The sequence below is a fragment of the Chitinophagales bacterium genome (assembly GCA_017303835.1).
Taxonomy (GTDB): Bacteria; Bacteroidota; Bacteroidia; order Chitinophagales; family Chitinophagaceae; genus JAFLBI01.
The window spans coordinates 1,498,219-1,555,889 of the sequence record JAFLBI010000001.1; the positions used below are offsets into that span (position 1 = coordinate 1,498,219).

The following is a 57,671-nucleotide window of genomic DNA, read 5'->3' on the forward strand; positions in this document are numbered from 1 at the left end:
GTGAACCCGTAACATTGGGTGTTGACATGGATGTTCCACTTAAAATACCATAAGCACTGGTATTACTAAGGTTGCCACCAAAGACAGGACTGGTAAGGCTTACACCCATACCCACCAAATCTGGCTTGATTCTGCCATCATCAGTTGGCCCCCAACTGCTGAAATTTGATATCAATACATCAGTAGGACGTTTATACCCACCAGATATTGACAATACTGCACCAATGGTCAGTATGTTTTTTGAATTACCGTATGTAGGGATAATATCATAACCATCGTTACTATAAATACCCGCTTCTCTCGCCGGAATAGAATCCCAAACACCTGATGCATTTCTTCTCCAGTAAGGCGAGCCTACTGAAGGGCCATTCTGGCTTCTGTTATTCCCCGATGATTTTACCGGCAGATAAAAAGGTGCTGCATATGTAATGGAATCCCATAAGCGAGAACGTGTATCATAAAAACCAAAATTGAAATCTTCTGTAGCCCCGGGCTCTCCCCAAAACTCCCATCTATTATTGGAGGAAGTATTGACACGCCAACCAGCCACTGTACCATAAGAGTGATTCGACAATAACAAATCACCAGCCTGTATGGCCATTTCTGAAGCATCGTTATTGAAATCATAAGCAACTAGTCCTCTGTTGCCATAGGCCATCCCACGGGCTACCGTATTTACACCTTTCGCAATCATGGTACCGGCAACATGTGTGGCATGATCATCTGCAGAAGCAGGATTGTCCATTTGCAAACCCCCTTTGCCCTGAAACTCAACGTGCTCAAAAAAAACACGACCACCGTCCCAAATACCCAATTTACCTGATAAAGCCTGAATACCCCCTGTTAAGCCTAAACCCGTACTGCCTCCCTGCCACAAAGTTTGTGTGCTTGTGGTAGCAGCAGCAGTAGTATTATTATCAACTACTGTATACTCTGGCAATCGATTGGGTGCAATACCTGTTAGTTGCGCCAGAGACCCATTTTCTACCCTGAAACTGCGCAATGCTTTTTTTTGCTGTACAAGCTTGACTAATTCAGCACTATCTTTTTGGTATTGAATGTTCAGGTTCTTTGATAAGGATTGTAATACCTGCTTATTCGTTCTTTCCTGCGCAGTTGACACTACAGCGGATAACATTAGTACACAAAAAATCAGTTGTCTCATTTGCAATTGAATAGAAAGTGAATTTACTACTATAGACATCGTTCTTATAAACTTGCCACAACTTTTAGCTATTGAATACACCAAACAATTCAACAAAAGCCGAAATTCATCCTATGATGAAATATGTATTTCTACTGCTCTTTTGCTTTGGCTGTGCCAGTCAGCATCCCAACAACCAGCATAAGCAAGGTGTTTACGGAACAGTTACGGAAATTATCGGCAATCGGATGCCCTCGCCTGAACTGACTAAACAAGATGCGCAGGGGTTAGCAGTTGCTGCTACAATTCATTTCTATGCACCTATTTCTACCAATAGTTTGCGCTTGAATGAATTTGGCCTATACCAACCATTGACGACGCAAGAGCCCATTGCTACATGTGTGGCAGATGCAGCTGGTAATTTTCGCCAATCTTTACCAGTAGGCAATTACAGCGTAATCATTGTATTGAAGGATGGATGGTTTGCCCATCAATCTGATGGAAATACTGTTCAGCCAGTAGAAATTAAAACGGGTACTTGGATAGAAAAAAATATACAAATCAATTACCGTGCGGTATACTAACAAAAAGCCCCCGCAATCATGCGAGGGCTCTTATTGATTATTTGGACTAATTAAGCTTCTACAGCGCCTTCTACCAGTACAGTTACTTTGTTGTTCAATACTTCCACAAAGCCACCTTGTATGGTATAGTTCTCTGATTGCTTCTGATCTTTCAGAATTTTCAGATTACCCTGCTTCAAAGCACTCACCATTGGTGCGTGTTTGTCCAGCACTTCAAACAAACCGGTGATACCGGGCAGCTGAACGCCGTACACTTCTCCGCTGTACAACTTTTTCTCTGGTGTTAAAATATCTAAATGCATAGGTTGCTGATTCGTTACCGGTTACCCGGACACATTCAATTAAGCCTGAGCCTGAGCCAGGAGTTTTTTACCCTTCTCAATCGCGTCTTCCAAAGTACCAACCAGGTTGAAAGCTGCTTCAGGATACTCATCTACTTCACCATCCATAATTGCATTGAATGCACGGATTGTGTCGTCGATGTTTACGAATACACCCTTCAGACCAGTGAACTGTTCAGCTACGTGGAAAGGCTGACTAAGGAAACGCTGCACTTTACGTGCACGTGCTACAGTCATCTTATCATCGTCACTCAATTCATCCATACCGAGGATGGCGATGATATCCTGCAGTTCCTTGTAACGCTGTAAGATCAGCTTCACACGGTTAGCGCAATTATAGTGTGCTTCACCTACGATAGCAGGTGTCAGAATTCTTGAAGTAGAATCCAATGGGTCAACCGCAGGGTAGATACCCAAATCCGCAATCTTACGGCTCAATACCGTTGTCGCATCCAAGTGAGCGAAAGTAGTTGCAGGCGCAGGGTCAGTCAAGTCATCCGCAGGTACGTAAACCGCCTGTACAGATGTGATTGAACCGTTCTTGGTTGAAGTGATACGCTCTTGCATCAATCCCATTTCAGTAGCCAGTGTAGGCTGATAACCTACCGCTGATGGCATACGACCCAAGAGGGCTGATACCTCTGAACCTGCCTGAGTGAAACGGAAGATATTATCTACGAAGAACAGGATATCCTTACCCTTACCTGTACCATCTCCATCACGGAAATATTCAGCGATTGTCAGACCAGAGAGGGCCACACGTGCACGTGCACCGGGGGGCTCATTCATCTGACCGAATACGAATGTTGCTTTAGAATCTTTCAGACCTTCCATATCTACCTTGCTCAGATCCCAACCACCTTCTTCCATGCTATGCTTGAACGCATCGCCGTACTTCATGATGCCTGCTTCAATCATTTCGCGCAGCAGATCGTTACCCTCACGAGTACGCTCTCCCACACCGGCGAATACTGACAGACCACCATAACCCTTGGCGATATTGTTGATCAATTCCTGAATCAATACGGTTTTACCTACACCCGCACCACCGAACAAACCAATCTTACCACCTTTTGCATATGGCTCGATCAGGTCGATAACCTTGATACCTGTAAACAGTACTTCTGTAGCAGTACTCAGGTTCTCGAATAAGGGCGGCATGGCGTGAATGGGGCGACCGTTCTCCTTGCTAACCTGAGGCAGACCATCAATGGCATCACCTGTTACATTGAACAGACGACCGTTGATGCCTTCACCAGTAGGCATGGCAATAGCTTTACCGGTGTCGATCACTTCGGTTCCACGAACCAGACCTTCTGTACCGTCCATCGCAATGGTACGTACGCTGTCCTCACCCAGGTGCTGCTGTACTTCCAGAACCAGGGTTTCGCCATTGGGACGCTTCAGTTCCAATGCGTTATAAATTTCAGGCAGTTTGCCTTCGAATTGCACGTCTACTACGGCACCGATGATCTGTTTGATCTTACCCTTTGTAGCCATATTGTCGAATAGGTTTTATTTCAGGCCGCAAAGGTAAGGGTATCCCCCTTTCACCGGATGGGAATTTTCAACAAAAAACCGAGTTTTTTTGAGCCTCCATTATGCCGATGGGAAAGCAGCACTGAAAAGGCCTGAAAAGCATCGAAAAATCAAGACAAAAAGGTCTGGAAAACCCAAGCTGCAAGCAATGCTCCCATAACCGGACCCAGCACAGGCACCCAGCTATAGGCCCAATCGCTATCGCGTTTGCCCTTAATGGGCAGGATAAAGTGCATAATTCTTGGACCCAGGTCTCTGGCAGGGTTAATGGCATAGCCGGTAGGGCCACCCAGACTCAAGCCCATACCCAGCACTAATAAAGCCACAGGCAAGGCGTCCAAAGCACCCAAGCCAAAAGATTGGCCTGTAGCATCTGTAGGTTTAGCAATGAATAAAATGGCCACCACAAAAATGAAAGTAGCCAAACACTCCGTGAGAAAGTTCTGCGGGTAATTACGGATAGCAGGACCAGTGCAGAAAGTAGCCAACTGCAGATCAGCATCCGTTGTTGCATCATAATGCTGGCGATAGACGGCCCAAACCAATAATGCACCCAACATACCTCCCAGCAGCTGAGCAAGCAAATAACCGGGCACCAGCGACCAATCGAATTTGCCCAGATAAGCCAATGCCAGTGTTACAGCCGGATTTAAATGCGCACCACTTGCCGCAGCCGAAACATAGACACCAATGAAAACAGCCATGGCCCAGCCAAATGCAATCACAATCCAACCACCGTTATTGCCTTTAGAATTTTTTAGTAGCACATTGGCTACTACTCCATCCCCAAAAATGATGATCAAAGCTGTACCTATTAATTCAGCGACAAAGGGAGTCATATGCAAGCGTTTAGTAATTTAAGATAGCAAATATTGTTGCGCTAAAGTGCGAAAACTATTGAGTTGCGTTTGCTGCCAATGCTGGTCTTTTTGCAACAGCTCAGCCATCAATGTAGCAACGATTGGTGCCGCTTCTTTAGCTGCTCTTGCATCCAGAAACAACAGGCGTATTCTTCGCGCCAGCACATCCTCTAATGTCATGGCCATTTCTGCCTCCACATGCCAGCGTATCTCAGCTTTGGTATAAGGATAGTTCGGGTGAATCAATTCAGACCATTTTTGTTCTTGCATCCAAGTGCGGATGATACTTGCATCTTTCCCGTACACAAATAAACGGTCTGTTTTATCCAAGGGCTTTTGCCAATTGCCAATGGGTAATTCTTTTGTTCTGGAGGATAATTTCTTGCCGCCTGCAACAAACACTGCATTATCCACTGCATCCTGTGCCATTTTCCGATAGGTGGTCCACTTCCCTCCTACAATACTCACCAAACCACTTTTGTGAATGATGATGCTATGATCTCGTGACAAAAGCGAAGTATGTGTTTGACCTTTTGATTTTACCAGCGGCCGCAAACCAGCGAACACAGACAATATATCAGCGCGCGTGATGGATTTACTGCAATAGCGATTGAAATGACTAATTACAAATTCTATCTCAGCTTCCATTGGCTGAGGTTCTGCTGTAATGGTATTAACGGGCGTATCTGTTGTACCCAATATCACTTTGCCTTGCCATGGCACGGCGAATAACACGCGTCCATCATCTGTTTTCGGTATGATGAGCGCCTGATTGCCGGGAAAGAAATCACTATCTACTACCAAGTGTATACCCTGAGAGGGAGATACGGCAATGCCGGGATTGGGCTCATCCAACTGCATGACGGTTTCTGCAAACACGCCACTTGCATTGATACAAGAAGTCGTATTAACCAAGTATTGCTGCCCGCTGAGATGATCTGTTAACCAAGCACCAACAATCTGCTCACCACTTTTTTCAAAAGCATGTACGCTGCAATAATTGATGATGGTGGCACCATGAGTTGTTGCAGTCTTGGCTAATGCTACAGCTAAACGTGTATCATCAAACTGACCATCGTAAAAACGCACACCACCAACAAGGCCTTGAGGTGATAAACCAGGCAAGGCTTTCAGCGCGCCTTTTTTAGACAACACTCTAGTGGCGCCCAGACTCCAATTGGCAGAAAGTAAATCGTACAACAATAATCCAATGCCGTAATAGAAATAATCCCAGATACTATAGACTGGTAAAATAAAAGATAAACGATCTGTGAGATGTGGCGCATTGCGTAACAAACGCCCTCTTTCTTTGAGGGCTTCCATCACCAGTTTGATATTACCTTGCGCCATATAACGTACACCGCCATGCACCAGCTTAGTGGCTTTACTGGAAGTGCCTTTACCGAAATCATGTTTCTCTACAAGTAGTGTTTTGTATCCGCGCGATGCTGCATCCAGTGCTGTTCCCAAACCGGTAGCACCACCGCCAATGATCAAGATATCCCATTGCTTAGTCGACTGAATTATATTGAGCGATTCCTGTCTATTCATTATTGCCTATACATCAAAATTTGCACCTGCGATGGTGGTATGAATGGCCTGCTGCCAGCCCTTGGTTCTTGCAGCAACTTGTTCGGCCGACATATTATATTCAAATGCACTTTCCACCTGCCATTGGCTTTGTATCGATTCCAGACTTGGCCAATAACCTACAGCCAAACCTGCAAGATATGCTGCACCCAATGCAGTGGTTTCGGTGATGCGCGGACGAACAACCCTGGTCTGCAATACATCACTCTGAAATTGCATTAATAGATCATTAGCTGTAGCACCACCATCCACACGCAATTCTTTAATCGCAATGCCAGCATCTGCTTCCATGGCTTTCAACACATCCATGGTTTGATAAGCAATACTTTCCAATGCCGCTCTAGCAATATGCGCCGCAGTAGTTCCTCTGGTTATACCAGTTATCGTGCCTCTTGCATGCTGATTCCAGTAGGGTGCACCCAATCCCGCGAAAGCGGGCACTACATACACACCTCCGGTATCAGCCACAGTTGCAGCCAAAGATTCTACTTCAGCAGAACTACGTATAATGCCTAATCCATCACGTAGCCACTGTACCACTGCACCTGCAATAAACACGCTACCTTCTAATGCATATTCTGTAACGCCATTGATTTGCCATGCAATAGTGGTGAGCAAATGATTGTTGGATGGAACAGCTTTCTGGCCAGTTTGCATCAGCATGAAGCAACCAGTACCATAGGTATTCTTTACCATGCCCGGTTGGGTACACATTTGTCCGAATAAAGCCGCTTGCTGATCGCCCGCAATACCTGCAATAGGAATTGCATGCGCGGTGAGAATATGATTGGTGCTGCCATAAACTTCGCTGCTACTGCGCACTTCTGGAAGCACTGAAGCAGGGATATCCATAAGGTGCAATAAATCTGCATCCCAACTAAGTGTATGAATATTGTACAACATGGTTCTCGATGCGTTTGATACATCGGTAGCATGTACTTGACCGTTCGTTAGTTTCCATAACAACCAACTATCTACTGTACCAAAACAAAGATTGCCTTTTGCAGCTTTTTCCCTGGCACCATGCACATGGTCTAATATCCATTTGAGTTTAGTCGCAGAGAAATAGGCATCAATCACCAAACCAGTTTTCGCTTGTATGGCTGCTGCATGGCCTGATGCTTTTAATTCATCGCAATATCCGGCTGTGCGCCTGTCTTGCCATACAATGGCATTATATACTGGCTGACCAGTTTGACGATCCCAAACAACGGTAGTTTCTCGCTGATTGGTGATACCAATAGCTGCAATATGTTCAACGGTTAAACCGGCTTTGGTGATGGCTTCTGCAGCTACGCCCAGTTGCGTACTCCATATCTCATTGGGATCATGTTCCACCCAGCCTGGCTGTGGAAAAATTTGTGTGAATTCCTTTTGTGCAACAGCAATGATGCTGCCCTTTTGATCGAATACAATGGCCCTGCTACTGGTAGTGCCCTGATCAAATGCCAGAATGTATTTCTGCATACAGCAAGCGATTTGCCGTAAGATACCGAAATAAATAATGAGTGAATGATTGGATGAATGAATGATAGAATGGTGGAATACTATCTGCGCTTGAGCCAGAGTTCAGGGTTGAGGTTGGCACCTTTATCATTCATCACAAGAAACTCTACTTTATAATCACCGTCCAGGTTTTGTGCGTTTCTGCCGATAACAGTACCTGCATTCACTGCTTGTCCTTTAGATACATTCACTGAAGAAAGGCGACTATAGATGGTAAAATATTTACCATGACGCACCATTACACCCTGATATTCGCCCAGATCAAAGATTCTGGCTACTTCACCGTCTGCCACACAACGGATGCTTGATTCTGCTTTTGTGGTAATGATGATACCATCATTCTTTTCAGCCAATCTTGTACCAGGAATCGTATGGGTACCAAACTCACCGGTAACAATACCAGACTCAACAGGCCATGGCAAACGACCTCTGTTCTTTTCAAAGTTGAGCGACATGGTGAGGCCTTCCGGCGTAGACTCGAAAGCACTTTCTTCACGATTCTCTTTGGGGCGGGCAGCAATACCACCAGTGACTGGCTCTGCATTTTTAGGTTTAGCAGCAACAGCGTCTTTCTCAACTGTAGCATTATTGTTCGCAGCTTTCTTGGCTGCTTCTGCCTGTCTGGCTATTCTTTCACGTTCCTTTCTTCGGGCATCTTCAATTTCGCGTTTGATAGCTGCATCCAAAGCACGGCGCAAATCCTGACGTTCTTTTTCTCTTCTTCTAAGCTGGGCTTGATAATCCTTTTCTTGATCCTTGAGTTGCTTCACCACCTGGGCTTGCTCCTGCTTATCTTCTTCCAGCACCTTAAGCTGCTCGCTTTGAGAACTCAGGGTCTTGGTCTTCTCCTGCTTATTTACTGCCAGCATGCCCATCCGCTCTTGTAAAAGCGATTGGGTTTTGTTGATGGCTACTGCCTGCGTCTCGCGCTGTTGACGATAGCTTTTGAGGTAAGCAATGCGCTTTACCGCATCATTAAAATTTTTGGCAGAAAAAAGAAAATTCAGGTATTCGTAGCTTCCTCTGTTCTTATATGCAAATTGAATACTCTGTGCATACTGAAGCTTGAGCGTATCTAATTCTTTATTGAGACGATAGATTTCGCGTTCATTCAGAAACAGCTCATCGTCAATTCTGCGGATATCTCTGCCAATACTATTGATTAATTCCTGACGCTTGGCGATTTTACGCTGTACAATGGCTAATTGACCGATTGATTTTTTCTTACTACGCTGTATCTCACCTAAAGTAGCATTCAGCTCATTGATCTCACGCTGCAATTCCTGTTGACGACGCTGTAATTCTTCCTTAGTTTGTTGCGCCTCTGCAATAGTAAAGGCGAACAAAACAACGATTAGGAAGGCAATTCTTTTCAGCATGGTCAAAGGATAACAGTTCAGGTGAATCCCAAACATAACGGTGAAACAGCAAAAAAATTATTGCTTCTTGAAATTTTTAGGAATATTAAACGAAATCGTTAAGGGCTGGTTAAACACCGGCTTTTTGAAATCGAGTAAAATATCCAGTTTAGACTTCTCGGCAATAGAAATTTTTCGCTGACTGGAGAATTTATAGGTACCGAAAGTCTCATAGTTAGACAATGTGATATCACAAGTTCTGCTACGCTCAGCATGGATATCATCTAATTTGCTATGCGTGATTTTAAACTCGTCTTTTTCAAGTGTAATCAGGTGCTTGAAAATATCTCCATTTACCAATACCAATAAGCCAGCATCGCTGTCCTTATAAGAAACGATGTTCCCATTTACAAAAACCGGATTTCCCAGAATCATATCTTGCAAAGTGGTGAAGTCGAATGGAATTTCTGTGATTTCCTGGAGGTAAGAAATCTTTCGGTATTGAACCGTCTTGTTGCGGTAATTCAGGAGAATCACACTATCCTTGAAAGCCTGTAATTCAAATAGCACGCCAATAACAGGATAGGTAAGTTTGATATTGATCACAGAATCTTTTTTCAGCTTTACATAAGCTGTGATGGAGTTTGCATCATCCTTATCCTCATAATCTACTTTAATCTTCGCTTCAAATGTGTTCACGTCGATTTTACGCATCATCACTTTCTGCATGATATCGCGTACGATAGCAGCTGAGTCTACTTTTGGCGCTTCTTTTACTTTTACAGACTCGGTTGTATCCTTATTGTAAATAGCCTGTTCAATCTTCTGCACTTTCTGCGCAGGCTTACAGGCATAAAAGAAAGCCAGTATAGAGAGAATAAAAAAGGATTGCTTCATAATTAATTTTTTCCTGTGTGGCCAAATCCACCTGAACCACGAGCTGTTTCATTAAGGCTATTTACCTGTTCCCATTCAATCTTTTCTACTTGCTGAATCACCAATTGGGCAATTCTGTCTCCATGTTGAATGAGCTGATTTTCGCCTGACAAATTGATTAAAATCACCTTGATTTCTCCCCTATAATCTGCATCAATTGTACCGGGTGTGTTTAAGCAGGTAATACCTTGCTTGATGGCCAGTCCACTCCTCGGGCGAACTTGTGCTTCAAGGTACTCAGGCAGTTCAATAAACAAACCGGTAGGTACCAATTCCCGCTGCATGGGCGCCAATTCCATGGGTTGTTCCAGATTGGCCCGAAGGTCCATACCTGAGGAGCCCGCAGTAGCATAAGCTGGCAAAGGATGTGGCGATTGGTTGATGATCCGAACTTTTGTCAGGGGCATGGCGCGAAGGTAATGAATGGATGCAGATAGCAATAGCCTCCTAAGTTTCGAAAGGTCATTTTATGACAATGCCAACAAGTATTCCAGTAAAGATGGGCTAATTGCCATCCTACTAGCTAATTTTACAAAACAGCAGTACTCTATCCATGAAGCATGCATCCCCACAAAAGGTCAATATTGGCGGCACATATATTAGCAATGTTTCCTTGGAAGACACTTTGGAGATTTTCTCAGAAGCCATTGAAAATCACGTAAAAAAAAGAGTATGTGTGATTCCGGTGAATTGTATTGTATGGGCCGGAGAAAATAAAGCACTTCAGCAGATCTATAACACAGCTGATCTCGCCCTATGTGATGGAGTACCCATTCTATGGATGTCTAAACTATTTGGTACGCCTTTGAAAGGGCGGGTAACCGGCTTGGATTTACTTCCCCGCTTTATAAAAGTTTGCGCGGAAAAAAACTATTCAATCTTCCTTTTGGGTGCCAAGCCAGGTGTAGGCAATCAATTAGCCGAACAAATGCAAAAAACATATCCTGCTCTGCGCATTAGCGGCATCTATACTCCACCAATGGCCGCAAGTTTTTCTGAAGAAGAAAACCAACGCATGGTTGACCTGATAAACGCTGCAGCACCCGATATTGTATGGGTAAGTCTCTCTGCCCCCAAACAAGATTATTGGATTGCAGAACACTTTACCAAACTCAACACAAAAATTGTGATTGGCGTAGGTGGTGCATTTGAAGTAAGTGCGGGGCTAATTGCCCGTGCACCTAAATGGATGCAACAGAATGGACTTGAATGGCTATTCCGCTTCTTGCAGGAACCGAAAAGACTTTTTTACCGTTACTTCATTGAAGCCCCGCGTATTATACCGCTTATCTTAAAACAGCTTTTTTTACAAAAAGATAAACATGCATAATATTTATATACTTAGCTGCAAATGCACAGAAAATAGACAGATTCAAGTATTTTAGAGCACCCAAATTGAATACCACAAACAGTAGTTAACCGGAATAACACATGTCAAGAAGAATCAACCGATATATTGTTATTCGCTACTTGATCGATAGTCCGGTAATTGGTCTCTCTTATCTTTTAGCCATCAGGCTAACCGACATACAAAAGTTTGAATCCCTGAGCTATGGAGATTATCTCTTTTTACTCTTGTCGATTGCCATTTGGTATATCGTAGCTTCTTTCTCACACTTATACGCAGAAAGACGTTCTAACAAGTTTTCTGAAGAAATCATTTTTACGGTCTATACCTTAACACTGTTTTCCATAGCACTTAGTTCTGCTTCCTTTTTCCTGCAAAAGGAGCTTGAAATGGATGCAGGTGTGATTGGCCGTATGCTACTAGTTGCATTTCCACTATTAATTGCAACAAAATACCTGATCAGAAAGTACCTGCACGCGGCCATCCACCAGGGTAGGTTGTACGATAATTTATTAATTGTGGGTGCTACCAACTCCGGCATGCACTTCTATGAAACCATTAACAAGTATTATTACTACGGTTATAAATGCATTGGCTTTGTAGATGACCATACTCCCGCCATGAATGGGTGTCCCTACAAAGGCCGTGTACAAGATCTGGGAACCATACTGAAGAAAGAGAGAGTTGATGAAGTAATTATTGCCTTGCCCAATCAGGAAAGTGGTAGAATCAGGGATTGCATTGATATCTGTGATCAATACGCTACCAAAACAAGGATTATTCCCGATGCATTTCAATTTGCAGCTGCAACTGCGCAAGTGAATAATATCGGACTACTTCCGGTATTGAATATTCGTTCACTCCCGCTTGATAAAATAGAGAACCAGGCTTTAAAGCGCACTTTTGATATTTTATTCTCACTCAGTTTTTTCATCCTCATGGGTAGCTGGTTGATGCCACTGATCGCTTTAGCCATTAAACTGACTTCAAGAGGTCCGATTATTTTTAAGCAGGAAAGATGGGGACTCAATAACGAAAAAATCATTTGCTATAAGTTTAGAACCATGGTGCACGACAGTGCTGATATTGATCAGAATGGTTTATACAACCAAGCCACAAAAGATGATCCGCGCATCACTCCAATAGGTGCTTTACTTCGTAAAACCAATATGGATGAGTTACCTCAGTTCTGGAATGTATTATTAGGTAACATGTCTGTTGTTGGTCCGCGCCCTCACCCAACACCGCTTAACCTCGAGTCTATGCATACAGTTGATAATTACATGCTGAGACATATTGTATTGCCAGGCATTACCGGATGGGCACAGGTAAATGGCTTTAGAGGGGAAACAAGAAAAGAAGGATCTATGCAGCAAAGAGTGGACTTCGACTTATACTATATCCATCGCTGGACATTTTGGCTTGATTGTCAGATTATTTTACAAACAGTTATCAATATTCTCAGAGGTGATCAAAATGCCTATTAGTAAAGCTGTTCAACACCATTTCATGAAAAGACTATTCACTATTTGTATCTACATATTCATTCCTATCAGTGTGTTTTCACAGGTAATCTGGGAAAACCACAGAAGTGAAGTGTATCCTTATTTGTATCGAATGGCGCAAAAAGGACTGATCGAATTTCATGATATGATACAACCACTCAGTCGGGCCTATATTGGTAAACGACTGATGCAATTGGATTCTCTTAGAACAAAACTGAGCAAAACAGAAAAATCTGAACTCGACTTCTACTTACAAGAGTTCAAGCCTTTATCTCAGCCAAATAACCAACTTGGCATTGTAGCAAAGGACCAGAACAAAAGACTAAGAGGGCTTTTTTATTCTGGTAAAGACATTCAACTCTATGCCGATCCAATGGCAAGTGTTATGCATGTAAACGGGCTTGGACAATCATTCACACAAACCAGTAATGGATTGCAGTTCTGGGGACAAGCTGGCAAGTTTGGCTTTCAATTCTATTATCGTGATTATACAGAAAGAGGTACAGGCTTAGATAGTTTCAGGGCCGAAAGTCCGGAAACCAATATCATTAAGTTATTCAGCAATAACCCCCAAAAGCAAAACTTCACGGAAGTAAGGGCACATATCAGTTATGCATGGAAAAATGGTTCAATCAGTATCGGCAAGGATCAACTAATTCATGGCTATGGAGAGAATGGACGAATCATTTTATCTGATAAAGCACCTTCCTACCCTTTTATCAGATTTGATTATCAACCGCTAAAATGGTTACGCTTTCATTATGCAAATGCTTGGCTGAATTCCAATATTATCGACAGTAACGCCACTTATGGAACAGGCAACCCAGTGAGTACAGGTACAAGAATTCAGTACATACCTAAATACCTTGCAACCCATGCGATCATCATCAGCCCCAAAAAAGGTATTGACTTGTCTATTGGTGAATCCATTGTTTACAGCGATAACATGGACCTTGGCTTTTTAATTCCCATTAACTTCTTTAAAGTATACGATAACAACAGAAGTAATTATGATATCCGCGCCGGCTCTAACGGACAATTTTTCTTCCAGGGAAGTGCCAGAAATATTCTCAAGAACACGCATTTCTATACAACGGTTTTTATAGATGAGATCAGGGTCTCCACCATGTTCAACAAACAGAAAAGTAGAAACCAGCTTGGCTATACCGTAGGTGCTTCTATCACTGATATTGTGCTCCCTTATTTAACAATAGGTACCGAGTATACCCGAGTAAATCCTTTTGTCTATGGCAATTTGGTACCGGCACAGCTTTATACACAACACAGTGCACCACTTGGCGATTGGATGGGTAATAATTTTGACCGATTCATCCTTTTTGCAAAATACACGCCTATTCCAAAACTGAGGACTTATTTCAGGATTCAACAAATTCAGAAAGGAGGTGCGGGTACAGTTGTTCAGCAGTATGAAGCAGAACCACAACCACCTTTTCTATTCGACTTCCAGAAAAAAAGAACCGACCTGTTTATGCAAGTCGGTTATGAATGGCTGAACAATCTTTACTTCAATGCAAATTATCTGTGGCTAAATGAAGAAAGACAAAACGGTCAAAAACTTTCTGGCAGCAGGTTCTCTATTGGGGTAAGCTATGGATTAAGGTAGTTAGAACCAAATACCTTATGCTTTGCCAAACTCATAACATGTGGAGTGAAAAACGCCTTGCTTAATCCTCTTGGATGGAGTATATAATGTGGTTTCCCCAATAATTGGCAAAGATGTGCCTGCAGGCTATCCGGACAAAAAACGAGCTCGCTTTCCATGATCCGTTCGACCAGCTCTTGAAAGCTGGAATACAGAAAATCGTTTTCACTTATCTCAGCATGCTGATTGTTTGCATAAAAGCCTGCTTGAACGATGGCATTATCTGCAAACGACTGTTTGATATAAAGGATATCTGCCGATGGTATATTTCGAAAGGCTTGTCTTGCAGTCGGCAAAATCAAGACACGGTTTGGTTTGATGGGATGGCTAATGGCTGGATAAGCTGCATGAAAAAAATTGGCATAGGAGGCATACACAAAGGAACCTGCTGCAATGGATGAGCATTTTTTGTTAACCAACATACTAAGCAACCATTTCCGGGATTTTTGCTCAACAACCAAATCGCCTGTTGGTAATTCATCCAGTATCAGCTGCAGCTGCTTCAGCTCTTGATATGTATTGGCATTGAACAAATACTTATTGGTAAACACACCTAATAATGAATGACGGATACCGATTTCTTTGAATTGAATGTTGATTCCATCCAAATTAAGATGAAGCCTTAACGCCTCAAACAAGGGTTTCAGGTGAGCGGAAGCAATCACTTGATAACCCAAAGGATTTGCTGCGTTCAGCAACGCATTCAATAAAATAGTGAAATCACCATAAGCCCTTAATGCCAGAATGTATTTATGCTGTCGGCTCATGACTTAGTTTATGCTGAAGCTGTTGAAAAAGGTACCAAAAACTAAACCATAAGCTTGTGACAGTTAGTGCTGCAATGCTAGCTATCACTACACCTAATATTCCATAAATAGGAATCAACCAATAACTAAGCATCAAGCCTAGTATACCCTGAACCATTGAAACAATCGTTGGGTAACGATTCATTTTAAGGGCCGTTAAAAAGACTACAGGCACATGCTCAATAATTAAGAGCAAAATCAAAAAAGTATATCCGATATAGGTAAATAGTATTTCCTGATCTTCCATGCCGGACCATGCGACAAATAAATATTTTCCGATTGTCAGCAATATGAAAACGGCTATTACACATAATACAGTTATTCTAAGTGCAACAGTTTTGAACTGTGCAAACAATTGCTTCCAACTATTGGATGATTCCAAAATGGCGATTGTAGGAAATAAAATCAAAGTGAAATTTCCCATCCCGATTCTTACCACTTCATAAAAACGGGTGATTAATACGTATTTTGATACAGCCTGCGCATCCAATAAATTTCCCATCAAAATGGTTTGCGCGTTGTATACCAAAACGCCTGAACAAGCTGCCAAGAAGAACCAAATAGAATACTTGAAATGATGAATCAAATCTTTCCACTTACAATATCGCCAATGTAGTTCAAAGCAGCGTTCACGCTTAGAAAACCAATACAAAGCCACTAAATACAAAAAGTTAGTAAGCACCATGGCTACAAAAACCCCTTGTAGCCCGAATCTCGTAGCTCCAATATACACGGCTAGTGTTTCCAGAATGGTTTTGACAACCCTGATGGATTTGCCTAAGAATATTTTATTGACTGATTGCAGCACAATATCGAAGAGCAAAGCGCCCAATTGTAATACAACCAAAAGACTCAGCAATAGTGATTGTTGAATAGTAAAGCCCGTGTTTTGTATTAAACCAAAATGGCTGAGTGCACTGTAAACACCAAATGTAATTGGTAGCAACCCAAGGAAGAAACAACAACCGCCGGAGATTAATGAAGATGCTTTCTCAGGTTCATGAATCAGCCTTCGTAACAAGCCCATATTATAGCCTAAATCAAAGATGAGGCTAAAAGGTAGTAAGTTTAAAATCAGAATACCATACACACTAAACGATTGCTCACCTAAAACATTCAATAAGAAAGGCGTTAGCCATAATACAGATAAGGCTGCTATGCCCTGTGCAAAAAAACTGGAGATTAAATTCAACCAATAACGCTGATGCGGTATGACGTATTTATGCCATATTGATTGAATGATGGGACGCATGAAGGGAGTCGTTTTCTGCTTTCTTCATCAATAACAATCCAGTAAACAACCAGAAAGGCATCCCTGTTACAGGCCCTTCGAGTGTAACATCAAAACTGGCATTGATGAAAAACGAGACTAATATAAGTGAGTAAATTAATAAATCAGGATTTCCTGTAGGTTTAAAAAGTGGTCTCCACAATAGAAACAGGTAAATTATCCATAATACAAAAAATGGAACGCCATATCTGGCCAGTAAGGTTAGGCTATAATTATGAGGTGATCTGAGACTATCATCGCCAACATTCACTTCATCACTCACAGATAGATTTACCCCCAAGCCTTTACCCTGCCAGAAATAAGGACCGGCAAATGTATAATCGATGATTTTCGTCCACCAGGTTAAACGCCAGACAACATTGTCATTGAGTGTTTTACTAACCTTCCTGGAATCCTGAGCTACTATACTGGTTACATTCTCTTGCAATTGCTCTATTCCAATTTTTCTGCCCTGTGCTTTATCCTCTACCTTGGTAGCCAAGTATAAAGGCAAAGCAATGATTAGCACAATAGGGGCATACTTGATATAACCCAGATACCGTTTACCCTGAACAGTTTTTCGGATCGCAAAGATATAGCCGGCCATAGGCAGGATAAAGGCTAGCATACCACCCCTGCTATAAGTTGCAGAAATCAATAACAGGTAACCAACGAGAAAATAATTTAATTGCAATAATCTAGCCGAGGTTTGCACTTTCCCAGTCAACATGAAGATTAAACAGATAAACAAGTGTACGGCCATGTCGCCGTTCTTATACGCGAGCAAAGGATAATTGCCTACCAGTATAAAATTATTCAAGTCTGGAAAGAAAGTGCGCAAAAGAAAAGAAGCCGTCATCATTATTGGGAAAAAAGCATACACGTTCGCAATTTTTTGCGCTATTGCTTCCTGATTATTCACGAAAAGAAAAGCAATAAATACATAAAATGCATAATTGATCACAAAACTATCCCTGATGGTGTCAACCAGTCCATACTGGGGAATACCAAGTATCAGGTAAACCATCGTCATCAATAAAAAGAATAGGATGAGTATCGTTTCTTTCCGCCAAACGAATGCATAATTGCGGATATCTTTCAATAGGATGAGTATCCCAAGCAACCAAGTAAACTCTGCCAGATACGTATACGCAATCCCCTTATTGAAATAGCAGTAAACAGCATAGACCACCACTAACCAGTTGAGGTAAATATCTTTCAGCCTATTGTTATTGCTTGATGCCATTATTTACAGTATGCAATCACGGTGTTACGGATATCCAGCACAATCATTTTCAACTTTTGCTTATCAGGCGATTCAGGTCTTTCGCCAATCATACTGGCTTCTGCTTTTTCAGAAATCAATTCAGGCAAAACAGCCCCAATACGCAGATAGCCGGGTTCAATGTAACGCTTAAACTCATCTACCGGAAAAGCAATCTTACTTGTTTGTTGCAGCAAATGCTGCGCTGCTTTTTTATTTAAAGTATATCCATATCCACCTGATACAGTTTTCATAAAGGGCGTTCCATAAATAAAACCATCTGCAAGTTCTTTTTTCGTACTACGTAAGATACGCGTATGCCCCAACCAAGAACCAAAGAAAAACATATCATACTGCTGCGTAAGCATGGAATAATATTCTGCAAAAACAGCAGGATCATTCATCCAGCTATCACTTTCCAACACCAGAAAAGCATCCGTATCATTTGACGCCTCTTGCACTATTTTGTGCCAGATTTTTCTGCTGGATAATAAAACTCCGATCTCCCCATGCTTAAGCGCATGTCCGGTGCGTTCTTTAGACAAAGCTTGCAGTTTGGCTAGAAAAGGAATCTTCTCACGAGAAGGATAGATAGCCTCCATTTGCTGAATGCCGGGTAGAAGTTGCATGAGCTGTTGTACACGATCCTGTCTTGCAGTTTCGTGTGCTGCCGTAATGATGAATCCTTTGATATGGCTAAGCGCGTTATGATTCATGCGGCGAAGATGACCTTAGTTTTTTCCAGCCAATTGCCCCCTTCCTTCCCTCTCCATGTTCTCTGCAACATATGCATCAAATCGAATGGCTTCATACAACTTGCAAAGAAACGTCCACGGGTTTTCCGGTAAAACAATTGACGGCTTTGTTCAAACATACGAAATCGCCGCATACTAAAAGATGCATGAACATTGTCTCGGTATTCACTCCCGCCTTCCAGATGTATGATTTGCACAGCCGGAATTAAGTACAGTTTAAAACTTGCTTTATTTGCCCGAAAAGCCCACTCTGTTTCCTCAAAAAACATGAAAAAGTCTTCATCAAATAATCCGATTTGATCTATTACAGATCTGCGTATAAACATAGCCGCTCCTGAAATATAATCCACTAGTTTATTATCATTGCCTTGATTAACAGCACCCAGGCTGATATAGCGCCGATAATATTTCGGCACTACATATTGTAGACCAAAAGCAGCAAATGCAGCAAACCAAGTTGGAAAATTACCATAAGCTTGCACAGATACCCCTTTCTCATTGATCAAATCAGCACCACAGGCAGCTACTTGTTGCCATTCTTCTTGGTCCATCATATGCATAAAAATACCCGCTGCATCATTACACAAACGGGTATCCGGATTCAATAAGAAAAGATAGCGGCCTTTGGCTACGCTTAATGCTGCATTATTGCCCGCACCAAAACCTTTGTTTTCATTCAGTTGGATAAAGACGTAATCATCACTTTGTAATTCATTTTGCAAAGCATCTATTGTACGGTCGGGAGAAGCATTATCCACCAGGATAATTTCATACTTGATTCCTTTGGTGAACTCCCTGATAGAAGCCACACAGTTCAACACCAATGCTGCTGAATTATAATTGACTATGATAAAGGATACATCCATATCCAGTCAGGTTCAGCTATGGTTTAACAGATGGATACGTAAAGAAGGTCCAGAGTAATCCCGCTCCAATAACTACCCCCCATGCAAACAAGACAAGTACAAACCAAGGTGTACGGCCATCTTCGAGCGGATATTTTGGCGTATCTAATAAATTGATGACGGGGGTTTGTGCAGCCAGTGACATTCTGCTGGCTTCTAGATTTTTGGTTACTTCTGTATATAAAGCGTAGGCCAATGTCTTTTGCCTTTGAGATAACTCACCAGGTACCGCCGCTGCCTTAAAAGCAATGTTTGCATCCAAAATTTGCTGGGTGGCAGTTTCGTAAGTTTTGGCATTCAATATTGCAGATAAAGAATCAGCTCTTTTTTCCAATCGCTGCAGTTGCTGTTGTGCAACAGCTGTTTTAATACCAATATAGTAGGCAATTGTTGCATTCACCAAGCGCTCTGAAAAGAGCTTGGAAAATACTTCGTCCCTACTTGTTGCAGTCACCTTAATGATGGTACCTTTTTTATTTAAACGATCTACCAATAAGTGTTTCTTGCCAATTTGCTTATACACCAAATAGAGCAAACTATCTCTCAAACGATCACCGGCTGCATAGCCTTTGAAACTCAGGGTATCGATACCGGCAATTTTCTTCCACTTTTTTTGTTTCAGCTGTTCCGAATCAATAAATAACTCTACCAAACGACGCTGCTTGTTTTGTGCAACTTGCACATCACTCAGCAAAACTTGCTCAATAATAGATCTTGAACCTAAGATATCCAGCACATTATCTCCGGCAAAGATACCATTGCTACCTGCCATGCTACTTATGTCAAAACCAAACTGAGACGCCAATCCAGCCAATCCACTACCACTCGTTTTTTCTTCCAGAATAAAAGTTGCTTCAGCAGTAAAACTTGGCTTTTGAAAGAAATGATAACCTAGTGCTAATAAAGATAATACAACACCGAGCAGCATGATGCGCACAAGCTGCTTGCGCAAATGCTGCAAGTAAGCACCCACCTCAGCTAATACTGTTCGCATTTGTACGATCTCTGTTTCTTTCTCCTGCATCATGTACAAGCTTTATTTGGTTGCATTGGTCAAGACCACTAATACACTAATCAAAGAGGTAAGCCCTGTTACGATGCCAATCACTTCACCGGTAGACAGCTTTACCTTGGCTCTTTTTTCAGGTACATAGATTTCAGTACCAGGTTTTATGCTAGGATAAAAACGCAGGAACAAGAAATTACGCGTTTTACGCACCTGCCCATTGGGATAAATCACATAGGCATTTTTACGTGAAGCATTCAGGCTGTATCTACCAGATTCGCGCAAAGCGTCTCTGAAGCTGATACCATCATAATAAACGATTTGTTTAGGCACATTCACCGCACCAAAGGTTTGAATGGTTTGCAGTTCTTTCGGCACTTTCAATATATCTCCTTCCACTAAGAACAAATCCTCCGCAGATCCTGGATTATTCAAAATTTGGTCTAAGCGAATACCCACCGGTTTTTGCTGTTTGTTCAAAGTATTGATCAACGAGCTATCCACTGCACCGCCAGCAGCTTTTCCACTCTGTGTATTGATAAGGCTGTTCTTTGAACTCAATACAGTAACATCTGATGCTGATACATCTCTGTAAACATTTCTCAACAACATGGCACCACCTGCAAAACCTTTTTGCTTGAGTCCGCCCGCTCTCTTTATCAGGTCAGAAATGCGCTCAGCATTACCACTTAATGTGTATTTGCCTGGGAAAACCACTTCACCTTCTACAGAAACAGTGATCTGTTCTTTGTACACAGGCGATTTACGCACAGATACAATATCAAAAGGTAACAACTTAAATTCAAGATCAGCTTTGGATGGGTTAGCCAGATTGATTTCCTTGATCATCGAATACACAGCGCTGTCTTTCTGATAGACACCCGGCATACGCAATCTTCTGGACACTTCAATATTCTGCAAAGCAGCACCATCGCGATAACCTTCAGCCAATAAAACTAAGTCCTGTACCCCCATGTTCTCTGCATAGGGATAGCTGCCCGGCTTATTCACTTCTCCATTAATCGTAATCGCATATTGCTCGCGTAAATCGGTAATTCGAAATACCTGCACAGAATCTTCACGCTGTAAGAGAATACGTTCTTCATCACGCAACACCTTATTGATGTCAAAAGCAATGATCTCCGGTGTAAAATCCTGTTTCAGACGTTTGATCACCCCTCTGTTCATGAATACATCTTCACGCAATCTTGCAGCTTGTAATAAGTCTTTCAAGCTGGGCAATTGCTGTAAACTATAAGCACCTCCATAATAAACAGCCCCGCTAATGGTTACGCGATTTGCGTATTGATTGGCTAATGAGTCAACAACAAGGGTATCGCCTGTTTGTAAGCGAAAGCTGCTAAGTTGTTGTTGCGGCACGCTGATGATTTCTTTATTGCGCAAGCCCATGCGATACACTCGTATCCATTCTTTATAGGCGATATCGGCAAAGCCTCCTGCATAACGAATGATATCCGCTGCTGATTCCTGCGGCTGTACATCAAACAAAGCAGGTTTTTTCACGGCACCTTTTAGGATGATGCGATTGCTGTATGGGTTGATGCGGATGACATCGCCATCGTTCAGGATGAGGTTTTTGGTCAGGTCTGATTTCAGTAGAAAATCATACAAATCAAATTTCACTACTGTTTTACCGTGACGCACTAATTCAATATCTCTGAAGGAACCTATTTTATTTGGACCACCAGAAACATACAAGGCATTCATCAATGTTGCAAACGATGAAAGCTCATAATTCCCAGGCCAAATCACTTCCCCAATCATGGTAACCTTTATGGTTCGTAATTGCGCCAAGGATACCTGTACACCCACAGAACCATTGGCAATACCAGGATAAATTTTGGTGAGGGCTGATTTCAATTTCAGTCTTGCTTCATCTACGGTTAGTCCTGCTACTTTAATCGGACCGAGATTTGGAAAGCGGATATAGCCTTCTGTATTGACTTTTAATTTTCTTGTGAGATCAGATACACCAAATAAGTCGATACTCAATTGGTCATTCACGCCAATGATATAATTCACCGGCGTGGGAATATTGAGTTCAGGTTCAAAACTCAGCATGGCGGTTTCAAATAGATCGGCGCCAAAAGGTCTGAGTATGGATGTATCGAATGATCTTGGACGAAATGCTTTGATCGGTGTTGCTTTTCTGGATTCGTAGGGATCGTAGCTAGCTTTGTTACCACCTTTGTTCAATTCTGCCACCGTGATCGGATCAATCATGGTCATGCGCTTTTTCAGCTGATTGATCTGGTCTGTGGTTAAGCCCTTCTCTCTTGCTCGGGTTTCCATTTCCAATTCAGACAAGCCAAATAGCTGGTACTGTGTCATCAGCGCAATAATCTGCTGATCGCTGAGACTTTCAATCGGAACATTGGGCAGCTGTGCGTTCACCTGCACCAAGGGTAAACCCAAAAGGCTGAATAACAAGAGAATACTGAATACCTTTTTCATTCCGTCAAAAATAGTGATTAAACAGAGCTGGAAGGCCGCTAATTAAAAAAACGGGTTAGGGTAATGGAGAATCGCTTATTCACCCTGTCTGCTTCAGAAGGTTCGGAAAAAATACTATGGAGCTTCACCCAACGGTAGTTGAGGGCATGGGTGTATTGATAAAACCCGGAAATCAGCCAGGGGCCAATATCCCATTGGGCATTGAGACCATATTGCATATTCACCCAGTAGCGGTCGGCCGTACCTGACCCGATAGTGCCGCTAAAATTGCTGTAAATAGCAAAATCATTGTTATTGGCCACTCGTTCTACCTGAAGGCCAATACGTTTCTTGCCCTGAATCCAGCTCAAGAACAGGCTCTGGCTATTGCTACCCGGACCAATACCTGCCCCCATTACCTGCCCTTCATTGGTATAGCCTTGGGTTACATAAGGATGGGTGTACCAGCTATTGGTTTTGGGAATACTCAAAGGCGCTGCCGGATTATAGACCAATCTTGCATCGGGTAATTGTAGCTGGGTGATTTCTGCGTGTAGCGATAGATATGATGCTTTCTTACCCAATTTCAGGGGAATCAATTTTCGAAACCCTGCCATATAACCGGTTGGTATGGTATCGCCGAAAATATTCCATGGGGCTGCCCATCGGTTGGCCCTGCCGTATTCCATGTATAGTTCTGCTCGTTCTTTGGGCATAATGTAACGCAGACTGATGGCACCGAGACGGGCCGGACGGGCTTTGTTCTCGTGAGGCAAGAGCAATTCCGGAGAAGCTTTGGCACCCACATACTTGGTATAGAAATAACTTACTCCTGAAAAGCCGATATAGAGATGGGGAGTCCATTTGGGATTAAAAACAAACTGATAACCCAGTATGCCTCTGTTCACAGTATCGGGCTTGCCCAGAATACCACCGGCCCAGATATTGCGCATGATGGAATCTTCTTCTGATAGAAAGGGTGTTTTGTTTAACCAACCCCAAACAGCCTGGAATTCGATATTACCCCATTTGGTAGGAATGGGTTTGGTACTATTTACAGAAAAATGCAAAAAGCCCGGTGCCTGATTGGTGAGCACCAAACTATTTCTAATACCAGGCCCCCACCATAGATTCTCTGTAGAAATACCTGCACTGATTTGCTTATGCTGATAACTCAATCTAGACTGGCCGGGTAACCAACGCTGGTACTGTGTTTTACCAAAGCGTGTCAATGCATCAATTTTATTGATGGTGTAGAGATAATATCGTGGCCAGTAATTGCCATTATTGGGATCTCCCGAAAAAGTTTCCGGTTGGGTATTTTCCGCAGTTACATATTCCGGTTGCAATTGCAGAAACCAGTTTTTGTATTGCATGTGTGCACCTAAGGTGATTCTTTGCTGCATGCCAAGAGCCGGTATCATGCTGCCATCATTATCAGAGAGTGTAATACGATCATTTTGATGCAGGGTATAATTCACCAAGCTCAATTGTATGCTAGGCTTCTTGAATGATTGCCCAACAAAACGACTTAGAAAATCTGTACTGGCAGATCTGAGAAAGAAACTACTGGAATCTGCCGAGGTGCTGTCAGTAATCTGTTGTATGCGTTGATGATCCTGCCAAATAATTTCTGCCCCCACATATTGTGCTTTGGCTGTTTGCAAGAGACTGATGCAAAATAGTATGGCTAATATGTGACGGTATGATCTCAAAAGAAATAAACGATTCTACTGGTGAAAAATAAATTGGTCTTGTTCTCTGGCTTCCACGCATAATTGCGTGCACTCACCCATTGTAGTTCTGCAGCTGCTAAGAAATTTTTCCAACGCCGCTGCCCCATAACACCAATGGAAATATCTGTCCAGGCCCATTCGCGCATGCGCATATTATTATCAGGCCCAAACATGCCCTTAGTATCCTGTTGTATTCTTTGTAACTTAAACCCCACTCTATCCAATCCAGTGATTCTTGTCAACTGTAGGGTTTGTACATTATTGCCCATGCCACTGCCGGCACCAAGAATTTGTCCCTGATGGGTTAAGCCTTGATTAACACCACTATGTACGTACCAATTACCAGCGTTGCGTAACATATTGCTGGTAGTTTGTGCCATCTGGGTAATCTCTCCGGAAATATCGAGCACTGCCTTATCTGGCAGGCTCATTAATTTTTTAAAGCCAATGATATAGGCGGAAGCATGGTTGGCATTGGCTGCTAGATCACGGAAGTTTTGTTTATAATCGTTATAGCCATATTCAATATACCATTCCATTTGATGCTTGGGCATTAACCAGCGCAACATCATGGTAAACTGTCCGTCAGTAGCTACTGCTGCACTATTGGCGTTGTCAACAGCAGAAGGCGGACTAAACACCTGCAAATATTTCTTCAAGAACCCTTCTTTTGAATTGGTTAAGTCTGTACCATACAATTGCTGGGAAGCGGCTGCACCTAGGTAGATGTTTTTCAGAAATGATGGTTGCCAAGTGATGATAAAGCAATTGAGGTAACGCCAATCATTTTTAGGACGGGCTTGTTGCAAATAAGCATTTTCAAAAGGTCTGCTGGTATCTTCCGATAAACGACCGGCAATCAATTGCCATTCCAAAGCACCAATGGGTGTTTTGATGGGCCGATTGGTTTGCAACTTCAGGTGCGGAAACCCCGGGGCATTATTGCTCAATAATAGGCTACTGAATTGTCCAGGCCCCCACCAGATGTTCTCAGAAGAAATGCCCAATCCTAACCCAGCTATATTCAGCATGATGGATGACTGTCCCGGAAAAACCTCTTGATAGGCTTTTTCAGGAATGGTACCAAAATATCTTGATGTATCGTAAGCTGTGTTGGCCGCCCAAACAAACTCCGGTCTCAGTCTTATGGTGAGCGGACCAGCTTTGGCATATACACCAGCACCCAGTTGACTTTGCCAGCCCCGCGCCATAATCATACCTGCATCATTCCAGCCATAGGGGCGATTGCCATTGTATTTGGTTTCCCATACGATGGGCATAAGCCCGTATGTAAATGTTTTGGTACTCAAGGCACGCATGGACTTATCGGCCAGGCTATCGCCTAACATAAATGATGTATCAAGATTTCGTTTGGTTTGCTGCGCGATTGGGCGTATGAATAAGCTATTTTTTTCATTCGACTTTCCCAATAGCTGGCCTTGCCTGATCTCGGCATCCCTGTCCCAACCCCATGTGCTGTTTAGTTGCGCATAAGCTGCCGTGCTGGTAATACATACCAGTGATCCGATGCAAATGATTTGCTTCCATGATCGCCAAAACAACCCTTGAATTTGAATCCCCCGTGTAAACATGTGCAACAAAATAACCAAATTTAATCGCTTGTTGATGAATGTGCTAGGATTTTAATGAAAGCATATTATTAGGGCGGCTTGCTTATACTTCGCTACAGCTTCGTTTAACAGGTCACCGAAGCCTTGGCGCAGGTGAGTCTTTGGTCTTTTGCCTTTGGTCTTTGGCTGATGGCTCATGGAATATGGTTTGTAGTTATTTGTTACTAGTTTCATGCATTGTTATAGATAAGCAGCCTTTTCGTTTTTTCTTTCCTCAGTTCTCGTTTTTATAAGCGTTAAGCGTTCAGCATTCTTTGTTCCTTGTTCTATTGCTCTTCTTTTTACAGAGGTTTAACCGCAAAGGCGGAAAGACGCAAAGGGGCGCAAAGAAAACTTCCGCACCTTACGAGAAACCCTAGCTACTCGCTTCTAACTTCTATCTTCTTCCGAATATTTCATTTGAAAATTTATACGCAGTCACTTTTTGCTTTTCACGATGTACTTGTACTAAGTTTTTATCGCTCAGGCCGCTAGGCACTCAAAGCAGGTCTTTTGTATCTGGTCTTTAGTCTTTGGTGTCTATTGTCATATCCAGATTTATGTTGCTAGTTGCTACATTGTGATTTGAAATTTGAGGCTATTATTAGTGTATACTAGGTATCATTTTTTTATTCAAGATATGCTCCCCTGCAATGGGGAGACTGAGGGGTATTTGCACTACTCCGCCTTAAAGGATAATTCTTTTATTAAACCGCAGAGAAAAAGAGATACCAGAGTTAACGCGGAGCATGTTTACTAACAACCACGAAGTGGTTGAATGTGCATAGATAGAGATTTATAAAATGGAAACACAACCACGGAGTGGTTGAATAAAAATTCCTGGTTCATAAAATATTTACCCGTGCATCCGCAGACTAAAGTCTACGGAAATATTTGTAAGATCATCGTTAGATCAAAAGTCAAAAATCAAGCGCCAGACTACTGCAGGCTGAAGCCTACAGTATTGCATGATAAAAAAATCAACAACACAAATGCCGGCCTCAGAAAAATTTCGCGCACATCAAGACGAGTGAAGGGAAATCAGAAAGGCTGTTTGAGTGCGATAGCACGAGTTTCCTTTCTGCCCCGTAACGAGTCGTAGTATGTATCGAAATTTTTCTGCAGCCTTGACCTTTTTGGTTCTTTTTGGGTTAAGTGGTACATCCCGCTTATGCGGGGCCAAAAAGAACATAAATCCTTTTTCACCCTCCTTACGCTAGAGCTTCGGAAGGCAGGCGCGAAGCCTGCGAAGTCATTATTCGCAAGCAAAAATGTTTTCACTTTTCACCTCATCCCACTCCGTATTTCGCAAAAGCTTCGTTTTGACCTCACCCCAGCCCTCTCCAAAGGAGAGGGAGTTTTGATATCAAAAAATGGATGACTTGCGCGCTCGACCAATTTTGCGTGCCTTACGAGAAATGCTAACTGCTGTCTTCTAAGCCTTTTCGTTTTTCTTTCCTCGATTCTCGGTTTTTATGCTTTAAGCCTTTTGCCTTCAGCCTTTTCGTCTTTCAACCAATAGCTATATGTAAGACTTGCTTATCTATCCCAGAAAAAATAAATTAGAGAAGTATATCACCAAATTATGCTGCGGAAAATTGCTTTACCTGAAAGGGTTCGCTTGTTTTTTGTGCGACTGCTGGTTTTCTGGGTTGTCTGGTTTATTGGGTATTATGCCTGGCTGCAACCGCAACACCAATTAGATCGATTCCTAACAAAAGCAACAGGTTGGGCTGCTATGCAGTTATTACCATTGACAACTGGTGCTAATCATTTTGTCTTACTAGAGAATGGTTTACCTCAACTGACAGTAACCGAAAGCAGTTGGGTGCATATCTGGTGGGGCAATCGTCGCTTGGTGGGATTAGCAGATGCCTGTAATGCGCTCCCGCTGATGGTGCTCTATCTTGGCTTTATTGCAGCATTCCCCACTCGTTGGCAATGGCGCTGGCTTTGGTTGATTAGTGGACCCGCAGCCATTTTTTTACTGAACGTCTGCAGAATTGCTTTGCTCGCTACCCTACAATGGTATTACCCCAATTGGCAACTTAGCCTACACCATTGGGCCTTTAATTGCCTGATTTATGCACTAATTTATTGGAGCTGGACCAAGTATACTCACTATGCGACAAGAACCCAAGAAACTGCTTTGGTATAGCAGTATGGCTATCCTGTTTGCCTATTTCAGTTATGAACTGATCATCTATGAATGGGGTTATGGCAATCATACCAATACCACACTTAGGGTTGGACTGAAAATGGTATGCTTCTTACCTATCTTTTTTATTGGCTATTGGTATTTCAAACAACTAGCCGTAGCATGGCCATTGCAGCTTTGGCTAACTGTATATGGACATTCTTTGCTGAGTTGGGTATTATTGCGAATCTATGATGTTTGGATCATGCAAGCATGGAATACCGCAAACCCATGGATACGTTGGTTGGAGGGGCTATTGCACACACCTTTCTGGTTTTTTGTGCTTACCCTTGGGAATAAGTTACAAGAAGATTGGGGGAAGAAAGGGAAGAAAGATTCTTAGACCGCTTTTAAGCTGCCGCGGTCTTTATCTAACTGCTCAAAAGCAGAATTTTTACTGATGAATTCAGGTACTAAAACCTTCATTTCCTGAACAATGACCTCAAAGCCGGCGTGTGATTCTGCCAATTGAATCAATTGACCGATTTGGGTTTGAATTTCATTGAAATCGTATACACGCGTTTTCGCAATGAGGATTTTCTCGTGATAGGTAGGAATGGTATTCTCGTTCTTCGTGAGCAGTTCCTCGTATAATTTCTCGCCAGGTCTTAAGCCGGTGAATTCTATCTTGATATCCTTATCGGGCACAAAACCGGAGAGCTGAATCATCTTCTTCGCGAGGTCTACAATCTTTACCGACTTACCCATATCAAATACAAATACCTCACCACCTTCTCCCATTGCACCGGCTTCCAATACCAGCTGACATGCTTCAGGAATGGTCATGAAATAACGGGTAATTTCCGGATGGGTAACGGTAACCGGACCGCCTGCTTCTATTTGCTTTTTAAAGCGTGGAATCACAGAACCATTGGAGCCTAATACATTTCCGAAACGCGTAGTGATGAATTTGGTTTGGGTACCACCTGCCTGTAAGTGACGGAAATAAGATTGCACATAAATTTCTGCAATACGCTTGGATGCCCCCATTACATTGGTAGGATTGACGGCTTTATCAGTAGATACCATCACCATGCGTTCTGCTCCATATTTCACCGCTAGATCCGCAATCATTTTGGAACCCTTCACATTGGTGAGAATGGCTTCTACCGGATGATGCTCCATCATGGGCACATGCTTGTACGCCGCTGCATGATAAATGACTGCAGGTTGGTATTGTTGGAAAATAGCTTCCATACGCTGCAGGTTACACACACTAGCTAATACCGGCTTAAACGCAATGAAGTTCTTATCCAATAATTCCAATTCTAAATCATGCAAAGCTGATTCAGCTGTATCAACAATTAGGATTTGCTTGGGTTTGTACTGTAAACATTGACGCACTATTTCACTACCAATAGAACCCGCACCACCTGTAATGAGGATATTTTTGCCCTTGATCTGCTCCCCTACAATGTCGTTATAAATCATGATGGGATCACGATCCAGTAAATCCTCAATCTTCACATTCTGCAATTGTCTGGCTTGAAACTGTCCATTTATCCATTTTTTTAAAGGTGGAATGGTAAAAACAGACACTTTACTAGACAAACAAATATCTACAATATGGTTTTTCTTATCTGTAGGTAAGCGTAAGGTAGCAATGATTAACTCATCAATATCTTGGGATTGCAATAAAGCAGGCAATTTATCTGCATACTCAATTCTCACCCCATCAATGCGCTTATTGGCCTTTCGTAAATCATCATCTACAAAGGCAACAATAGTGATTTTCTCATTCAAATCATGCTCCAAAGCTCGCTTGGTGGAAATACCTACATCTCCTGCTCCATAAATTACTACCCTTTTGCTAATACCCTTAACAGAACTAAGGTATACAAACATATATTTGACGAGCAAACGATACGCAGTTAATAAAACAAATGATAACAGGCCATGAATAATAATGATAGAATAGCCAATAACAGCAAACCCACTATAGGCAATAACAAAGTAATTAAGCAAAGCAAGTCCTGAGTCCAAAAAAAATGCAACAAAAAAAATTCTTAACGCATCTTGGACACCACTGAAGCGAATAATACCTGCATAAGTTCTAAAGAGCAAAAACAGGAAAATTCCAAATGCATTAATTAATATCCAAGCATTACTAAGTACTGGAAACTCAACAGAAAGTGTACTAAAATCATATCTGATCAGTACAGCCAAAAAAAATGCAACATTAACTAGACCTAAATCAATACAGAAAATCATCCATCTAGGAATGATACTAATTTTTGAAAGCTTTTTAAGCTTGAGGCTAACAGTTTCCATTAGTTGCTTTAAGGCTATTTAAAGATACCCATAATTATAGAAACAATTCTATCAAAATCTGATGTTTTCAAATTAGAGCCAGACGGCAGGCAAAGTCCATTATCGAATAATTGCTCGGCTAGTGTTGTACCATAAAATGGCATACCCTTAAATACAGGTTGCATATGCATGGGTTTCCATAGGGGGCGTGATTCAATATTTTCAAGTTCTAACGCCATTCTTATATCCTCTCGGGTGGCCCCATTTGAATTATTAGAATCAACAATTACTGTTGTTAACCAACGGTTAGAAAAAAAACCGCTTGGTTCAGATAGAAACTTAATAGCTGGGATTTCAGAAAATGCATTCTGATAAGCCATAAAATTAGCTCTTCGTTGAGATACTCTTTCATCAAGAACTTCCATTTGCCCTCTACCAATTCCCGCACATATGTTACTCATCCTATAATTATATCCAACAACAGAATGCTGATAATGTACTGCTGAGTCTCTTGCCTGAGTAGAAAGAAATCTCGCTTGGGCAATATGTTCTCTGCTTTTGCTTAATAATGCTCCTCCCCCTGATGTAGTAATAATCTTATTGCCATTGAATGACAAAACGCCAAGCTCTCCAAATGAACCACACATCTTACCATTTATATGTGATCCTAAAGCCTCCGCAGCATCCTCAATAACTGGAATCTCGTATTTTAATGCTATAGAATTTATTTCATTCATTTTTGCTGGCATACCATAAAGGTGTACTGGTATTATAGCTTTGGGCTTTTTACCGAGTCGAATTCTATCTTTAATAGCATCTTCAAGGGCATTTGGGCACATATTCCAAGTTTCTGCCTCAGAGCCAATAAAAACAGGAGTTGCTCCTTGATACATTATCGGATTTGCAGAACCAGAAAAAGTAAAACTCTGACAAAGAACTTCATCACCAGCTTCAACTCCTAAAATTATAAGCGCTAAATGAATTGCAGCTGTTCCAGAGCTTAACACTGCAGCATGAGAAACTTTCACATAGCTTTGAATATCATTCTCGAATCCATCAACATGCGGCCCTAATGGTGCAATCCAATTTGTTAAAAAAGCATCTTTAACAAACTCTATCTCATTACTTCCCATGTGAGGAGAGGATAACCAAACTTTTTCTTTCATCTATACCCTATTTTTAGATTGATAATAATTAATACATGTATCAGGATACCCCTTAATAATCATTTCATTAATCAAAACATCGATATTAAAAACAAAAGACTTTAGATCTACTCGATTAACTTTTTGGTCAAAAATTATGTACTCAGCCAGGTTAATACTCTTCCTGTTCTGGCCTAGACTACCAGTATTAATAATGGTAAACTGATCAATAAACCTAGAAAACTGATAATGAGAATGTCCTATTATAAAATTTCTATCGATAAGAATATTGGAAAGGTCAGTATCAATAAAAATATACATATCATTTATCGTATGCTTAACTAAGAAATTGCCTAAATCAAAATAATCTTGATATTCTAAAATAGATTTAAATTCGGAAAACCTTGGCAAACAAAACTCAAAAAAAGATTTAGCTATCGAGTTAGTACCAAGATAATTTTTATTTATAAAAGCATCCTCATGATTCCCTCTTAATAAGATATTGCTTTTATCTTGATTAAGTAATGATACACACTCATCTGCCCATGGCCCGTATCCAACAACATCACCATGGCATATAAGTACATCATAATTTCCTTTTTCGATTTTCAATAATTGCTCTAGTGCAGGAAGATTACCATGCACGTCACCAAATATCAAATAGCGCATTCTATCATTTGCATTAAACCAATTTCAAAAGGAAAATGGGGTTTCCAGTTGAGTTTCTGAAAAGTATCTGATGGATTATAATTATAAGTTAGTCCTTCATTACCTTCTTTATAGACAATTTTACAATTGTCAATTTTTGATGCTACAATATTTGCGATAAAATTATTTGTGTATGAAACTCCTGTAGCACCTAAATAAACTTCATTAGAACACTTTTTAGAAGCTAATAGACATAAGTTAACTGCATCACTAATGTGTAGATAATCTTGAGCTCTATTTCCTTCACCAAACAATATAATCTCTTTTTTTGTTACTGCTTGATTAATTAAGTTAGGTAAAAAAGAATTATTATTCAAATGTGATCCGTATAAGTATGTAAACCGTATAATTGAATACTTCTTGGCAACAGAAACAATGTATTCACCCACTAACTTAGCCATCCCATAACTTGAAGGGTTAACATAGGGAGAATCTAAGGATACAGTCAAGTTATTTATACCATAAACATTTGTGCTAGAAATAAAAACATGCTTAGTATCATAATATTTTATTACGATAGCTTTTAATATATCACAATGCAAAGTGATGAGTTCCAACCGTGTCGATCTATAACTTCCAGCCAAAAAGAAGATAGTTTCAATTTCAAAAGTATGTGACTGGAAATCTTGTATAGAAAGTTTAGTTGCTTTTGACGGTATACTATCATTTTCAGAATTATAAACAGCAAGTACGTTATACTCAAGCTCTAATAATTTTTCAACAAGTGCTTTACCAAGAAATCCATTAGCACCTATAACTGCTATATCATATTTAAGACTTAAAGCCAAAGTAGATTGATTTGGGGTTATCCATAATTTTTAAATTAGAAAAAGTATCAAGAGCTCCTTCATCGATAAACAAATCCGCCCATGCACGGAAGACTGCACCTTCGCGCAGCAAAGGTTTCTCAATTTTCTCGCCAAAAATAAAATGACGTAATATTGCGTTAACTTCATTAAATCCAAACATAAAACGTAGCGGAGTAGTGCCACTAAATCTACCATTAATTTCAAATATCTTTGGTTCTCCGTTTGAGATTCTAAATTGAAAATTTACAGGCCCCTCGACGCCAAGCTTTTCAGCTACATTGGATATAAAATTTGAAAATCGCTCATAATCTTTTTTATAATATGCCCTATATGTATTTCCATCTCTTAGATCTCTCTTTAATGTAACTACAGAAGTACATACACCATTAATAACAACTGCACCAGATGTAAACTCACCTTCACCTTCTTCTAAATACTCTTGAATAACTAGATTTTGGGGGTTGTGCAATATGCTTTTAATATCTTCAATATCTTTTATTATCATTACTCCTTTAGAGCGAGCGCCATCAACCGGTTTTGCTAATAATGGAAACGAATTTTCCTTCAGAAACTTTTCTACTCCAACCTTATCGCTCGCCATAACTGAATTTGGAAATGGAAATCCATTATCTCTAAGAAAACAAGCTGTAAGATATTTATCATTAGCGATTTCGATAACTTTCTCTGGAGATACAATAATCTTTGCATTAGTTGACTCTTCAATTGAAACCCTATTCCTAGAAAAATAAAGAAGTTCAACATCAGTTCCAATCAATACGTAATCAATATGTTCAGACTTAATTATTGATAGTAAAGTTTCACCGTATTTTGGATCATTTGCCATTGGAATAATATGTGCTTTATGAGCTAACCAATGACCAGAAGATCTGATATCGGGATCTGCGCTATGAATTTCAATATTATCTATCTTGCTATTTTCATGATGTAAAGATCTTAGTATGCCTTGACCAAGTACTGCACCAGCTCCAGTAACTAATACACGAATTATCTTACTCATAATTACCATTAAAACGTTCCATGACCACACCATCAATTGGTGAGACATCATTCCCCGTTATTTTTTTAAAAGTTTTGAATATTATTTTAAAGTCAAGAGAAAATGAAATATTCTCAACATAATAAATATCATATTTAAATCGTTCTTCCCAAGTAACTGCATTTCTTCCATTTATTTGAGCCCAACCAGTAATGCCAGGTCTGACCATATGCCTTTTCCGCTGAAAATCATTATAGAGTAATAGATAATCCGTCAATAATGGCCTCGGTCCAATTAAACTCATGTCACCAATTAGCACATTTATTAATTGAGGAATCTCATCAATGGAGAATTTCCTTATGTATTTGCCAACAATTGTTATACGCTCCGACTCAGATAAAAGAATTCCCTTTTGATCCTTAGTATCACGCATTGTTTTGAACTTGATTATGGTAAATATGCGCTCACCCCTGCCTGGTCTTTTTTGTAAAAAAAATACATTCCCTTTGTTTGCAACTACCAGTAATAAAACCGTTATGACCAGTATTGGAGAAAGAATTATTAATCCTGTAATAGAACCTACAATATCAAACAAGCGCTTAAAAAAAAGTTTATACATAAGTACTTATGAAAAATGCTTCATTATAATTTCATATGATTTTTCTACAGTATAATTCTCTTTTAAATACATATACCCATTTCTCCCCATAACCATTCTTTTTTCTGGCCTATCACGCATGTATATAACTTTTTCAACAAAGTCGTTAATACTATTACTTGCACAACCTACACCAAAATTTGCACTCTCAATAATTGCTCCTATATCCGTTGCATCATCAGTTGCTGAAATTACAGGAAGACAATTCTCCATATACGACAGTAATCTTGAAGGAAAATTAGGTATCGTAAATCTGTAATCTAAGAAAATAAGACCTACATCTGCAATACTTATCAGTAAATCATATTCTTCCCTAGGTAGACTTGGCTGAATAACTGTTTTTTGAAATTTCTTTATTTCTACGAATTGATTTAATCGTGAAAACTCAGTTCCACTTCCAACTACAAACAAGAAAACACCTTCTATTGTTTCAAAAGCTTCTATTACACTTTCAATAAAATTGATTCCCTGAGGTTTTCCAAGATTACCCCCGTAAATAAAAACTGTTATATTATCAGAAATAGAATACTTCTTCCGAAGTGTTACTTTATCAATATTAAAACTTTTAGCATTACTTAACTCAATTGAATTTGGACAAACTTCAACGCGATTATTATCTAGGAATTTATTCTTCGCAAGGATATAATTCACATTAGCTTGAGACATACATCCTATAAAATCTGATACTTTATATAAAGTAATTTCCTTTCTCCTAAAGTATTTATAAATCAGACTTGAATCTGTAAATAAATCAATATCAACAGCATTTTGAGGAAATATATCCTTTAATAGTAAGTATGTCTTTACTCTAGAATTACTCTTTTTTATATGCTTAATTACACTCGCGAATGTTACAGGTGGAGTGGAATACAACAAAAGATCATCCCTCACTCCAATTCTATATTTCTTAACTACTCTGGTAAATAGGGGTTCAATCAAAAGTGTTCCAATAAGCTTCTCAATAATATGTGTTTTCTGAAGATTTAGAATTGGAACTTGAATAATTCTAAGATTTTCGATACTGCTTTGAATAATAGATTTATGCCAGTACCTCCTTTCCTTTGGGCAAACAATTGTTACAGAATGACCATTTTTAAAAAAGTATCTTAAAAGATCTGTATAAATCCCTCGCTCATTTAAACTATCTATCTTAACTAAGCTTAAAAAAACAATATTCATAATTGTTCACCCCAAACAACTCTTTTAACATAATCAGTATAACTCAAAATAATCCGAACAACCTTTTCTGAAACATTTGGCTTAGCATAATCAGCCACTATCTGCAATTTTTTTTCTGGTTGATCAGTAATATGGTGTATAGCTTGTAGTACACGCTCAATATTAAATCCAGTCATTACTACAGATGTTTCTTCCATAGCCTCTGGCCGTTCATGCGCTTCTCTAATATTCAAAGCACGAAACCCAAGTATGGAAGATTCCTCCGAAATAGTACCACTATCCGAAAGAACAACAAAAGAATTTGCTTGAAGTGCATTATACTCCACAAATCCTAATGGCTTTAAAAGCTGTATACTTGAATTAAATATTATACCTTTTGATTCAATCTTTTTCCTTGTTCGAGGATGAACACTCACAATAATTGGATAATTATATTTAGATGCCACCGCTTCCAACATATTCACAAGCTTGCTAAAATTTCTATCGCTTTCAATATTCTCTTCCCTATGTGCTGAAACAATAAAATATTTATTTTTTTCAAGGCCCAATTTCTTCAAAACATTAGAGGACTTGATATTTTCAGCATGAGACATTAACACCTCGAACATTGGAGAACCTGTTTTGATTACTCTGTCAGGATTAAGGCCCTCTCTTAATAAATATTCCCGTGCGATGTCACTATATGTTAGATTTATATCTGCAATATGATCAACAATTTTTCTATTTGTTTCTTCCGGCACTCTTTGGTCGAAGCAACGGTTACCAGCTTCCATATGAAAAACTGGTATTCTTCTCTTCTTGGCAGGAATAGCACATAAGCAACTATTCGTATCACCAAGCACTAAAAATGCATCTGGCCGAATTGATTCTAATAAAGGATCTATTTTTATAAGGATATTCCCAACAGTTTCAGTGGCATTACTGCCGGCTGCATTCAAGAAATAATCTGGTTTGCGCAAGCCTAAGTCATCAAAAAAAATTTGATTTAATTCATAGTCATAATTCTGACCTGTATGTATCAATATGTGATTAATAGAAGGTGAGGCATCTAATGCTTTTATCACACAAGACAATCTAATTATCTCAGGTCTTGTTCCTACTACTGTAACTACTGTAAGTTGTTTTGCATTCATTTTTAAACATTTTCCATATATGTGTCACCGTCTAAAGGATTAAATGGCTCGTTAATCCAGAACACTGTTACTAAAATATTCGAACCCATATTCGTAATATTATGTGTATACCAAATCGGCATATCAACATAAGCCGGGCATTCTGCAGCATCAATAACATAACTGAACTTATGTTCCTCATCAACTTTTCTCAATTCAATCTTAGCTTTCCCAGATATAACAGCAAATCGCTCAATTTTCCTAGTATGAAAATGATTTCCTCTAGTTATTTCTGGAACCGTTGTTGAGAATGAAACTTGTCCACCCATACCAATACGGGCAAGCTCAACAAAAATACCTCTGTTATCTTGATTGACCTTATATGGCTTGGGGAAAAAAGCATCTAAGCTAATATAGCTTCGAAAGGTATTGAATAAATTAAGTTCAAATTTTGTAGCAAGATCTGGGAGTTCCCCTTCAAGAAGATACTTATCCTTATATGTTTCTAATTTCTTTAGTAATTCACTTACCTTAATTTCTTTTGTAAAAGGTACTATCACTTCTTCACCGATAATTCCCTGATTTATAACATTTATAATAAAGTGTATAAGCTCATCAATATAAATTAACTGAAGTAGTGCATCATTATCAATTTTAGGTAGCTGACCATCCACTAGCTGATGAGAAAAAGTTGCTACTACAGTATTATAAAAAGGTTTTGCAAAAGGACCAAATACATTAGGAATAATTAGACCAGAAAATTTTGCATTATGCGTCGATGCCCATTCGGCTATAATATTTCTTGCATCACGCTTTGAATTACCATAAACATTATTACGCGTCTCCTGCGTTGAGGAAGAAACTATCACGTGAGGTGTCGCATTTGTCCTGGACAAAGATTCAACTAACTTTCTAGAAAGTCCTACATTGGTGCTGTATATCTCGCTATCATTAGCACTTCGGTTTTTCCCAGCCAAATGAACAATGACATCAACTGATTGGCAGATGTCATCAAGTAGTTCTGCATTATCGAAAACACCCTTATCAAGAGTCAGAATTTCATACCTATCCTTTTCAATTCTTAGCCATCTAATTAGATGAGACCCTATAAAACCTGTATTTCCAGAAACTGCTATACGCACAATAATCTATTTAGTTATGTTAAAATCCTCTTTTACGATATTTAGCTTTAAAAGAAGCGTTTTCATCTCTTCAATATCTAGCTGCTGGGTATTGTGTGAGTGATAGTCATCCAAAGTTGAAACAGACCTTTGTCCCTGAGTAAAGAATTTCTCATAATTCAAATCACGTGTATCACAAGGTATTCGGTAATAATCTCCCATGTCGATGCTACTAGCAAGTTCTTCACGTGTCACCAAGGTTTCATATAACTTTTCACCATGTCGTGTTCCAATAACTTTAATTTTTGATTTAGAAGCATACAACTCTATTAAAGCTTTTGCTAATACAATTAAAGTTGCAGCAGGTGCTTTTTGCACAAACAAATCACCATTACTAGCATTTTCAAAAGCGAAACAAACCAGATCTACAGCATCTTCAAGTGTCATCATAAATCTTGTCATATTAGGATCGGTTACTGTAATATCCTCGCCACGCTTAATTTGCTCAATCCATAAAGGTATAACCGAACCCCTGCTCGCCATAACATTACCATATCGTGTGCAGGAAATAATAGTTTGCGCTCCTTCACCTAAATAACGACCTTTTGCTGTTGCTACCTTTTCCATCATTGCCTTGCTAATACCCATTGCATTAATGGGATAAGCTGCTTTATCAGTGCTTAGTACAACTACCCTAGTGACTTTATTTTCAATTGCGACATTTAAAACATTATCAGTACCAATCACATTTGTTTGAACTGCCTGCATCGGGAAAAATTCACATGATGGCACCTGCTTCAATGCAGCTGCATGGAATAAATGCGTTACGCCGTACATAGCTTCTGTTAAGCTATTTTTATCTCTTACATCACCTATAAAAAATTTGATCTTTTCTGATTTATACTGGTGTCGCATGTCATCCTGTTTCTTTTCATCCCTAGAAAATATTCTAACTTCTGAATAATCGTCAGTGTTAAGAAACCTGTTCAATACTGCATTCCCAAAAGATCCTGTACCACCGGTAATTAATAACTTATTAATACTTGACATCGTTATACTTTAAATATTTTTAACTTGAATATTAGCAATTGAGGATTGAGGATTTTTGATTAAAAAATAAACAACACCCAAAAAAATCCATATTTTAATATCCACAAATAAGTTTGCACCGAAAAAGGAGCTAAAAACCCCAACGACAAAAACAATCATAAAAGGATTAGCCAAATAATGCTTGGCCTTAGCAATGTAATAGATAAAAAAAGAATAGAGCAGAATTGTAAAGGGTATGCCAAATAAAAAAATATATGCAAAAGGTGCAAAGTGAGCATAATGTTTCATCTCAAGATAGTTATCCAAAGGAATAAACCATTCATACCTTCCCCCGAATCCCGCGCCCAAAACCCATCTCTCAGGTTTTGTATTGTGATGTTCAATAATGCCTGTTACTTCTTGCCACCTTCCGCTTGTGGCATATAACATTGCATCTTCATCATTCAAATCAAATTGCAAAGATGATTCGAATCTACTAAAGGCGCCTTGAGAATAGGCAATAGTAAATCCAGCGATAAAGATACCTGCAATCAGAATAACTTTAGGAATAGACTTTAAACTTATAGACCTAAGCATGTAAGAAAAATACATTATTAACTCAAGTATTACATTTAATAATGTAGCCCTTTTACCAGACAGTACTACAAAAATAATACCCACCAATACTGCCTTAAACTTTCCTTGAAGAAGTATAAAAGGTATAAGTAAATGCATATCAGTACCAAACCCCCAATAAGCAACAGAACCAGAAATGAAATGCAAATAGAAATATACCAACAAAATTAAACATGTAACATAAAATGATATATTAATAATTCTAAGAAAAAAGGGCTTAAGCTTTTCTTCATAAAGTCCAGCAAAATGATATCCAAATGAAGCTCCTAAAACTGGAATAGATGCAAAATAAATATGTGAAATGAATTTATTATCAATCTTATTTCCAACGAATATCCCGTAAAAGAAAGATAAAGCACTATATACTAGAAAAATCAATGTTAGAGGAGTTAAAATAAGCTTATTTCTAAAATGAAAGCCGACTACGAGTAAAAAATAAATGATTGATGGCACTTTAATGATAAAGTCAACTTCGTATCCGAATATATAATGAATTAATAAAACTATTGGCGTTATAAACTCTAATAGATAGATCGACCAGAATATTTTGAAAAAACTGACTCTCACCTGGAAATTCTGGATTTATAAAAAATCAAGTAAAGATTGTAAATGGCAGAAAGCGATAAAAGTATACCCGACTTATTTAATATAAACAAACTGCTGTAATTTGATTTTACTAAAAAAAATGTAGAGTAATAATCAATAGCAAATATGGCAGAAAGCATTATTGTCGAACTTTTGATAGTATCTCTGTATAAAAGAACTGGAGAGACTACAGATGCTACATAATAAATACCTATAAAGAGGCATAATATAACGTAATAGATTATAAGGTTATCAAAATGCTTGACATAGGCATCATAAAATAAAGCAACAACTAAGCCTCCAAAAAAAAGTAGTAAAAAAAATAAAAACGATTTTAATAAAGCACTCTTTAGAAAAGCGATATCAATTACATCAATACGTTCCCCAATCTCAACAGTAAGCATATAACCAATTGTGTTAACACCCAAAAAAACAAATTGAGCAAAATTAAACGCTAAAGAAAAGCTTGACAAATCATTAGAAAAATGATTATTAATAAAGACTCTATAATTAAAAATCAGAAATGATAAAAGGATTGTTGAAAGATTAATAATAAACCCCTTATTAATCAGAGTCAGGTAAATTTTGAAACTACTACTATAGTCTCTAATATTTAGAAATATAAGTGAAATATTTGTCTTTTTAATACAAAGGATAGTCCATGATGCATATGATAAGATATAAGCGATTACTAATGAGTCAAGCACACCTCCATAACCCTCTAAAAAATAATATTTCACTCCAATTATTATAACTAAAAAAAAGGAAAGAATTGGTTTAAATAAAATAGAAAGAAAAAAATTACCAGAAACTTGCATTTTTTTCTCTTGAATAATACTTACTGCATTGAGTACGAATGGGACTATAATTAAAATGTTATTATTCCAAATTGCAAAAAAGACCCCTCCAATAAAACTTGAAATTGCCCCCCAAAAAAACATATGTTCATAAGACTCATTTTTTAAAGTATACTTATCGTACATATATCCTGAGAATGCTCCTAATAGAGCATAAGGCCCGAGGGTAGCTATAGACTTATAAAACTCTATTTCACCATAACTATTTTTCGAAAGTAAAATCGGGAGAATTATAACTTCAAATGCAATGAAAGCATATGTAAAATACCTGAAAACAAAATATTTAATATCTACTTTCAATTAGAAAACTCGAAGTGATGTTTTCAATATCCCTTTAATGATCATTCTTTTCTCTTCTATAGAGAATTTCTTAGGATTGCCAAATTCTGTATAATGTGGTATGGCTTTATGGGAATAATAACTTTCAGTTGTACAGTATATGTTTTTATCAATCATTAACGCTTCTACCCCTGTTGATCCGTTCCATACTACTACATTATCAATATAATCGAATAAATCCTGCGTTCTTACAAAAGGGTTAAGAAGAATGACATTTTCAAACCTTTTAACCATCCTATAAAAGTCTAATTCTCTACACAGGAAGAATGCAGGATGCTCTTTCAAGATAACAGTTAATCCCTTATCCTGAAAAAAACGAACTACCTTGTAAACTGATTCAAAATAATTTGCTTTATCTGGGTGATCAGTCCAGTAATCTATTGTCGCTTCTGGATACCAATGAAGTGGAATGTAAACGATATTGTCTTTATTCTTTTTAATAAATTCAATATCAAAATGATCAAAATATAAGTTAGTTAAAAAAAGCTGTCTTAAAGTATGGAAGGCTTTCAAATGGGGCGCAAAACGATATTCATACCCTAATCTGCCACAGATTTTATAAAAAAAGCAATACCTTACTATCAACCTATAGTAATAAGATACAAAGTATTTAAAAGCATTGCTGTAAGCTCGAAATGATGAGATGGCTAGAGGTGATGGTTTCTTTTCAATTAGTCGGTTTAGCACTTTATCAATTTCATTTTCCGTAGGCTCATAGAAATGATTTGGTTCTCCATAATTTGTAACTAGCTTATATTGAGGAAAAAGAAAAAAATCAGTTATACCAATGCATTGAACTGAATAATGTTCAGCAAACCTGAACATTATATCCATTACATAATTATCTACACATCCAGCAACAATTAACTTTAACTTTGAATTTTTCCCAAAGAATTCAATAAAAAATTTACTGCAAAGTAACACGAGTATCCTTGCTTCATGCATAGAAATAGCTCTTAATCCTCTGCACCTTTTAATAACGTTGTCAATATTTAAGACTTCCTCAATAGTTTCATAATCCTTCGTACTAATATCAGCTAAAGTGTACTTACTAATATCAATGACGATATCAGCATCTTTTGTATACTCTGAAATTGTTTTATACTTATTGAGTCTTTTGAAGCTAGCTAAAAAAGTCTCTGGATAAAATAAATTGAAGTATTGCCTTTTACCTTTAATTCTGATAAAAAACAATACTTCATCATCAGTTAAGTCACTGAATGCTTTTCCAGACTTTAGATAAAACCCAGAATTAGTCTTCAACTCCTGATTCATCAACTTTATGTCTTAATTGCCATTCTCCATCCTGCTTTTTCCAAACATGATCAGGACGCCAACTATCTACAACCTCCCAGAAATAATCCTCTGTGATACCACAATACTCAAGAAATAACTTAAAATATTTGTTTGGAAACTCTCCATCAAATTTTCCAACAAGAGCAGCAGCTTCTTCTCTTGTTAAATGGCCGTCTCTAACCTCATGCGCTGCATCAGATGTTGCTCTACCAATACCAAATTTTATGAACATTAAATAGTAATGAAACCCGTCAATCTTGTCATCCAATGAGGCATACTTAGAATAAGTACCTTCACTTCTTACAGGATTTGCTTTAAAACCAGTGTGTTCTACGCAATAATAATAGTTTTCTTGAGGCACCCATTTTTTGTAGTGGCCCATATAATGAATTTCTAACCCCAGCTTATCCAAAGCATCATTATTCGGAGCAAAGTAAGGAGCCATATCTTTTTCACTAATACCATACTCCAAGAACTTTTCAGGCGGAACACCGGACATAAGTATATTCGTATTCTTATGCTTCCAATCTCTAGTAGGCACAAAAGCATCGCTCATATTGCCCCCATATTCTACCTCTGAGTTCTCTCCATAAAAAATTAAGGGTATATTAAACTTAAGTGCCATCTGTAAAGGCATATTATTCTGCCCAAAAATGAATGGCAAAAATGGATCACCAAGTACTTCAAATGCAAGTTTTGTCAATTTCCGATGCGTATTTCCAGGAGGGGTAACCAAGATATTTGCTAGATCACCAATATGGATATGATTCTGGTGATTTTCGAACCCAATATCAGTATACACGTGAGGGGCCCATGTTACTGTAAGCGGATTCATACCGTACTTAAATTTTAATATATGTGCAACAAAAGCACTGTCTTTTCCACCACTGGAAGGGACGAGAACATCGTAGCTACCATCATTTTTTCTATACTTATCTAATAATGTAATTAAATCCTTTTCTCGCTGCTCCCAATCTACATGGGCATTTTTATAGTCACTAAACTGACATGCAGAGCAAATACCTTCTTCGTTAAAAGTAATTCGAGGTCTCTGATTCGAGATTACACATCTTTTACAATACTTGATTTCACTAGGAACATTATACCCCTTGGCATAATATCGCCAACCTATTTTTTGACTATTGTTTTCCACTTTTGATATAATTCTTGAAGTTTTGAAATAAATGCAATCCTTGAGCACCGCTTTTCTCTGGATGAAACTGCGCCCCAAATATATTGTCTTTCTGAATAGCACTACAATATTCTATTTGCCTATACTCTGTAATTGCTGCAGCCACCTCTGCCTGAACAGGTACTACATAATAAGAATGAAGAAAATAGAAAAAAGTTCCACTCGCTATGCCATTAAATAAATAATTATTAGATGGAACGGTTTTTACCTTGTTCCACTGTATTTGTGGAATTTTTTGGTCTTCGTTCTCTTCACCAGCAAACTTAACTACTTTACCCTTTATTAAACCTAAACCTTCATGATGGCCAAACTCTTCGCTATAATCCAATAGCAATTGCATACCCAAACATATACCTAATAAGGGTAGACCTGATTTTGCATTTTTGGTAATGTATTCCAGCAAGTCTTTTTCTCTTAGTCTTTTCATTGCATCACCAAAGGCACCCACACCTGGCAAAATTATTCCATCAACATTTTCTAATTTATCTTTTGAGGAAATCATTATAGCATCAATCCCTACATGTTTACAAGCTTTTTGTACGCTGTAGAGATTTCCCAACCCATAGTCAATAATGCCGATTAAAGGATCTTTATTCATATCTAACATTGATATTATTATTCTTCAAATAAGCTTTTAACTTTCTAATTGAAAAAGGATTGATCTTAGAAAACCTATTCCCGGATTTTAGAAAATCTTTGTTTCCTTCACCTGATAATAAAGCATTTGAATGATCAATATCATGCATGGTAGCATAATGCAAAACCGAAGCAAGTGCTACCGCATCAATATTTGTTTCTTCAATTAGTTCTTTAACATCATCCATTTTCCCGGCTCCACCATGGGCTATTACCGGTATTGTAACTGCCTCAGTAACAGACTTAATTAAGTTGATATCAAACCCAAGACCGGTACCCTCTCTATCCACAGATGTTAATAGTATTTCACCTGCCCCGAGATGCTCAACTTCCTGAGCCCACTCAACAACATCTTTACCCGTGAACTCACGACCATTATCAACAAATGCCATATACTGATCTCCCTCTTGCTTAATAGCTTCAATTGCTATCATAATAGTGGATGATCCAAATTTCTCACTTGCCTGTTTAATCAATTCGGGATTACGGATAGCTGCAGTATTCAAACTTATTTTATCAGCGCCTGCCCGAAGTGCTATATTGATATCTTCGAGGCTACGAAGCCCTCCTCCAACGGTCAGCGGTATAAAGATGTCTTCGGCAGTATGCTCAACAATTTCTTTAAGGCTATTTCTTTCATATAAACTTGCAACTACATCCATATAAAGCAATTCATCAGAACCATCTTCATAGTAATATTTTGCAAAGTCATTCGGATTTCCTACAACACGTAACCCTTCTAAATGTACCCCTTTTACTACATTAGGCCCTTTAATATCTAGCCTTGAAATAATTCTAATATTCTTCATTACAGTTCTACTATTTTATTCATGAGCAAAAACTCAGCAAACATCCAATCCAAAGGGGTATCAATATCAATACTATTGAGATCGCTCATCAAATATTTTTTAACCTTTGTAAAATGTGATATATGCTTTTGTTTTATTGATGCTATATTAATAACATAAACTGCACCGTTATACTCATAAACAGGAGGACAATCCTGCCGGCGTATAAAGTTTCCTGGCTTTGATTTGGATAAAAAACCTTCCATATTTTCCTCAAACAACACATAATAAGGATTTGATGTTGTCTCCTTCACAGAAACAACCATATCCAATGTTACATCAAATAAATTTATAGCACCCTTAACCTGTTCAACTGTTCTTAAAGGTGATGTTGGCTGTAGGACTACCAGTACATCGTAATGCCTTCCCAGTTTCTCATAATAATCAATGGCATGTAAAAAAACATCGTAACTAGCTGCCTCATCAGTTGCAAGACTGTCAGGTCTTAAAAACTTAGTAGGTGTACCCCAATCTTCTGCAACTTTTGCAATCTCAACGTCATCCGTGGAAATACAGATATCATCTGTATCTGCAAGTTGCTTCGCCAGATTAATCGAATAAGCAATCAATGGAATTCCGGCTAATAGCTTAATATTTTTACGTGGAATTCCTTTAGAACCTCCTCTAGCGGGAATAATATATAACGCCTTCATCTACTTACACTTTTATATGCTTTATATCCTCATTTGCTTTTTGAAAATCTTCATGTCTACCGATATCTAACCAATAGCCAAGTATTGGATAAACGGTAACTTTTCGAGAATCACTCAGCATTGAGTCACAAAAATCAGTAGCATTCATGAATGCATTCTTCTCTAATTGCTCAATCAGGGAAGCTTTAAACATATAAATTCCTGCATTTGCATAGTAGGTATAAGAAGGCTTTTCACTTAAACGTTTTATTATACCGTTTTCCGCTTCTAGTATAGCATAGGGGATATTTACCTTATAAGGAACGGATGCTACTGTAAAATCAGCATCTTCATTAAGACAATGAAGATATAAATCCTCAAAATCAATATTTGTCAGTAAATCAGAATTCATCACCAAAAGATGTTCATGCTCACATTCATTCAGATTTAATAAAGACACAGCCCCAAAAGTTCCTAATGGAGTATCCTCATGGATATACTGTATTTTAATTCCTTTATTAGAACCATCCCCGAAATACTCAATTATTTGTTCAGCTAAATACTTAACAGAAATATAAATATTAATAACACCGTAATCAATTAACCTATCAATCACATGTTCTAATATTGGCTTATCTCCGATATTAAGCATTGGCTTTGGACAGGAATCTGTTAGTGGTTTCAAGCGCTCCCCCCTACCTCCAGCCATAATTACAGCACTAATGGGCAATATTGCTCTTGTTTTAGTAAAATCTATCAGCCGTTCAATTCTACCCTCCCCATCAAGTACTGGCACCACTGTTATATTATCTTTCCTTAATTCTGCAACAAGCGTAGCTGTTAGTGCTTTTACAGTATATGCGCGGTACTTAGTATTCATAAAATCAGCAACCGTCACATCCATATTTAAGCCACGCATTAATCCTCTTCTTATATCACCGTCAGTAAGTGTACCTTTTAAAACCTGATTGTCATCAAGTACAAAAAGAATCAACTTATCAAGAGAATTTAAACGGTGTAAAGCCTCTTTAATTAAACTGGACTGTTGAATTAAGTACTTAGATAAAGGTGCTAACATAATTAAATCAAATCTGTTAAACCAAAGGGCTTGTCTGCTGGAATATCTTTCTTTGCAGTACGGCCAATAATTGTTCTTACACTTCCCGGTTCAATTCCAGTACCAGGCCTCTTAAAATCAATCATATCAACCTCTATTTGTTGGCCAGCTTTAATATCATTCTTTAACACAATACTTCGTCTAAAAGACAATCTTCTTTCCTCATCTTCAATACAATTGATTCTAAAACTACCCATGGCTTCAGCAATTCTTTTGGATTCATGGGCAATAGCAGCCATTTCCTCAAAATTTGCAGAAACTTTGTGGTCCCAACCCTCCATGTTTTTATCTAACGTAAAGTGCTTTTCAATCAAGCACACGCCTAGCGCTACGGAAGCAAGTGGGATTGATATCCCAAGGGTATGATCAGAAAACCCAATGGGATACTCAGGATATTGCCTTTGCAAGGTTAAGATATTATTTAGGTGAACTTGTTTATCCTGAGGCGGATAAATTGAAACGCAATGCAGTATGATAATTTGTCTGTTACCAGCTTCTTCTATAACCCGAACGGCCTTATCAATTTCATACAGTTCACTTAACCCCGTGGAAATAACCATTGGTAATCCTTTTTTTGCCAAATACTCTAAAAAAGGGTAGTTGTTTAAATCCATTGATGCAACCTTAATAAAAGGCGTTTTGAGCTTATCTACAAGAAAATCAGCTTCCTTTGGAGAAAAAGGAGTAGATGTACAATCAATTTCAAGTTCGTCTGCATAAGCTTTCATCTGCAGCAATTCATCCTCACTTATTGAGTATTCTTCTACTATTTGCTCAAGAGTATAATCTGTTCTGTTTCTATAATCATCAGCAACAAAATAATTGTCTTCATACGTTTTCTTAGAGAAAATAGAATCCTTACTCCAACTTTGAAACTTCACACAATCAGCTCCCGCTTGCTTTGCCTGGAATATTAGCTTCTTTGCCAATTCCATATCACCATTGTGATTAGAGCCAAGTTCTGCGATAATGTAAGGCTTGCAATAGTTGTAAACCTCGCTTTTCTTAGTTAAATTTACCTTGTACATGTTAATCTTAATTTATTAGGGTTTCCTCCCACCAAAAAAAATTCGTTTTTCTGGAGTTTAGTCGATCACAATATTGCATAATGCTTTGATTATTGCTTAAAATTTTCTCTATGAACTTCATCTCTTCAACTCTTGATTTATTTAGAGAGCCCATCAACTCATAGTGCAGCATTTTAGTTTGATAGATTCTCATTAATCTTTCAGGAGTATATTTAGCTGTTCCGGCAATATTGTTACTGTGTTGCCTGTAATAGGTTAATATTACTGAGGAAAAGAATACCTTTCCAGCTTTCTCAATCAAAGAATTAAAGAAAAACCAATCAGGTGCTAATGGGTTAACATCTTGAAAGGTAACTCTATCGAGAATACTTTTTTTAATACTTGTATTTCCGAAACCTGCAATATTCTTATTCTCAAAGAAAGATGCATCAATTATTTTCTCAGCTCCTATTCGACTTCTCCAAAGTCCTTGTTGGTAAGATTTTTCTATTCCAAAAGTAAACGGAATCAAATCACCAATAACAATATCACTTTTCTGGTGAGCTATTATAGACTTCTCAAGTCTATCACATGAAAGTATGTCATCGCTATCACAAAATAGAATAATCTCATAGTCACTTTCAGCTAGCTGTTCTAATCCAACTACTCTATTTGCAAAATGGGTACTTGAAAAATCAAATATTGATAAATTAAAAAAAGATCTATAAGAGTCAACTATTTTATTTATAACGGAGGGGGCACAACTATCATTTACAAGAAAAACATCAAAACAAGATGCCGTTTGACATTTTAAAGAATCAAAAAAATCATTCAAGTATTCTATAGAGCCAGGATGAACAACTGAAAATATACAAACTTTTGGCTTCATCTATTTGGCATTGCAGGATTTCCTAGAAAAACACCTTGTATATCAATATCTCTAACAACAACTGCACCTGCGCCAATAATGACATTATTACAGATACTAATTCCATTGGCTATCACAGCGCCACTGCCAATAAAACAGTTATCGCCCACTTTCACATCACCATTTATGATAGCCCCTGTGGCAATATGTGTATTTGAGCCAATAATTGCGTCATGCTCAACCAATGCTTTACTGTTGATAATGCAATTGTCACCTACTGAAACATTGGCATTAATAACTACATTATGCATTATACTATTCCCGATTCCCATCTGAGATCTTGGAGAAACTCGTGCATAGGGTGATATAATATTAGGTAAGAGTGCGGTTAAGTTTACAAGCTGATCGAATATCCTTTTCCTTAAAAAATGAGATTTGATTTGGCCTATCCCTATTGCAAAAGCAAATCCCAACTCCTGAAAACGTTGAAAATCCTTATCCTCTCCAATTACTGGATAGCCGTTAATATGATTGCCTACTTTAATTTCTTTTGCTATTATACCTTTTAGTTCAAAAATTTCAATACACTCTATTACATCAATAAGTGATGTGCAATGACCACCGGCACCTACTACTGCAAGCGAAAGTTTATTGTTAATTTCTAACACTACTTGGTAAATTAACTAAGGTATTAAAGATTGATTCCGCCTGAGATAAATCTCCTTTAATACAGTTTGAAAACATCGCTAAAGTATTCAGTAAATTCCAAGAAGGTCTTGTCATAACACCATTATCATTCGAGTAAGCCAGAAATTCCTGCTGCATAATATTATCTTTAAAGCGCACCGCATTCAACCAATAATTTGATCTACAGAAAGATTGCTCCTCAATAAAGTCCACAGTATTAAATTGCTTGAAAAAAGATTTATACTTCTCAGCAGTCTCTCGTTTATTGTTAATGTATTCATCAAGTTGTTCTAACTGTGCACAAGCTAGTGCAGCATTTATATTAGGCATCCGATAATTGTACCCTATTTCATCATGATCAAATGCCCATTTATGTTGCTTTTTGGCTTGTGTAGTTAAATGCTTAGCCTTTAAAGCAATATGTTCATCATTTGTTGTAATTAGTCCACCACCACCAGAAGTAATTGTTTTGTTACCATTGAAACTAAATGTTCCAATTAACCCAAAAGTACCTGTGTGTTTACCTTTATATAAGGACCCGATTGATTCTGCTGCATCCTCAATCACGGGAATAAGATTTTGGCTGCATAAGTCGACAATGTTATCTATATCAGAGGGGAAGCCGAAAGTATGCATAGGAACGCATGCAGCAACACGTTTACCTGTTGCTTTATGAATACACACACCATCTACTATTATGGTATCATTACTAAAGAAATATTTTAGTTTTTCAGCACTTAATCCAAGAGATTTAGTTTCTACATCAATAAAAAGGGGTGAGGCTTTTGTATAAGAAATAGCATTGCATGTAGCCACAAATGAGAGCGGTTGGGTAATTACCAAATCACCTTCATTTACTCCAGCGAGCATAAGTGCTATATGAAGTGCTGAAGTTCCATTTACTGTTGCAACTGCATATTTCGCCCCAGTATAGTCTTTAATGCTTTGTTCAAATCTATCTACATATTTACCAACAGATGATACAAATGTTGAGTCAATTGCATCAATTAAATATTTCTTCTCATTTCCTTTAAACTGTGGTTCATGTAAGCCAACAAACTTTTTCTCTGGGTAGAGCTCTTTAACAAATTGCACAATTTCAGCGTATAATTCGATATTGGCCATCATATCAGATATTATAAATATTGCTTTTATATTTTGCTAGATTACTAGAATCCTTAAACCAATCAATGGTTTCTCGTAAGCCTTGTTCAAGAGTATATGTGGGCCGCCAATCAGTATTTGCAATGATTTTTGCATTTGATCCAAAGAGACGGAATACTTCAGATTTCTCAGGCCGAAGTCGAATATCATCCTGTGTAATCCTGGCATTAGGCTGAATTTGCTTAATCAACTCAAGTGCTAAATCTCCAACAGATATTTCTGACTGCGTTGCAATATTACACTCATGACCAATTAAACTGTCACATTTAGCTATCGCTATAAAGCCTTTCACAGTATCTTTAACAAATAATAGATCCCTTGTTGGCGTTAAGTCACCAAGTTTAATCGTAAGTTCTCCAGAGAGCAACTGAGTTATAATAGTAGGAATTACAGCCCTAGCTGATTGCCTTGGACCATATGTATTGAAAGGCCTAACAATGGTAAGTGGGGTTCCGAAACTTCTATAAAATGAATCTGCAATAGCATCAGCTCCAATTTTAGAAGCAGAATAAGGAGATTGAGGTTGTTTAGGATGCTCCTCTGTTATTGGGACAAACTGTGCAGTGCCATAAACCTCTGAAGTAGACGTAACTAAAACTCTACTGACAGATCGATTACGTGCTGCTTGCATTATATTCAGAGTACCTTTTACATTAGTATCTATGTACGAATCAGGAGAATGATAGCTAAATGGAATTGCAATTAAGGCAGCCAAATGAAATACAATCTCACACCCCTTCATAGCCTCTTGAACTCCATTTGGATCTCTAATATCTCCAGAAAAAATTTCTATCCTCGATAAAATATCTTTAGAAAGAGTATCTAACCACCCCCAACTATTAAATGAATTATAAATTACAAATGCGCGTACACTAGCACCTTCATCAAGTAATGCTTCTACTAAATGACTTCCTATGAAGCCATCTGCTCCAGTAACCAATACTTTTTTTCCTTTTATCTCCATATTTAGTAAATAAAAACTGTAAGAAAATCCACCTTATTTTAAAGCTATACGCCTATACTCATACCAACCAATCAAAAAAACGGACACCATAAGGAAAGACATTAAAAAACCTAAAGCAGAAGACTTAAGTTTTGAAGTCATTGTTTTCTTTAGTGGGTAAGTTGGCGTATCAATGATTTGAATAACAGGTGTTTCTTGACTCAAAGTAAACTTTGCTATTTCCAAATTTTTTACAACCTCAGCATAAACAGTTGTTAGCATTGTTTTGTCTCTTACTGTAGTCTCAGTTTGAGCAGTTGAATTAGCTTTATAAATAGGATTTACATCCATTGTAGAAGCTTCTGTAATTAATGATGCAGACAAACTTGTTTTATAATTCAGCATACGTCCAATACTATCAACTCTCTTTTGCAACTTATCTACAGTTTTTTGCTGCCTCAGAGTTTTTTGATCAACATATTTCTTAACAGCTACCTGAAGCAACCTTTCACAATACAGTTTACTCCAATCTTCGAAATTGCTTGTTACTGTCAATTCCAAGAAGCCAGATTTTTTTTCAGGTCTATCGATTGTAAGTGATTCCTGATTAAATCCACTTATCACCGTCTTAATAATACTGTCCTGTATTCTAGTATACTTAACCCCTTCTCTTAACACAGGAAACTTAATCTTTCCTAGGGTTGGATTTTGAGCCCATACTATTGAAAGTCCATTATGTTCTGCGTATTGATCTAGAAGTGACGTTCCAAAGCTAGAGTCCCAAGGACTTAAAAAGACCTCTCTGGCTAAGGATTCACTTTTAAAATAAAGTAATATGTTATCCCCCGAAATAACCCCACCACCAGATGATCCCATATCTAAACCAAACTGTCCTGCAAGAGATGCCAATCCACCTAAATTCTGCCCTCCTTTTGCATCCTCAACCACAAATGAGGCTTTTGCAGTATACAATACAGGCTTTGTTGATGCATAATAATAGCCTATTGCACTTCCTGATACAGATAAAAGCAGAAACATCAACCACTTCGCTTTTAATATCTCAACCCAGATTCTAAGTTTATTTAAAACATCCGATAAACTCAGTTCATCATTGGTCAATTCCTTTTTATTATCCAACATAAGCTTATTGTGATAAATTGCGAATGGTTAATAACATTGTTGCAAGTGCACCAACACCAGTTGTAATAGCTGTGATTTCCGCTAAACTTAGGCCCTTTCTTTCTTTACGAACTGGCACATATACTTCAGCACCTGCTTTTACTGTTGGGTAAGTAGTAAAAAATAAGAACTTACGGGTACTCTTTACTTCTCCGTTTGGATAAACAACATAGGCTTTGCGCTTTTGCCCTTCTGGTAAGACACCACCGGATTCACGAATTACCTGTTTCACCGTTAAGCCGCTGCGGTACACAATCTTTTTTGGGAAATATACCCCACTGAAAGTCTGTACTGTTTGTACTTCTTTGGGTACTTTAAGGATATCCCCTTCTTGCAAGACCACATCGTACACAGAACCAGGGCGGTCCAAAGCTTCCTGCAAACGGATGCCCACAATTTTCAGATCATCACGCAGTGTAGAATCGGCTTGCTTGGCTTTAACGGTATCACTGAATGTTGCTTTTAAAGTAGCAATCTTGTTCTTCAAAAGCACTGTATCATTATTGCTCAGATTTTCAAAAGTCTTGCGCAACAAGAAAGCCCCTTCTGCATACGCCCCTTGTTTTAATCCGCCGGCACGGCGCATCAAATCACTCAATCTTTCCTTGCTGCTGCTGATGACATAGGGGCCTGGATACAATACTTCACCTTCTACCTGTACCTGCACTTGTTCCTTATACACGGGCGATTTACGTACCGTTACAATATCGAAAGGTTTGAGCTGGGTATTGATGTCTTGTGCAGCACCGGGTTTACTCAAATCAACAGTTAATACTGTTGCGTAAACAGGCGATTCACTGGCTGCAGTAGAATCCTTGATTCTTCTGGCTACTTCAATTACTTTATTGGTGGCGCCATCTTTGTATCCATTGGCCATCAATACCAGATCCTGCACTTGCATGCCTGCTGCATAATTGAAACGCGCAGGGGCGTTGACTTCCCCACGAATCTCTACTGTATAAGGCTCACGAATTTCTTTCAAGGAGAATACCTGCACCGAATCTTCACGGCGGAGATTGATATTGGTTTTTCCACTGAGCACTTCATTGAGGTCCACATATTGCATTTCAGGCGTGAAATCTTCTTTCAAACGATAGACTACCGCTCTTTCTCGATAAGCTTCTTCCTTTGGTTTAGCCAAAGCCAATAAATCTTTGAGCGTAGGAATATTGTCTGTAGAATAGGTACCTGGGAAATAGACTGCTCCATTGATGCGTACGCGGTTCTTATACACATTGGCGATGGTATCTACCAAAAGCTTATCACCGGTTTGCATTACAAACTGTTCCATCTGCTGCACAGGCACCGTGAAGACTTCCTTATCCTGCTTACCAAAACGCAATACACGCACAAATTCTTTGTTGGCACTATCTGCCAACCCGCCTGCATATTGTATGGCCTGGCTCAATCTTTCCGCACCGGACATTTCATAAATGGCAGGACGCTTTACGGCACCATTGATTTCAACGCGGGTGGTATAAGGCGCCACACGAATCACATCATCGTCTTGCAAAATCTTATTCGCACGCAGATCTCCTTTGAGCAGGTAATCGTATAAATCAAAGCGACTGATGGTTTTGCCATCGCGGATCAATTCAATATTTCGATAAGAACCAATCAGGGTTGGTCCGCCAGAAGCATACAAAGCATTAGCAATGGTAGCCAGTGAAGACAAAGTATAAGTACCTGGCTGTCGAATTTCACCAATCAGGTTTACTCGGATGCTGCGAATTTGTCCCAAAGACAATTGCAAGCTGGTATTGCCGGATTTAAGGCCGGGATAGATTTTACTAATACTTTGGGTAATGCGGGCTTTGGCTTCTTCAATGGTGAGTCCGGCCACACGAATAGGTCCGATATTGGGGTAACGGATATTGCCTTCGGGATTCACTTTCAGGGTCTGGGCCTTGTCTGAATAGCCGTAGATATCAATTTTCAGTTCATCGCCAAAACCAATGACATAGTTGCGGGGACTAGGAATATTGACATTGGGCTCGAAGCTGAGGTTTTCTTTGGTGAATAACTCAGAACCAAAAATGACGAGACCATTGATCTTGTCGGGCTGGGTACGCGGTGCCACTGTGGGGAAGGCTTTACGGTCGACTGATTTTTCTGTGTTACTCGCAGGATTATTATTACCCTGCATACTGGTCATGGATTGTGCGCGGGACCTTAACTTGGCGATCTGATCTTCTGATAAGCCTCTTTCCTTGGCCTTGGCTACGAGTTCTGCTTCCGATAAGCCCATGAGTCCACTTGATTGCATGAACTGCATCAGTTGCTGGTCTGAGAGGGCGTCAATATTGAAATTGTTGGGAAGCTGCGCGCCAGCGGCAAGAAATGAAACGGCAGCGATCAGCGCGAGTAGTCCCTTTTTGAATTTTGTCATGGATATAAGCTTTATATAGCTCCGCCACGCAACTCACACGATAAAGGGGGCGCTTACGTAGAATTGCTAATACTAATGAAAGTGCTGCAAATATATAGCTGTGGGTGCTAGTTCACTCATTTGTTGAGGCTTTTTTTTCACATCGAAAATGTTTATAACGAGGGGGTTAGGGGGATTTTTACAAAATCAGCATGTGTTTATTTTTTTGGTGTCAAATATTAAACACAATTGCAAGATCGTGAATCGTGAGTCGTCAATAGTCAGGCGCTTTTGTTGATAAAGAATATAGAATTTAGAAGTTAGTAGTTAGTAGATAGCTTTTCTTGTAAGGAACGTAAACTTTCCTAGCGAACCCTTGCGCCATTGTGACTTGGCGGTTAAACCAATCAAACAGAAGAGCAATAGAACAGGGAACAGAGGAATACAGAAGTCAAAAGGCAAAATTAAAAAGCCAAAAAGGTGGAGACTCCTTGCGAGCAACTAAAACAACTCTGAGTAAACTCTTTTAACGCTGCATCTCTGCGGTGAGATTTTAGAAGATAGCATTTAGAAGTTAGTAGCTAGTTTTTCGCTGTTGGCTACACAAGCGCGAAAATTATCCTAGCGAAACATAGCGTCATTCCGCCTTGGCGGTGAAAAAAAACAAAACAGAAGAAAAGGAGCAGAGGAACGAAAAAAGATAATCGAAAAACTTTACCACAAAGAGCACTAAGTAGCCACGCAAAGCACACGAAGGCATAGTGCACTCTGTGAAAATGCTTTGTGTACTTTGTGGTTGGTGATACACTCTACCCTTCAGTCCCCTGCGGGGCCAGCTCCCCTTGGCAGGGGAGCATATCTTGGATAAAAATCCCACTTAGCATACTTTATTAATAGCCTAAATTGATAGACTCAAATTTCAAATCACTAATTAGCAACTAGCAATTAGCAACTTCTATCAGGACATGACAATGGACCATTAACTATCAGCCAAATCACAACCTCAAATCCACCAAAGATCTGTCTAGAACTGATTTAATATCAAAGAGAAATGCATTAGGCTGTTGTTTCCACGAAGCGAGATCTAACTGCAGCAAAGCTTGATGTGGCACAGCCAAAATAATGACTTGATAATGATCTAGACTTGGATTGTCTATTAGGTGAATACCAGTATGTTTCATTACTTCTTCCTCATCAGCAATAGGATCATGCACAGCTACCTGCATATCGTATGAGTCCAACGCTGCTTTCAAAAAAGGTACTTGTGTGTTACGTATGTCAGGGCAGTTTTCTTTGAAAGTAATACCTAGTATCAAAGCCTTAGTTTCTTTAATAGCTACATTTCGTTTCAGCAATGCTTTCACCAATTTAGCTGCCATGAACTCAGCCATTTCATCATTCACTGCTCGGCCGCTGGAAATCACACGAGGAGCATACCCCAGCTCATTTGCTTTGTGTACGAGATAATAAGGATCAACTGCGATACAATGTCCGCCAACCAAGCCGGGCTTGAAGGGCAAGAAATTCCACTTTGTAGCTGCGGCATCCAATACATCTTGGGTATCAATCTCCATTTTATCGAAAATGAGCGCCAGCTCATTCATAAAAGAAATATTCAGATCGCGCTGTGCATTTTCAATGGCTTTGGCGGCTTCTGCTACTTTAATTGAAGCTGCTTTATAAGTACCTGCAGTAATGATTTGTTTGTACAAATTATCAACTACTCCTGCGATTTCAGAAGTAGAACCTGATGTTAGCTTAACAACCTGCTTTAGTTGTCGTAAAGGATCACCGGGACTAATTCGCTCTGGTGAATAACCACAATAGAAATCTTGGTTGTATATCAATCCTGAAACCCGACTAAGTATGGGCACACAAAAATCTTCAGTACAGCCTGGATAAACAGTGGATTCATAAATCACCAAATCACCT

The 57,671-nt window shown here is 39.0% G+C and carries 50 protein-coding genes (2 of these 50 only partly in view); 6 read left to right on the forward strand and 44 right to left on the reverse strand.

The window, feature by feature from the left end:
- Window positions 1-1,165, reverse strand: the beginning of a protein-coding gene (locus J0L83_06895; protein ID MBN8664278.1) for a S8 family peptidase. Its footprint begins 2,600 nt before the window's first position; 1,165 of the gene's 3,765 nt are visible here — the first part of the coding sequence; the start codon lies at window positions 1,163-1,165; its stop codon lies beyond the left edge, outside the window.
- Window positions 1,166-1,278: 113 nt separating this feature from the next.
- Between J0L83_06895 and J0L83_06900 the strand changes: the two genes are divergently transcribed.
- On the forward strand, window positions 1,279-1,728 hold the full coding sequence (locus J0L83_06900) for a hypothetical protein (protein MBN8664279.1): 450 nt from the start codon (window positions 1,279-1,281) through the stop codon (window positions 1,726-1,728).
- 50 nt (window positions 1,729-1,778) lie between these two features.
- Here the strand turns inward: J0L83_06900 and atpC are convergent, their stop codons facing one another.
- From atpC to dut, 8 genes are all read right to left on the reverse strand, one after another.
- Entirely contained in the window at window positions 1,779-2,030 is a 252-nt protein-coding gene (gene atpC, locus J0L83_06905; GenBank protein ID MBN8664280.1) for an ATP synthase F1 subunit epsilon, read from the reverse strand.
- A 39-nt stretch (window positions 2,031-2,069) separates the two neighbouring features.
- Window positions 2,070-3,569: a F0F1 ATP synthase subunit beta gene (locus J0L83_06910; protein ID MBN8664281.1), complete on the reverse strand. Its 1,500-nt coding sequence runs from the start codon at window positions 3,567-3,569 to the stop codon at window positions 2,070-2,072.
- 149 nt (window positions 3,570-3,718) lie between these two features.
- Complete coding sequence (locus tag J0L83_06915) at window positions 3,719-4,447, reverse strand: aquaporin family protein (protein ID MBN8664282.1); 729 nt, start codon at window positions 4,445-4,447, stop codon at window positions 3,719-3,721.
- An 18-nt stretch (window positions 4,448-4,465) separates the two neighbouring features.
- Complete coding sequence (locus J0L83_06920) at window positions 4,466-6,019, reverse strand: glycerol-3-phosphate dehydrogenase/oxidase (GenBank protein ID MBN8664283.1); 1,554 nt, start codon at window positions 6,017-6,019, stop codon at window positions 4,466-4,468.
- 6 nt (window positions 6,020-6,025) lie between these two features.
- Complete coding sequence (gene glpK / locus J0L83_06925) at window positions 6,026-7,525, reverse strand: glycerol kinase GlpK (GenBank protein ID MBN8664284.1); 1,500 nt, start codon at window positions 7,523-7,525, stop codon at window positions 6,026-6,028.
- Between the two features lie 80 nt (window positions 7,526-7,605).
- Window positions 7,606-8,943: a peptidoglycan DD-metalloendopeptidase family protein gene (locus J0L83_06930; protein MBN8664285.1), complete on the reverse strand. Its 1,338-nt coding sequence runs from the start codon at window positions 8,941-8,943 to the stop codon at window positions 7,606-7,608.
- A gap of 57 nt (window positions 8,944-9,000) precedes the next feature.
- Window positions 9,001-9,819, reverse strand: a complete 819-nt coding sequence (locus tag J0L83_06935; GenBank protein ID MBN8664286.1) for a DUF4292 domain-containing protein — start codon at window positions 9,817-9,819, stop codon at window positions 9,001-9,003.
- Between the two features lie 2 nt (window positions 9,820-9,821).
- On the reverse strand, window positions 9,822-10,265 hold the full coding sequence (gene dut / locus J0L83_06940) for a dUTP diphosphatase (protein ID MBN8664287.1): 444 nt from the start codon (window positions 10,263-10,265) through the stop codon (window positions 9,822-9,824).
- Between the two features lie 146 nt (window positions 10,266-10,411).
- Here dut and J0L83_06945 point away from each other — a divergent pair, with 146 nt between their 5' ends.
- The 3 genes from J0L83_06945 to J0L83_06955 all read left to right on the forward strand — a co-directional run bounded on the left by J0L83_06945 (window position 10,412) and on the right by J0L83_06955 (window position 14,335).
- Entirely contained in the window at window positions 10,412-11,188 is a 777-nt protein-coding gene (locus tag J0L83_06945; protein ID MBN8664288.1) for a WecB/TagA/CpsF family glycosyltransferase, read from the forward strand.
- Window positions 11,189-11,289: 101 nt separating this feature from the next.
- Window positions 11,290-12,693 (forward strand): undecaprenyl-phosphate glucose phosphotransferase, encoded by a 1,404-nt coding sequence (locus J0L83_06950; GenBank protein MBN8664289.1) that lies wholly within the window; start codon window positions 11,290-11,292, stop codon window positions 12,691-12,693.
- A 22-nt stretch (window positions 12,694-12,715) separates the two neighbouring features.
- On the forward strand, window positions 12,716-14,335 hold the full coding sequence (locus tag J0L83_06955; protein ID MBN8664290.1) for a hypothetical protein: 1,620 nt from the start codon (window positions 12,716-12,718) through the stop codon (window positions 14,333-14,335).
- Here the strand turns inward: J0L83_06955 and J0L83_06960 are convergent.
- From J0L83_06960 to J0L83_07000, 9 genes are read right to left on the reverse strand one after another with little or no spacing between them, the layout of a single operon-like run.
- Window positions 14,320-15,141: a hypothetical protein gene (locus J0L83_06960; protein MBN8664291.1), complete on the reverse strand. Its 822-nt coding sequence runs from the start codon at window positions 15,139-15,141 to the stop codon at window positions 14,320-14,322. The genes J0L83_06955 and J0L83_06960 overlap by 16 nt on opposite strands.
- Window positions 15,125-16,432: a polysaccharide biosynthesis C-terminal domain-containing protein gene (locus J0L83_06965; GenBank protein MBN8664292.1), complete on the reverse strand. Its 1,308-nt coding sequence runs from the start codon at window positions 16,430-16,432 to the stop codon at window positions 15,125-15,127. Before J0L83_06965 ends, J0L83_06960 begins: the two co-directional genes overlap by 17 nt.
- Window positions 16,401-17,696, reverse strand: coding sequence for an O-antigen ligase family protein (locus J0L83_06970; GenBank protein ID MBN8664293.1), 1,296 nt, complete (start codon window positions 17,694-17,696; stop codon window positions 16,401-16,403). Before J0L83_06970 ends, J0L83_06965 begins: the two co-directional genes overlap by 32 nt.
- On the reverse strand, window positions 17,696-18,430 hold the full coding sequence (locus J0L83_06975; protein MBN8664294.1) for a glycosyltransferase family 25 protein: 735 nt from the start codon (window positions 18,428-18,430) through the stop codon (window positions 17,696-17,698). Before J0L83_06975 ends, J0L83_06970 begins: the two co-directional genes overlap by 1 nt.
- On the reverse strand, window positions 18,427-19,335 hold the full coding sequence (locus J0L83_06980) for a glycosyltransferase (GenBank protein MBN8664295.1): 909 nt from the start codon (window positions 19,333-19,335) through the stop codon (window positions 18,427-18,429). Before J0L83_06980 ends, J0L83_06975 begins: the two co-directional genes overlap by 4 nt.
- Before the next feature lie 16 nt (window positions 19,336-19,351).
- The gene (locus J0L83_06985; protein ID MBN8664296.1) at window positions 19,352-20,401 is read right to left on the reverse strand and encodes a hypothetical protein; all 1,050 of its coding nucleotides are present in this window, start codon (window positions 20,399-20,401) and stop codon (window positions 19,352-19,354) included.
- 9 nt (window positions 20,402-20,410) lie between these two features.
- Window positions 20,411-22,855 (reverse strand): SLBB domain-containing protein, encoded by a 2,445-nt coding sequence (locus tag J0L83_06990; GenBank protein ID MBN8664297.1) that lies wholly within the window; start codon window positions 22,853-22,855, stop codon window positions 20,411-20,413.
- A 38-nt stretch (window positions 22,856-22,893) separates the two neighbouring features.
- The gene (locus tag J0L83_06995) at window positions 22,894-24,501 is read right to left on the reverse strand and encodes a hypothetical protein (GenBank protein MBN8664298.1); all 1,608 of its coding nucleotides are present in this window, start codon (window positions 24,499-24,501) and stop codon (window positions 22,894-22,896) included.
- Window positions 24,502-24,545: 44 nt separating this feature from the next.
- The gene (locus tag J0L83_07000; GenBank protein ID MBN8664299.1) at window positions 24,546-25,919 is read right to left on the reverse strand and encodes a hypothetical protein; all 1,374 of its coding nucleotides are present in this window, start codon (window positions 25,917-25,919) and stop codon (window positions 24,546-24,548) included.
- A 1,846-nt stretch (window positions 25,920-27,765) separates the two neighbouring features.
- Here J0L83_07000 and J0L83_07005 point away from each other — a divergent pair.
- Window positions 27,766-28,338, forward strand: a complete 573-nt coding sequence (locus J0L83_07005; GenBank protein MBN8664300.1) for a hypothetical protein — start codon at window positions 27,766-27,768, stop codon at window positions 28,336-28,338.
- Window positions 28,304-28,720: a hypothetical protein gene (locus tag J0L83_07010; protein ID MBN8664301.1), complete on the forward strand. Its 417-nt coding sequence runs from the start codon at window positions 28,304-28,306 to the stop codon at window positions 28,718-28,720. Before J0L83_07005 ends, J0L83_07010 begins: the two co-directional genes overlap by 35 nt.
- On the opposite strand, the gene J0L83_07015 is transcribed toward J0L83_07010, so the two are convergent.
- From J0L83_07015 to J0L83_07140, 26 genes are all read right to left on the reverse strand, one after another.
- Window positions 28,717-30,648: a polysaccharide biosynthesis protein gene (locus J0L83_07015; protein ID MBN8664302.1), complete on the reverse strand. Its 1,932-nt coding sequence runs from the start codon at window positions 30,646-30,648 to the stop codon at window positions 28,717-28,719. The two genes, J0L83_07010 and J0L83_07015, sit on opposite strands and share 4 nt — an antisense overlap.
- Window positions 30,649-30,662: 14 nt before the next feature.
- A complete protein-coding gene (locus J0L83_07020) occupies window positions 30,663-31,793 on the reverse strand; it encodes an aminotransferase class I/II-fold pyridoxal phosphate-dependent enzyme (GenBank protein ID MBN8664303.1) in 1,131 nt (376 codons plus the stop codon).
- Window positions 31,794-32,441 carry a metallophosphatase family protein gene (locus J0L83_07025; GenBank protein MBN8664304.1) on the reverse strand — a complete coding sequence of 216 codons (648 nt, stop codon included), beginning with the start codon at window positions 32,439-32,441 and terminating at the stop codon, window positions 31,794-31,796.
- Window positions 32,429-33,268 carry an NAD(P)-dependent oxidoreductase gene (locus J0L83_07030; protein MBN8664305.1) on the reverse strand — a complete coding sequence of 280 codons (840 nt, stop codon included), beginning with the start codon at window positions 33,266-33,268 and terminating at the stop codon, window positions 32,429-32,431. Before J0L83_07030 ends, J0L83_07025 begins: the two co-directional genes overlap by 13 nt.
- Window positions 33,252-34,307 (reverse strand): ATP-grasp domain-containing protein, encoded by a 1,056-nt coding sequence (locus J0L83_07035; protein ID MBN8664306.1) that lies wholly within the window; start codon window positions 34,305-34,307, stop codon window positions 33,252-33,254. Before J0L83_07035 ends, J0L83_07030 begins: the two co-directional genes overlap by 17 nt.
- Window positions 34,300-34,905: a sugar transferase gene (locus J0L83_07040; protein ID MBN8664307.1), complete on the reverse strand. Its 606-nt coding sequence runs from the start codon at window positions 34,903-34,905 to the stop codon at window positions 34,300-34,302. The genes J0L83_07035 and J0L83_07040 overlap by 8 nt, the downstream gene beginning before the upstream one ends.
- A 6-nt stretch (window positions 34,906-34,911) precedes the next feature.
- Entirely contained in the window at window positions 34,912-36,123 is a 1,212-nt protein-coding gene (locus J0L83_07045) for a glycosyltransferase family 4 protein (GenBank protein ID MBN8664308.1), read from the reverse strand.
- The gene (wecB, locus tag J0L83_07050) at window positions 36,120-37,256 is read right to left on the reverse strand and encodes a UDP-N-acetylglucosamine 2-epimerase (non-hydrolyzing) (GenBank protein MBN8664309.1); all 1,137 of its coding nucleotides are present in this window, start codon (window positions 37,254-37,256) and stop codon (window positions 36,120-36,122) included. Before wecB ends, J0L83_07045 begins: the two co-directional genes overlap by 4 nt.
- Window positions 37,257-37,258: 2 nt before the next feature.
- Window positions 37,259-38,380: an NAD-dependent epimerase/dehydratase family protein gene (locus tag J0L83_07055; GenBank protein ID MBN8664310.1), complete on the reverse strand. Its 1,122-nt coding sequence runs from the start codon at window positions 38,378-38,380 to the stop codon at window positions 37,259-37,261.
- Window positions 38,381-38,383: 3 nt separating this feature from the next.
- Entirely contained in the window at window positions 38,384-39,406 is a 1,023-nt protein-coding gene (locus J0L83_07060) for a polysaccharide biosynthesis protein (GenBank protein MBN8664311.1), read from the reverse strand.
- Between the two features lie 9 nt (window positions 39,407-39,415).
- On the reverse strand, window positions 39,416-40,474 hold the full coding sequence (locus tag J0L83_07065; protein MBN8664312.1) for a hypothetical protein: 1,059 nt from the start codon (window positions 40,472-40,474) through the stop codon (window positions 39,416-39,418).
- Window positions 40,475-40,584: 110 nt separating this feature from the next.
- Window positions 40,585-41,763 (reverse strand): hypothetical protein, encoded by a 1,179-nt coding sequence (locus tag J0L83_07070; protein ID MBN8664313.1) that lies wholly within the window; start codon window positions 41,761-41,763, stop codon window positions 40,585-40,587.
- Window positions 41,764-43,077, reverse strand: coding sequence for a hypothetical protein (locus tag J0L83_07075; GenBank protein ID MBN8664314.1), 1,314 nt, complete (start codon window positions 43,075-43,077; stop codon window positions 41,764-41,766).
- On the reverse strand, window positions 43,055-44,251 hold the full coding sequence (locus J0L83_07080; protein MBN8664315.1) for an N-acetyl sugar amidotransferase: 1,197 nt from the start codon (window positions 44,249-44,251) through the stop codon (window positions 43,055-43,057). Before J0L83_07080 ends, J0L83_07075 begins: the two co-directional genes overlap by 23 nt.
- Entirely contained in the window at window positions 44,238-44,888 is a 651-nt protein-coding gene (gene hisH, locus J0L83_07085) for an imidazole glycerol phosphate synthase subunit HisH (protein ID MBN8664316.1), read from the reverse strand. The genes J0L83_07080 and hisH overlap by 14 nt, the downstream gene beginning before the upstream one ends.
- The gene (hisF, locus tag J0L83_07090) at window positions 44,881-45,735 is read right to left on the reverse strand and encodes an imidazole glycerol phosphate synthase subunit HisF (protein MBN8664317.1); all 855 of its coding nucleotides are present in this window, start codon (window positions 45,733-45,735) and stop codon (window positions 44,881-44,883) included. The genes hisH and hisF overlap by 8 nt, the downstream gene beginning before the upstream one ends.
- Window positions 45,735-46,427 (reverse strand): acylneuraminate cytidylyltransferase family protein, encoded by a 693-nt coding sequence (locus J0L83_07095; GenBank protein MBN8664318.1) that lies wholly within the window; start codon window positions 46,425-46,427, stop codon window positions 45,735-45,737. The genes hisF and J0L83_07095 overlap by 1 nt, the downstream gene beginning before the upstream one ends.
- 4 nt (window positions 46,428-46,431) lie before the next feature.
- Window positions 46,432-47,484 (reverse strand): nucleotidyltransferase family protein, encoded by a 1,053-nt coding sequence (locus J0L83_07100; protein MBN8664319.1) that lies wholly within the window; start codon window positions 47,482-47,484, stop codon window positions 46,432-46,434.
- Between the two features lie 2 nt (window positions 47,485-47,486).
- Window positions 47,487-48,551 (reverse strand): N-acetylneuraminate synthase family protein, encoded by a 1,065-nt coding sequence (locus J0L83_07105; protein MBN8664320.1) that lies wholly within the window; start codon window positions 48,549-48,551, stop codon window positions 47,487-47,489.
- A 7-nt stretch (window positions 48,552-48,558) separates the two neighbouring features.
- Entirely contained in the window at window positions 48,559-49,419 is an 861-nt protein-coding gene (locus J0L83_07110) for a glycosyltransferase (protein MBN8664321.1), read from the reverse strand.
- On the reverse strand, window positions 49,416-50,066 hold the full coding sequence (locus J0L83_07115; protein MBN8664322.1) for an acetyltransferase: 651 nt from the start codon (window positions 50,064-50,066) through the stop codon (window positions 49,416-49,418). Before J0L83_07115 ends, J0L83_07110 begins: the two co-directional genes overlap by 4 nt.
- Window positions 50,053-51,213 carry a LegC family aminotransferase gene (locus J0L83_07120; protein MBN8664323.1) on the reverse strand — a complete coding sequence of 387 codons (1,161 nt, stop codon included), beginning with the start codon at window positions 51,211-51,213 and terminating at the stop codon, window positions 50,053-50,055. Before J0L83_07120 ends, J0L83_07115 begins: the two co-directional genes overlap by 14 nt.
- 1 nt (window position 51,214) lies before the next feature.
- Window positions 51,215-52,213, reverse strand: coding sequence for an SDR family NAD(P)-dependent oxidoreductase (locus J0L83_07125; protein ID MBN8664324.1), 999 nt, complete (start codon window positions 52,211-52,213; stop codon window positions 51,215-51,217).
- A 33-nt stretch (window positions 52,214-52,246) separates the two neighbouring features.
- Complete coding sequence (locus J0L83_07130; GenBank protein ID MBN8664325.1) at window positions 52,247-53,332, reverse strand: hypothetical protein; 1,086 nt, start codon at window positions 53,330-53,332, stop codon at window positions 52,247-52,249.
- Between the two features lie 4 nt (window positions 53,333-53,336).
- Window positions 53,337-55,760: an SLBB domain-containing protein gene (locus J0L83_07135; protein MBN8664326.1), complete on the reverse strand. Its 2,424-nt coding sequence runs from the start codon at window positions 55,758-55,760 to the stop codon at window positions 53,337-53,339.
- Window positions 55,761-56,734: 974 nt separating this feature from the next.
- Window positions 56,735-57,671 carry the 3' portion of a nucleotide sugar dehydrogenase gene (locus J0L83_07140; GenBank protein MBN8664327.1) on the reverse strand. It continues 323 nt past the right edge of the window, so only the last 937 of its 1,260 coding nucleotides appear in the window; its start codon lies beyond the right edge, outside the window — the gene reads right to left on this strand; the stop codon is at window positions 56,735-56,737.

What these genes read in the sequence shown, in the direction of transcription:
- J0L83_06900 (MBN8664279.1), top strand. Translation starts at nt 1,279, where the DNA reads ATGATGAAATATGTATTTCTACTGCTCTTTTGCTTTGGCTGTGCCAGT.
- atpC (MBN8664280.1), bottom strand. Translation starts at nt 2,030, where the DNA reads ATGCATTTAGATATTTTAACACCAGAGAAAAAGTTGTACAGCGGAGAA.
- J0L83_06910 (MBN8664281.1), bottom strand. Translation starts at nt 3,569, where the DNA reads ATGGCTACAAAGGGTAAGATCAAACAGATCATCGGTGCCGTAGTAGAC.
- J0L83_06915 (MBN8664282.1), bottom strand. Translation starts at nt 4,447, where the DNA reads ATGACTCCCTTTGTCGCTGAATTAATAGGTACAGCTTTGATCATCATT.
- J0L83_06920 (MBN8664283.1), bottom strand. Translation starts at nt 6,019, where the DNA reads ATGAATAGACAGGAATCGCTCAATATAATTCAGTCGACTAAGCAATGG.
- glpK (MBN8664284.1), bottom strand. Translation starts at nt 7,525, where the DNA reads ATGCAGAAATACATTCTGGCATTTGATCAGGGCACTACCAGTAGCAGG.
- J0L83_06930 (MBN8664285.1), bottom strand. Translation starts at nt 8,943, where the DNA reads ATGCTGAAAAGAATTGCCTTCCTAATCGTTGTTTTGTTCGCCTTTACT.
- J0L83_06935 (MBN8664286.1), bottom strand. Translation starts at nt 9,819, where the DNA reads ATGAAGCAATCCTTTTTTATTCTCTCTATACTGGCTTTCTTTTATGCC.
- dut (MBN8664287.1), bottom strand. Translation starts at nt 10,265, where the DNA reads ATGCCCCTGACAAAAGTTCGGATCATCAACCAATCGCCACATCCTTTG.
- J0L83_06945 (MBN8664288.1), top strand. Translation starts at nt 10,412, where the DNA reads ATGAAGCATGCATCCCCACAAAAGGTCAATATTGGCGGCACATATATT.
- J0L83_06950 (MBN8664289.1), top strand. Translation starts at nt 11,290, where the DNA reads ATGTCAAGAAGAATCAACCGATATATTGTTATTCGCTACTTGATCGAT.
- J0L83_06955 (MBN8664290.1), top strand. Translation starts at nt 12,716, where the DNA reads ATGAAAAGACTATTCACTATTTGTATCTACATATTCATTCCTATCAGT.
- J0L83_06960 (MBN8664291.1), bottom strand. Translation starts at nt 15,141, where the DNA reads ATGAGCCGACAGCATAAATACATTCTGGCATTAAGGGCTTATGGTGAT.
- J0L83_06965 (MBN8664292.1), bottom strand. Translation starts at nt 16,432, where the DNA reads ATGCGTCCCATCATTCAATCAATATGGCATAAATACGTCATACCGCAT.
- J0L83_06970 (MBN8664293.1), bottom strand. Translation starts at nt 17,696, where the DNA reads ATGGCATCAAGCAATAACAATAGGCTGAAAGATATTTACCTCAACTGG.
- J0L83_06975 (MBN8664294.1), bottom strand. Translation starts at nt 18,430, where the DNA reads ATGAATCATAACGCGCTTAGCCATATCAAAGGATTCATCATTACGGCA.
- J0L83_06980 (MBN8664295.1), bottom strand. Translation starts at nt 19,335, where the DNA reads ATGGATGTATCCTTTATCATAGTCAATTATAATTCAGCAGCATTGGTG.
- J0L83_06985 (MBN8664296.1), bottom strand. Translation starts at nt 20,401, where the DNA reads ATGATGCAGGAGAAAGAAACAGAGATCGTACAAATGCGAACAGTATTA.
- J0L83_06990 (MBN8664297.1), bottom strand. Translation starts at nt 22,855, where the DNA reads ATGAAAAAGGTATTCAGTATTCTCTTGTTATTCAGCCTTTTGGGTTTA.
- J0L83_07000 (MBN8664299.1), bottom strand. Translation starts at nt 25,919, where the DNA reads ATGTTAGGCGATAGCCTGGCCGATAAGTCCATGCGTGCCTTGAGTACC.
- J0L83_07005 (MBN8664300.1), top strand. Translation starts at nt 27,766, where the DNA reads ATGCTGCGGAAAATTGCTTTACCTGAAAGGGTTCGCTTGTTTTTTGTG.
- J0L83_07010 (MBN8664301.1), top strand. Translation starts at nt 28,304, where the DNA reads ATGCGACAAGAACCCAAGAAACTGCTTTGGTATAGCAGTATGGCTATC.
- J0L83_07015 (MBN8664302.1), bottom strand. Translation starts at nt 30,648, where the DNA reads ATGGAAACTGTTAGCCTCAAGCTTAAAAAGCTTTCAAAAATTAGTATC.
- J0L83_07020 (MBN8664303.1), bottom strand. Translation starts at nt 31,793, where the DNA reads ATGAAAGAAAAAGTTTGGTTATCCTCTCCTCACATGGGAAGTAATGAG.
- J0L83_07025 (MBN8664304.1), bottom strand. Translation starts at nt 32,441, where the DNA reads ATGCGCTATTTGATATTTGGTGACGTGCATGGTAATCTTCCTGCACTA.
- J0L83_07035 (MBN8664306.1), bottom strand. Translation starts at nt 34,307, where the DNA reads ATGAGTAAGATAATTCGTGTATTAGTTACTGGAGCTGGTGCAGTACTT.
- J0L83_07040 (MBN8664307.1), bottom strand. Translation starts at nt 34,905, where the DNA reads ATGTATAAACTTTTTTTTAAGCGCTTGTTTGATATTGTAGGTTCTATT.
- J0L83_07045 (MBN8664308.1), bottom strand. Translation starts at nt 36,123, where the DNA reads ATGAATATTGTTTTTTTAAGCTTAGTTAAGATAGATAGTTTAAATGAG.
- wecB (MBN8664309.1), bottom strand. Translation starts at nt 37,256, where the DNA reads ATGAATGCAAAACAACTTACAGTAGTTACAGTAGTAGGAACAAGACCT.
- J0L83_07060 (MBN8664311.1), bottom strand. Translation starts at nt 39,406, where the DNA reads ATGTCAAGTATTAATAAGTTATTAATTACCGGTGGTACAGGATCTTTT.
- J0L83_07075 (MBN8664314.1), bottom strand. Translation starts at nt 43,077, where the DNA reads ATGAATCAGGAGTTGAAGACTAATTCTGGGTTTTATCTAAAGTCTGGA.
- hisH (MBN8664316.1), bottom strand. Translation starts at nt 44,888, where the DNA reads ATGAATAAAGATCCTTTAATCGGCATTATTGACTATGGGTTGGGAAAT.
- hisF (MBN8664317.1), bottom strand. Translation starts at nt 45,735, where the DNA reads ATGAAGAATATTAGAATTATTTCAAGGCTAGATATTAAAGGGCCTAAT.
- J0L83_07095 (MBN8664318.1), bottom strand. Translation starts at nt 46,427, where the DNA reads ATGAAGGCGTTATATATTATTCCCGCTAGAGGAGGTTCTAAAGGAATT.
- J0L83_07100 (MBN8664319.1), bottom strand. Translation starts at nt 47,484, where the DNA reads ATGTTAGCACCTTTATCTAAGTACTTAATTCAACAGTCCAGTTTAATT.
- J0L83_07105 (MBN8664320.1), bottom strand. Translation starts at nt 48,551, where the DNA reads ATGTACAAGGTAAATTTAACTAAGAAAAGCGAGGTTTACAACTATTGC.
- J0L83_07110 (MBN8664321.1), bottom strand. Translation starts at nt 49,419, where the DNA reads ATGAAGCCAAAAGTTTGTATATTTTCAGTTGTTCATCCTGGCTCTATA.
- J0L83_07120 (MBN8664323.1), bottom strand. Translation starts at nt 51,213, where the DNA reads ATGATGGCCAATATCGAATTATACGCTGAAATTGTGCAATTTGTTAAA.
- J0L83_07125 (MBN8664324.1), bottom strand. Translation starts at nt 52,213, where the DNA reads ATGGAGATAAAAGGAAAAAAAGTATTGGTTACTGGAGCAGATGGCTTC.
- J0L83_07130 (MBN8664325.1), bottom strand. Translation starts at nt 53,332, where the DNA reads ATGTTGGATAATAAAAAGGAATTGACCAATGATGAACTGAGTTTATCG.
- J0L83_07135 (MBN8664326.1), bottom strand. Translation starts at nt 55,760, where the DNA reads ATGACAAAATTCAAAAAGGGACTACTCGCGCTGATCGCTGCCGTTTCA.